Here is a 57,020-nt window from a genome sequence, read left to right on the forward strand (position 1 = left end):
GTGTCGGCCAGGCACTGGGTCTCCACGTGGCGGGGCTTGTCGAGGTAGCGCTCGACGAAGCACTCGCCGCGGCCGAAGGCGGCCACCGCCTCGCGTACGGCGGAGTCGTACAGCTCGGGGACCTCCTCCAGGGTGCGGGCGACCTTGAGTCCGCGGCCGCCGCCGCCGAAGGCGGCCTTGATCGCGATCGGCAGGCCGTGTTCCTCGGCGAAGGCGACGACCTCGTCCGCGCCGGAGACGGGGTCGGGGGTGCCGGCGACCAGGGGTGCGCCGGCGCGCTGGGCGATGTGGCGGGCGGCGACCTTGTCGCCCAGATCGCGGATGGCGTGCGGGGGCGGACCGATCCAGACCAGGCCCGCGTCCAGGACGGCCTGGGCGAACTCCGCGTTCTCCGACAGGAATCCGTACCCGGGGTGGATGGCGTCCGCGCCCGACTCACGCGCGGCTCTGAGGACCTTCTCGATGTCCAGATAGCTGGTCGCGGGGGTGTCACCACCCAGGGCGAACGCCTCATCAGCGGCGCGGACATGCAATGCGTCCCGGTCCGGGTCCGCGTAGACGGCCACGCTCGCGATCCCGGCGTCCCGGCAGGCCCGGGCCACGCGGACAGCGATTTCGCCACGATTGGCGATGAGCACCTTGCGCACGATTGAGGCTCCCTCCTTGAAACAAGCCGAGTTTAGGGACTGCCGACACGGCACTTCGACCCGTCCCCAATGGTGAGCTTGCCCACACGGAGCGTGATTCGAGGCTCGCTCGACCCCCGAAAGCCCTTGTAGTACCGAGGTACGCAGGACTCCTTGGGCAAACCCTAGCCCTCCCATGTGGCCAAGGTCTCTGTAAGAGCGTGCTGCGGGCCACTCGGTTTCTTTGTGGAGTCCCTACTAATGGCCCAATGATTCTTTGCTCGTGCCGGAACCCTTGTGGCGAGGTTTACCGGTTAGTAGCGTTCGGAGCGTCTCGAACGTACTTGGGGTAACGGCTGTCCTGTGCGACAGCGGTCGAAAAGGGGTGGGGGCCGGTGTCGGTGCGCAGGCCGGTGGCGTGGATCGTGGCGGTCGTGCTCTTCGCGGAGGCGGTCGGCGTCGCGGCGCTGAACTGGTTCCTGGGGATCGTCGTCGACCGGCAGGACATGTCCCTGGCCGGGCTGGACCCGGACACGATGTCCGTGTCCTCGAAGATCGGCGGGATCGTCTTCGGCCTGTACTTCGCGCTGTGCGCCCTGGTCGCCCTGCTCGTGGCGCTGCGCGACCGCCCGCCCGCGGGGCTCGGACGGATCCTGCTGATCAGCGCCGCCGTGGTGCACGGCCTGCTCGGCGCCTTCACCTGGGGCCTGGTGGGCCCCGGCGCCTTCGTCTTCATGATCGTCGTACTGGCCCTGATCGTGCTGCTGCTGATGACGTACGACGCCCGCGAGGCGCCCGCCGCCGGGCCGCGCCCCGAGGGCGGCGACGGCGGCAAGGGCGGTGACGGCTCCCCGGTCAGCTCTCCGCCGGCGCCCACAACTCCGTGATGCCGGTGCCCAGCTCGGCGAGGAGCCGCCGCAGCAGGGGCAGGCTGAGGCCGATGACGTTCCCGTGGTCGCCCTCGATGCCGTCGATGAACGGCGCGGAGCGGCCGTCCAGGGTGAACGCCCCGGCGACGTACAGGGGCTCGCCGGAGGCCACGTAGGCGGCGATCTCGGCGTCGGTGGGCTCGCCGAAGCGGACGACGGTGGACGCGGTCGCCGAGACGTGGCGGCCGGAGGCGGTGTCCCAGACGCAGTGGCCGGTCTGCAGCGTGCCCGACCGGCCGCGCATCGCCTTCCAGCGGGCGGTGGCCTCCTCGGCGTCCGCCGGCTTGCCGAGCGCCCGGCCGTCCAGGTCGAGCACCGAGTCGCAGCCGATCACCAGGGCGCCGCGCACCTCGGGCTTCGCGGCCACCACGGACGCCTTGGCCTCGGCCAGGGCGAGGGCCAGCTCGGCGGGGGTGGGGGCGGTGACGGCCTCCTCGTCGACGCCGCTCACGAGCACCTCGGGGGCGAGCCCGGCCTGGCGCAACAGGCCGAGCCGGGCCGGGGACTGGGAGGCGAGGACGAGTCGGCGGCGGGGCTGCTGGTCGGTCATGGGGCCAGGGTATCGGCGCCGCCCGGGTCGGCGGGGCCTCAGCGCAGGCCGATCACGATCATCGCGAGGACCATGGCCAGCGCCAGGAAGACGCTCAGCCGCCGCAGCATGTCCTGCATGTCGCGCAGTTCCTCGGGCGGCTCGTTCTCGGGGTCGGACCACAGCATGTCACCAGCGTGGGGCTTGGCCGGGGGGCTGGGCTTGAGTACGGGTACCTAGATCGGGGCGCGGGGTTGCAATGTGCGCGGTTCCCCGCGCCCCTGAGTGGGCTGTCCTCAGCTCGGCCAGTAGGTGCGGCCCCATGAGGCCGGGCCCGGGTGGGGCAGCCGGTGGGTCGCGATACGGGACGGGTCCGACCAGGCGTCGCGTGGGGCCTCGGTGGTGGACGGCTCCTCGGATGCCGTCACCGCGCGGGCCCGCACCACCGCCAGGGCGGCGGCCAGTTCTTCCGGGGTGGGGTTGCCCCGTACGACCTTGATGGTCACAGCGGCTCCTTACAGGGGGATGTTGCCGTGCTTCTTCGGGGGCAGGGACTCCCGCTTGGTGCGCAGCTGGCGCAGGCCGCGGACGATGTGGCGGCGGGTGTCCGACGGCATGATCACCGCGTCGACGTAGCCGCGCTCGGCCGCCGTGTAGGGGTTGAGGAGGGCGTCCTCGTACTCCTGGATGAGGCGGGCGCGGGTGGCCTCGACGTCGTCACCGGCGTCGGCGATGGTGCGGCGGTGCAGGATGTTGACCGCGCCCTGGGCGCCCATGACGGCGATCTGGGCGGTGGGCCAGGCCAGGTTGAGGTCCGCGCCCAGGTGCTTGGAGCCCATGACGTCGTAGGCGCCGCCGAAGGCCTTGCGGGTGATGACCGTGATGAGCGGGACCGTGGCCTCGGCGTAGGCGAAGATCAGCTTCGCGCCGCGGCGGATGATGCCGTCGTGCTCCTGGTCGACGCCGGGCAGGAAGCCGGGGACGTCCACGAAGGTGAGCACGGGGACGTTGAAGGCGTCGCAGGTGCGCACGAAGCGGGCCGCCTTCTCGGAGGCGGTGATGTCCAGGCACCCGGCGAACTGCATGGGCTGGTTGGCGACGATGCCGACGGGGCGGCCCTCGACGCGGCCGAAGCCGGTGAGGATGTTCGGCGCGAACAGCGGCTGCGTCTCGAAGAACTCGGCGTCGTCGAGGACGTGCTCGATGACGGTGTGCATGTCGTAGGGCTGGTTCGCCGAGTCGGGGACGATCGTGTCCAGCTCGGCGTCCTCGTCCGTGACCGTGAGGTCCGCCTCCTCCGGGAAGGCGGGGGGCTCGGAGAGGTTGTTGGACGGCAGGTAGGACAGCAGCTGCTTGACGTACTCGACGGCGTCCTTCTCGTCGCCGGCCATGTGGTGGGCCACGCCCGAGGTGGAGTTGTGGGTGCGGGCGCCGCCCAGCTCCTCGAAGCCGACGTCCTCGCCGGTGACCGTCTTGATGACGTCGGGACCCGTGATGAACATGTGGCTGGTCTGGTCGACCATCACCGTGAAGTCGGTGATCGCGGGGGAGTACACCGCGCCGCCCGCACACGGGCCGACGACCAGGCTGATCTGCGGGATCACGCCGGAGGCGTGGGTGTTGCGGCGGAAGATCTCGCCGTAGGCCCCGAGGGAGGCGACGCCCTCCTGGATGCGGGCGCCGCCGGAGTCGTTGATGCCGACGACCGGGCAGCCGGTCTTCAGCGCGAAGTCCATGACCTTGACGATCTTCTGGCCGTAGACCTCGCCCAGCGCGCCGCCGAAGACGGTGAAGTCCTGGGAGAAGACGGCGACGGGACGGCCGTCGACGGTGCCGTAGCCGGTGACGACGCCGTCGCCGTAGGGGCGGTTGGCGTCGAGGCCGAAGTTGGTGGAACGGTGCCGGGCGAACTCGTCCAGCTCGACGAAGGAACCCTCGTCGAGCAGGAGGTCGATGCGTTCACGAGCCGTCAGCTTGCCCTTGGCGTGCTGCTTTTCGACGGCGCGTGCGGAACCGGCGTGCGTCGCTTCCTCGATACGGCGCCTGAGATCCGCGAGCTTGCCCGCGGTCGTGTGGATGTCGGGCTGCTGCTCTTCCGGCTCGGACATCGGGATGCGGCTCCCTGCCTGCTCAAAAGGGGGGACGGTTACTCGTTCGTAGAGTAGTAGGGGCCCTTCCGATCGGCAGTGCGGTGTTTCCCACACCTAGGGTGGGTTGCATGACGCCCCGAGACTCCTCCGACGCATCCGACTCCCCGAACGGCCGGTGGTCCGACCTGGACCGGCCGCCCCTCAACGGCACCGCCCTGCGCCGGGGCCTGGTGCGGGAGAAGGGCCTGTGGCGGCAGGTGGACGTGGTGCAGCGCACCGGCTCCACCAACTCCGACCTCGTGTCGCGGGCCGCCGGGGAGGACCTGGCCGAGGGCGTGGTCCTGGTCGCCGAGGAGCAGAGTGCCGCGCGCGGGCGCCTGGACCGGCAGTGGACGGCACCGGCCCGCTCCGGGCTCTTCTTCTCCGTGCTGCTGCGGCCCGCCGAGGTCCCCGTGACCCGCTGGGGCTGGCTGCCGCTGCTCACCGGCGTCGCCGTGGCGACCGGGCTGTCCCGCGTCGCGGGCGTCGACACCGCCCTGAAGTGGCCCAACGACCTGCTGGTGACCGTCGGCGACGAGGAGCGCAAGGCCGGCGGCATCCTCGCCGAGCGGGCCGGGGACGACGGCGTCGTCATCGGCGTCGGCATCAACGTCTCGCTGCGCGCCGACGAGCTGCCCGTCCCGCGGGCCGGGTCGCTGGCCCTGGCCGGAGCCGCGAACACCGACCGGGACCCGCTGCTGCGCGGGGTGCTGCGGTCGCTGGAGGACTGGTACGGGCGCTGGCGCGAGGCAGGCGGCGACCCGGCGGCCAGCGGGCTCCAGGAGACGTACGCGGCGGGCTGCGCGACCCTCGGGCGCGTGGTGCGGGCGGAGCTTCCGGGGGACCGATCGCTCGTGGGGGAGGCGGTGGCCGTGGACGGGGACGGCCGGCTGGTGCTGGCGACGGAGGCGGGGGTGCAGGAACCGGTGGGAGCGGGGGACATCGTGCACCTGCGGCCGGCGTGAGCGCGGCCCCGGTGCCCGCTCGCGGTGCGGGCCGCACGGGAGTGAGCTGGGGCACACCTGACGTAAAGTTGGGGCCGGTCGAACCTGACCGCGGCAGATCGGAAAGGCAACAGGCGTGACCGTCGACGACACCGGCTCCGGCGCGGACGGGGACGGCCGGGTGGACCCCGAGCCCGCCCCGGACTCCGCCGATTCCGGCGATGACCCGCTCGCGCTGCGCCTCGAAGGGCTCATCCTGGGCGCCGAGCGCCGCTACACGCCCTTCCAGGCCGCCCGCAGCGCGGGCGTCTCCATGGAGCTGGCCTCCCGGTTCTGGCGGGCCATGGGCTTCGCCGACATCGGCCAGGCCAAGGCACTCACCGAGGCCGACGTCCTCGCCCTGCGGCGGCTGGCCGGTCTGGTGGAGGCGGGGCTGCTGAGCGAGGCGATGGCGGTGCAGGTCGCCCGGTCCACGGGACAGACCACCGCCCGGTTGGCCGAGTGGCAGATCGACAGCTTCCTGGAGGGCCTGACCGAGCCCCCGGAGCCCGGGATGACGCGCACCGAGGTGACGTATCCCATCGTCGAACTGCTCCTTCCCGAACTGCAGGAGTTCCTCGTCTACGTCTGGCGGCGCCAGCTCGCCGCCTCGGCCGGACGGGTCATCCAGGCCGGGGACGACGAGGAGATGGTGGACCGGCGCCTCGCGGTCGGCTTCGCGGACCTGGTCGGCTTCACGCGGCTGACCCGGCGGATGGAGGAGGAGGAGCTCGGCGAGCTGGTCGAGGCCTTCGAGACCACCTCCGCCGACCTGGTGGCCGCCCGCGGCGGACGGCTGGTCAAGACCCTCGGCGACGAGGTGCTGTACGCCGCCGACGACGCCGGTACGGCCGCCGAGATCGCCCTGCGGCTCATCGAGACGATGGCCAACGACGAGACCATGCCCGAGCTGCGCGTCGGCATCGCCTTCGGCACGGTCACCACCCGGATGGGCGATGTCTTCGGCACCACCGTCAACCTGGCCTCCCGGCTCACCTCGATAGCCCCCAAGGACGCCGTCCTCGTCGACACCGCCTTCGCGGAGGAGCTGATCCGCACCCGGGACGCCCCCGCCTCGGAGGCCGCGGCCGCCGAGGAGGCCGCCGCGGCGGAGAAGGAGGGCGTGGAGCCGCCGGTGTACCGGTTCGCGCTCCAGCCGATGTGGCAGCGCCCGGTGCGCGGTCTCGGCGTCGTCGAGCCGTGGCTGCTCACCCGCCGGGGCGAGGACGGCGGAGAGGCGTAGGCCGCCCGGCCCGTACGTCGACCGTTCGGAGCGCCGGCACCCGGGACGACCCGGGTGGGCGACTGACGGGCACTCCGGGCCGGATGTCCCTCAGCCGCCCAGCAGGTCGACGCAGAGGCCGATCACGGGCACGCACAGGCCGGGGTCGTCGGGTTCCGGCACCGGATCGGGCGCCGGGGGTGTGCCGCGGTCCGGTGGCGGGGTCGGCGTGGGCCGGGGCGCGGGACGGTCGGACCCCGAGGGCGACGGCGTGCCCGGGGCCCGGGTGCGGCCGTCGGACCCGCCCTCCCGTTCTCCCCGCTCCTGCCGGTCCGCCGGCCGTCCTCCGGCGGTGTCCGGAGCGCCGGGCGCGGACGTGGCCGCGGGCGGGAGGGGCGCGCCGCTCGCGGACGGGCCCGGCGCGAGCCCGGGTACGAGGCCGGGCCCGGGGGATCCGCCCAGGCCGCCCATGACGGACGTCGCCGACGGGCCCGCCTCGGGAGAGCCGCGACCGGTGCCCGAGGCGGCCGCCGCGGACTCCGGGTCCTGCGCTGCCGTGTCCCGGCCGCCGCCCTCGACGCGCGGCGCAGCCAGGGCGCCGTGCCCGCCGCCCACGTCACCGCCCGGCTCGGGCAGCAGGCGTACGAGGCTGAGGGCGCCGGCCGCCAGGGCGAGACCGCCGGCCGCCAGCACCACCTTGCGGGGGCGGGGCCGGCGGTGCCGGCCCCGGCGGATCCACGCGTACCGCGGCTCCGGCCGCGGCCCGGCGGCCGGCCCGCCGGTCGTCGGTATACCGGTCGTCGTCATGATCCCTCCCCGGTGCGCACGCGCCCCGCTGCGCCCTGGCGGAGCGAGGCTACGGGCTGCCTCCGGCCGGAGGAGGACGGTCGGCCGCGTGTCACCCGAACGGGTGGATGGGGTCGTGCGGGGAGCTGGCGCGTCCGCTCTTCCCCCGGGCGGGCCCGCCTGCGATGATCGGTCGGTCGACTTGTTAACACGCGTTAACCGGAGGGTGTCATGAGCGAGGAGCGGTTCGGAGAGTTCGTCCTGGTGCGCAGGCACGGGGACGGCCATGTCGCGGAGCTCGCACTCGACCGGCCCAAGGCCATGAACGCCGTCTCGACCGCCATGGCCCGGTCCCTGAGCGCGGCCTGCGCGGCGCTGGGCGAGGACCGGGGCGTGCGGGTGGTGGTGCTGACCTCGACGCACGAGCGGGCGTTCTGCGTCGGGGCGGACCTGAAGGAGCGCAACTCCTTCTCCGACGCCGACCTGCTGCGGCAGCGGCCGGTGACCCGGGGCGCGTACACGGCGGTCCTCGAACTGCCGCAGCCGACGATCGCCGCCGTGCACGGGTTCGCGCTGGGCGGCGGGTTCGAGCTGGCGCTGGCGTGCGACGTGATCGTGGCCGACCGTACGGCCGTGGTGGGGCTGCCGGAGGTGTCGGTCGGGGTGATCCCGGGCGGCGGCGGTACCCAGCTGCTGCCCCGCCGGGTGGGGGCGGCGCGAGCGGCCGAGCTGGTGTTCACGGCGCGGCGGGTCGCGGCCGGGGAGGCGCGTGAGCTGGGGCTCGTGGACCAGCTGGCGGACGAGGGGCGGGACCGTGAGGACGCGCTGGAGCTGGCCTCGCGGATGGCCGCGAACTCTCCCGTGGGCCTGCGGGCGGCCAAGCGGGCGCTGCGGCTCGGGCACGGGCTCGACCTGCGCGCGGGGCTCGAGGTCGAGGACGCGGCGTGGCGGTCGGTGGCGTTCTCGGGCGACCGGGCGGAGGGCGTGGCGGCGTTCAACGAGAGGCGGGCACCGCGCTGGCCGGGCGAGTGACGGCGGGCAGGTGCCGCGGCCGTCGACACTCGCCCGGTTCGCCCTGCTTGAGTAACGTTTCTTCGTGAATCTCCCTAGCCTGGAGTGATGGGTGACGACAGGCGGCTCGCGGCCGTGGTGGCGCTTGCGCAGGGGATGGCCGCCGCGCACAGCGCGCGTGAGGCGTGGCGGGCGGCGGCCGTCGGCGGCTGCATGGCGCTCGGCGGCAGCTTCGCCGCGCTGTCGGTGTGGGAGCGCGAGCTGGGCCGGCTCCGGGTGCTGGTGAACGTCGGCCGGCGGGCCGAGGACGAGGAGGAGTTCCCGGAGGACGAGTCCTACCCGGTGCACCAGTTCGCGGAGATCACCGAGTTCCTGCACGAGCGCTGGGCGGGCGGCGGCGAACCCGACGCCTGGGTCGAGACCGCCGAGGGACCCGCCACCGGGAGTCCCGGCTACGTCCACCAGCGCGTCGCCGCCCTGCGCCGCCGGGGCCGCGGCTGCTGCGTGGTCGCGCCGATCGTGCTGCACGGGAGGGCGTGGGGCGAGCTGTACGTGGCCCGCCCGGTGGGGGAGCGGGTCTTCGAGCGGAGCGACGCCGACTTCGCCACCGTGCTGGCCTCCGTCGTCGCCGCCGGGATCGCGCAGACCGAGCGGCTGGAGGAGGTCCGGCGGCTCGCGTACACCGACGCGCTCACCGGGCTGGCCAACCGCCGCGCCGTCGACTCCGCGCTCGACGAGGCCGTCGAGCGGCACCGCGTGGAGGGCGTCGTCGTCAGCCTCGTCGTCTGCGACCTGAACGGACTCAAGCGGGTGAACGACACGCACGGACACGCCGTCGGGGACCGGCTCCTGGAGCGGTTCGGGTCGGTGCTGTCGCTGTGCGGGGCGATGGTGCCGGGAGCGCTCGCGGCCCGGCTCGGCGGGGACGAGTTCTGCCTGCTCGCGGTCGGGCCGTCCGCCGACGCGGTGGTCAAGGCCGCCGAGGAGCTGTGCCGCCGGGCCGCCGAGCTGGCGCTGGGTGACGGCGTGGCCTGCGGGGTCGCGTCCACGGAGGACCCGGTCGGTCCGGTCCGCTCCGCCCGCCGGCTCTTCCGGCTCGCCGACGCCGCGCAGTACCGCGCCAAGGCGGAACGCTCGGCCGGGCCGGTCGTCGCCGGCCGCGAGGGGCCGGACGACCCCGTGGTGCGGCTCGCCGACGAGCCTTCGCGGGAGGAGGACGGGGAGCGTCGGCGGTTCCGCGGGCGGCACTCTCCGTGACGCCGGTCCGGTAAGGGGCGCTCCGGGTGTGCATCCGTGACGTACCCCCTCGTGACATCATCGAATTCACTGCGTACGCTCCTGAATATGGATATGCACACTGTGGTGGTGGGGACGGCCGGGGTCACCGCGGCCGACGTCCTCGCCGTGGCGCGCGGCGGCGCCCGGATCGAACTCTCCGACGACGCGGTCGCCGCCCTGGCCGCGGCCCGCGGCATCGTGGACGCACTGGCCGCCAAGCCGGATCCCGTGTACGGCGTGAGCACCGGCTTCGGCGCCCTGGCGACCCGGCACATCAGCCCCGACCTGCGGGCGCAGCTGCAGCGCAACATCGTGCGCTCGCACGCCGCCGGGATGGGCCCGCGCGTCGAGCGCGAGGTGGTCCGCGCGCTGATGTTCCTGCGGCTGAAGACCGTCTGCTCCGGCCACACCGGCGTGCGTCCCGAGGTCGCGCAGACCATGGCCGACGTGCTCAACGCCGGGATCACCCCGGTCGTGCACGAGTACGGCTCGCTGGGCTGCTCCGGCGACCTCGCCCCGCTGTCGCACTGCGCGCTGACCCTCATGGGCGAGGGCGAGGCCGAGGGCCCCGACGGCACCGTGCGGCCCGCCGGCGAGCTGCTCGCCGCGCACGGGATCACCCCGGTCGAGCTGCGCGAGAAGGAGGGCCTCGCCCTCCTCAACGGCACCGACGGCATGCTCGGCATGCTGGTCATGGCCCTCGCCGACCTCGACACCCTCTACAAGTCGGCCGACATCACCGCCGCGCTGTCCATGGAGGCCCTGCTCGGCACCGACAAGGTGCTCGCCCCCGAGCTGCACGCCATCCGCCCGCACCCGGGGCAGGCGGCCAGCGCCGCCAACATGGCCGCCGTGCTCAAGGGCTCCGCGCTGACCGGGCACCACCAGGACGACGCCCCGCGCGTCCAGGACGCCTACTCGGTGCGCTGCGCCCCGCAGGTCGCCGGTGCCGGACGGGACACCATGGCCCACGCCGGCCTGGTCGCCGAGCGCGAGCTGGCCGCGGCCGTCGACAACCCCGTCGTCCTGCCCGACGGCCGCGTCGAGTCCAACGGCAACTTCCACGGCGCCCCGGTCGCCTACGTCCTGGACTTCCTCGCCGTCGCCGTCGCCGACCTGGGTTCCATCGCCGAGCGGCGTACCGACCGGCTGCTCGACAAGAACCGCAGCCACGGCCTGCCGCCGTTCCTCGCCGACGACGCGGGCGTCGACTCCGGACTGATGATCGCCCAGTACACGCAGGCCGCGCTGGTCGGCGAGCTGAAGCGGCTCGCGGTACCGGCCTCCGCCGACTCCATCCCGTCCTCCGCGATGCAGGAGGACCACGTCTCCATGGGCTGGTCGGCGGCGCGCAAGCTGCGTACGGCCGTCGACAACCTCAGCCGCGTGATCGCCGTGGAGCTGTACGCCGCCACGCGCGCGATCGAGCTCCGCGAGGGCCTCGCCCCGGCCCCGGCCTCGCGGGCCGTCATCGACGCCGTACGGGCGGCCGGCGTCGAGGGACCCGGCCCGGACCGCTACCTGGCGCCCGACCTCGCCGCGGCGGACGCGTTCGTGCGCGCCGGGCACCTGGTCGCCGCGGCGGAGACGGTCACGGGGCCGCTGCGGTAACCGGCGGTGACGTGCGGGAGGGGGCCCCGGTGTGACGCCGGGGCCCCCTCGTGCCGTCCGCGCACGCCCCGGACGGTCGGGAAGTTCACTCGCGGGTCAAGAAAACCAAAAGAAAGCCAAAAGACCGTCAGGTCCGCTCAGAAACCGAGGCGTTCCCGGCGCACCGAGTAGCCCACGAAGCCGGCGCCGAGACCGAGGCAGACGGCGCCGCCGACGACGTACGGCGTGCTGTCGAAGCTGCCGGTGTCGGCCAGCCGGGTGGTGCCCTCGCCGGTCGCCGCCGTGTCCGTGGAGGTGTCCGCGGAGACGGCTCTCGCCTGGGCCGTGACCTGCGAGGACGGCGTCGCGGCCGCGGACTCGAGCACCGGTGCCTCGGGTGTCGCGTTGGCCGACGGGACGAACCAGAGGGCACACAGCAGGCCGCCCGCGGCGGTGGCGGTCAGCAAGGAACGGCGAGCGGATGACACGGAATATCGATCCCCTTGTGGCGCTGGCGAATTGGCCGTGTGGGCAGATGTTAGTGAAAGGCGCGGGTCACAGGAAAGTCACGCGAGGGGTCGGCCTTACGCTCCGGACATGAGCACTCCAGAGACATCACGGTTTGTACGGATTCGCGTCGAGCTGGTCCTCGAGATCGACGACGAGGAGGCCGTCACCGGAGCCGCACTCCAGGCCCTCGCCGACGACACCGAGCTGTCCGGCGCGGAGCGGGCCGACTCCGAGCGTGCTGTGACGGAGGACACCGCAGAGGCGCTCGCCCACCTGGTGGACCCGTTCGACCTGGTCAGCGCGGTGCCCGGGGTCGAGCTCCAGCAGGCCTCCTGGAGCAGTGAGCAGATCGACTACGACCCCGACTCCCCCGAGTGGAACCTCGGCGAGGATGATGGCGACGAGAACGACCTGGAAGACGACGAAATGACGGTCGGCTGACGCGGTGTGGGGAAATTCCCGGCCCCGGGCGGCAACCGCCGTCCGGGGTTTCCTCGTCTCACGGTGCGCACTGACCGACACCTCCCCGCGCCGCCTGAGCCCCCGCGGCAAACGTGGCATGGCCCACACCCGTGAGCGATGTGGAACGGGACGAACCGGTCGTAGCGTTGAAAGTTATTGACGGGGTATCTCGGGGTTTCGGGAATCGGCAACGATGGAGAAGCGTGTGATGACGGACGGTAAGCGGCGCAAGGGCCTGGCGGCCGCGTCCGCACTGCTCGGCGGTGTACTGGTGCTCTCGGCATGTTCCAGTGGCGACGCCGACACCTCCGGGGGCGGGGACGGCAAGACCTCGCAGGCCGAGGTCGACGAAGCGGCGGCCAAGAAGACGTCCGAGGCCCAGATCAAGATCACGCCCAAGGGCGGCTCGGACAACGCCTCCATCAACAACTCCGCCGGCGTCACCGTGAGCAAGGGCACGCTCACCGAGGTGAAGATGACCGCCTCGGACGGCACCGAGGTCAGCGGCGAGATATCCGCCGACAAGACCAGCTGGAAGCCCAGCGGCCAGCTGGAGCGCGCCACCAAGTACCAGATCACGGCGACCGCGCAGGACTCCGAGGGCCGCGCCGCCCACGAGAACGCGTCGTTCACCACGGTCTCCCCCGAGAACAGCTTCATCGGGAACTTCACCCCGGACGACGGCAAGACCGTCGGAGTCGGGATGCCCGTGTCGATCAACTTCGACAAGCAGATCACCGACAAGGCCGCCGTCCAGAAGGGCATCACGGTCAACAGCAGCAGCGGCCAGGAGGTCGCCTGCCACTGGTTCTCCACCCAGCGCATGGACTGCCGTCCCAAGGACTACTGGCAGGAGGGCTCGACCGTCACCCTCAAGCTGGCGCTCGACGGGGTCGAGGGCGCCGACGGCGTCTACGGCGTCCAGCAGAAGTCGGTCACCTTCAAGATCGGCCGCAACCAGGTCTCCTACGTCGACGCGAAGACCAAGCAGATGAAGGTCACGCAGGACGGCAAGACGGTCAAGACCATCCCGATCTCCGCCGGCTCCCCGGACAACAAGACCTACGAAGGCCAGATGGTGATCTCCGAGAAGTACAAGGAGACCCGGATGGACGGCTCGACCGTCGGCTTCACCGACGACGACGGCAAGGGCGAGTACGACATCAAGGACGTGCCGCACGCCATGCGCCTGAGCACCTCCGGCACCTTCATCCACGGCAACTACTGGGGCAAGGGCATCTTCGGCAACGTCAACACCAGCCACGGCTGCGTGGGCCTGGAGGACGCCAAGGGTGCCAACGACCCGAACACGCCCGGTGCCTGGTTCTACAACAACTCGATCATCGGTGACGTGGTCGTCGTCCAGAACACCGGCGACAAGACCGTCTCCCCGGACAACGGCCTCAACGGCTGGAACATGGACTGGGCCCAGTGGAAGGCGGGTTCGGCCGTCTGACGCCGAACCCCCGCCGGGCCGACTGCACTTCGCACGGGCGCCCGCCGCTCCCCGCACGGGAGCGGCGGGCGCCCGCGCCTTTCCCGGCTTCTCATCCTCCTCTTACGCGGGCCTTATCCCTTCATCACGGGCCGTCCCTACTTTGCGGCCATGTTCTTCACCTACCTGAGGCGCGAGCTGCGCCGCCGCAGAAAGGCGGCCCTCGTCGTCGCCTCCGGCCTGGCGCTGGGCATCGCGCTGGTCATCGTCGTCGACTCCGTCTCCTCCGGCATGGGCCGGGCCCAGGACAAGGTCCTGCAGTCCCTGTACGGGCTGGGCACGGACATGACGGTCACCAAGGCCGCCGAGGCCTCCGCCGGGAACACCGCCGAACGACCGCGCTTCCGCTTCGACGCACAGGACGACGGTGCCGAGAAGGAGCAGAGCACCGACCGCGTCATGGTGCAGGGCTTCCAGACCCTGGCCGGCTCGACCGTCGGGAAGGTCGCCGGGCAGAACGGCGTCGCCGACGCGGTGGGCGGCCTGAGCCTCCAAGTCGTCAAGGTCAGCGGCGAGTTCTCCCGCGGGCAGTTCCAGCAGGACGCCTCCGGCGGCACGGCCCAGGGCCAGGGGCAGGGGCAGGGGCAGGGCGGCGGCCCGGGCGGCGGGCAGTCCCCGCAGGGCCGCGTCCAGGGCGGCGGCGCCGACTTCGACGTCAACAGCTACTCCGTCTACGGCACCGACGTCACCGAGCCCGCCCTCGGCCCGCTGACCACCTCCGCCATCACCAGCGGACGCACCTTCGAGGCGTCGGAGACCGACGCGAAGGTCGCCGTCGCCGACTCGGCCTACGCCAAGGAGAAGAAGCTCAAGACCGGCAGCAAGGTCACCGTCAAGGACACCGAGTTCGAGATCGTCGGCATCGCCACGGCCGACAGCGGTGACGCGGCGGCCGACCTCTACGTGCCGCTCAAGCGGGCCCAGACGCTGAGTGACGCGAAGGACAAGGTCACCACGATCTACGTCAAGGCGACCGACTCGCAGCGGATCGACGGCGTCAAGTCCGCGATCCAGAAGAACATTTCGGGGACGACGGTCACCACCTCCGCCGACCTCGCCGACACCGTCTCGGGTTCCCTGTCCACCGCCTCCTCGCTCGCCACCGGGGTCGGCAAGTGGCTGTCCGTCCTCGTCCTGGCGGCGGCGTTCCTGGTCGCGGGGCTGCTCACCTCCTCCGCGGTCTCCCGCCGGGTGCGCGAGTTCGGCACGCTCAAGGCGCTCGGCTGGCGCTCGGGCCGGGTCACCCGGCAGGTGATCGGCGAGGCCGTCGTCAACGGCCTGGTCGGCGGCGCCCTCGGCATCGCGCTCGGACTCGCGGGCGCGTACGCCGTCACGGCCGTCAGTCCGACGTTGCAGGCCCAGCTGGGCGGCGGCACGGGCGGGGGCGGCACGGGCGGCCCCGGCGGCTTCGGAGGCGGCGGCGGTGGCATGGGCGGTCCCGGCCGGCAGGCCGCCGCCAAGACCCTGGACATCGCACTGACCGCACCCGTCAGCCTCACCACCATCGCCCTCGCCGTAGCCCTCGCCGTGGCCGGCGGGCTCGTCGCCGGCGGCTTCGGCGGCTGGCGCGCCGCCCGGCTGCGCCCCGCGGACGCCCTGCGCCGCGTCGAGTAGCTCCACCTTCCCCGTACTCCAGGAGTCGCACCATGTACCAACTCAGCGGCGTCACCAAGCGCTACACCCGCGGCAAGGCCACCGTGCAGGCCCTCGACGGCGTCGACCTGACCATCGCCGACGGCGACCGGCTCGTCATCCAGGGCCCCACCGGCGGCGGCAAGTCCACCCTGTTGCAGATGCTGGGCGGTCTCGACCGGCCCAGCTCGGGCGAGGTCGTCCTCGACGGCACCGACCTCGCCACCCTCCCCGAGGCCCGGCTGACCCGGGTGCGCAGCGAGAGCATCGGCTTCGTCTTCCAGTCCTTCAACCTGATCCCGACCCTGACCGCCCAGGAGAACGTCGAGACCGCCCTGGTCCCGCTCGGCGTCCGGGCGGGGGACCGGCGCGAGAGGGCCGCCGAGGCCCTGTCCTCCGTCGGCCTCGGCGAACGCCTCGGTCACCTTCCCGGCGAGATGTCCGGCGGCCAGCAGCAGCGCGTCGCCATCGCCCGCGCCCTGGTGAAGCAGCCGAAGGTGCTCCTGGCCGACGAGCCCACCGGGAACCTCGACGAGTCGACCCGCGACGAGATCATGGAGGTGCTCGACCGCATGTGGCGGGAGCTGGGCCTCACCTTCGTCATGGTCACCCACGACTCGGCGATAGCCCGCAAGGCCCCACGCGTGGCCACCCTCCGCAAGGGCCGCATCACCGTCAAGGAGAACGCGTCGGCCTGACACCGGGCGCGCGGCCGTGACTCGACGGGGCCCGCCGGGCCGGCGGGGCTCGGCGCACCCGGCGGGAGCCGGGGGACCCGGAGCCCGGCGAGGCCCGGCGAGTCTGGTGGGACTTCGCCGGGTCCGGCAGGATGATGCTCAGGCTCCGACGGCACCCGGCGGGACCTCGACCCGGACCGGGCGGCACCGCGTCGGGGGCCCGTGGCCCGCACCGGTCGCAGCGAGACCGGGGCGGGGCGGCAGGCAGGCAGGCGGTCGGGCGCAGTCCGCCGGACGCCGCCCACGGACGCGGTGTCTCCGGCGGGGCTGCCGCCCGCGGCCGGCGCGGACCGGACCTGGTGGCACGGTGTCGGGGATGTGCGGCCCGCAGCGGAGACGGAGCAGGGCGGTGCCGCGTCGGCGGGCTGTGGCCGCCACCGGGTGCTGCCGCCGGACCCGGTGAAAATTGACGGGCGTGCCCGGGCCGTCACGGTGGATCATGCGGCATGAGTCCGAACGACTGGTACCTCACCGAAGACGTCGGCGACCTCCTCGCCCGCGCCACAGACTTCTTGCACTCGCGCCCCGACCTGCACACCGTGCCGCTGACGGTGACCGAGGCACTGCGTACGCACGGGGCGGCCGTGTACGGTTCCGCCGCACCCGCCTTCGGCCTGCTGGAACGGGCGGGTGAGGTCCGTGCGGTCTTCTTCCGCACCCCGCCCCACCACCTGGTCCTCACCCCCCTCACCCCCGAGGAGGCCGACGGCCTCGCCGCCCGCCTGGCGCACCTCGGCCACCCGCTCCCCGGCGTCGACGGGGACCGCGACACCGCCGCCGTCTTCGCCGAGGCGTGGCAGCGGCACACGGGCGCGATACCGACGCTGAGCGAGCGCAAGCGCCTGTACCGTCTGGGCGGCCTCACGCCGCCCGAGCCGTCTCCTCCGGGCCGGGCGCGGATCGCGGACGAGGAGGACCGCGAGCGGCTCGTGCTCTGGCACCGCGGGTTCGTCGCCGACGTCGGGGGAACCTCCGCCGCGGACGGCGAGTCGTGGGCGGACACGCGCATCGCCGCGGGACGCGTCACGCTCTGGGAGACCCCGGACGGCACGCCCGTGTCCATGGCCGGTGTGTCCCCGCTGGTCGCCGGGCAGATCCGGATCGCACCCGTGTACACCCCGGCCCACCTGCGAGGTCGCGGCTACGGGGGCGCCGCGACGGCAGCGGCGAGCCGGGCGGCGCTCGGAGCGGGAGCGGCCCAGGTCCTGCTCTTCACCGACCTGGCCAACGCGACGAGCAACGCCCTCTACCAGCGGATCGGGTACCGCCCGGTCGCCGACTTCGCGGTGTACGACTTCGCATCCGGGACCCCGGCAGCCGGCTGAGGGCGCCGCCGCTCACGCCCACCGGTCTCCACCGGGCGGTCGCATCCCGGTGGACCCGCGTCACGTCGGCAGCGAAGCCGTCGCGTCCGTCCCCCAGCTCGCCAGGAGGCGCAGCGCGTCCGCCGACGGGGAGCCGGGCTCCGCGTGGTAGGTGATGAAGGCCTGCTCGTCGTCGTCGACCAGGCGGAACGTCTCGAACGACAGGGTCAGGTCACCGACCAGCGGGTGCCGCATCCGCTTGACGCCGTAGCTCTTCTCCTTGACGTCGTGCGTGGCCCACAGCCGCCGGAACTCCTCGCTCTTCACCGACAGCTCGCCCACCAGCGCGGACAGCCGCGGGTCGTCCGGGTGCCGGCCCGCGTCCATGCGCAGGAAGCTGACCATGTCGTACGCCTTCTGGTCCCAGTCGATGAACAGCTCACGGTAGTCCGGGTTCAGGAAGACCAGCCGCGCCCAGTTCCGCTCCGGGGCGGGCAGCTTGCCCCAGTCGCCGAAGAGGGCCGCGGCCATCCGGTTCCAGGCGAGGATCTCCGAGCGGCGGCCCGTCACGTACGCGGGCACCGTGTCGATCGACTCGAGGAGCTGGAGCAGCGCCACCCGCACCGGCTGCTTGCCCCGCGCGGCGCCGCTGCGCCTGCGCTGCTGCTTCGGCTTGGCCAGGTGCGTCAGGTGGGCCTGCTCGGCGTCGGTCAGCCGCAGGGCCCGGGCGATGGCGTCCAGGACCTCCGTCGACACGTTCTGCCCGTTGCCCTGTTCCAGACGGGTGTAGTACGCCACCGACACCCCGGCCAGCTGCGCCAGCTCCTCGCGCCGCAGCCCCGGCACCCTGCGCTGCCGCCCGAACGACTGCAGGCCCACGTCCTCCGGCTTCAGCCGCGCCCGCCGGGTGCGCAGGAACTCGCTCAGTTCGGCCCGCCGGTCAAGCTGTCCATCCATGCCTCCAGTATCACCGGACGTATTCCCGGTCGTACGCACATGAGCCTGTCCCCGTCAGTGGTACGCACGCTGGACGTACGCAAAGCCGTGGTCTGGGTGGATCAGCAGGTCACGGGCACAGTGGAAGCATCACCCAGTCACGTCGAGAGAATCCCGGAGAACCCGGCATGACCACTGTCGCCGCGTACGCAGCACCCGCCGCCAAGGCGCCGCTGGAGCGCACCACCATCGAGCGGCGCGAGGTGCGGGAACACGACGTCCTGATCGACATCAAGTTCGCCGGCATCTGCCACTCCGACATCCACCAGGTCCGTGAGGGCTGGGGCGAGGCCATCTTCCCGATGGTCCCCGGCCACGAGATCGCGGGCGTCGTCTCCGAGGTCGGCCCCGGCGTCACCAAGTTCGCCGTCGGCGACCGGGTGGGCGTCGGCTGCATGGTCGACTCCTGCCGCGAGTGCGAGAACTGCAAGGCCGGCCGTGAGCAGTACTGCACGGGCGGCAACGTGATGACGTACAACGGCATCGGCAAGGACGGCGAGCCCACCTACGGCGGCTACTCGGAGAAGGTCGTCGTCGACGAGAACTTCGTCCTCGGCATCCCCGAGGGCATCTCCCTGGACGAGGCCGCGCCCCTGCTGTGCGCCGGCATCACCACGTACTCCCCGCTCAAGCGCTGGAACGCGGGTCCCGGCAAGAAGGTCGCCGTCGTCGGCATGGGCGGCCTCGGCCACATGGCCGTCAAGCTCGCGCACGCCCTGGGCGCCGAGGTGACCGTGCTGTCGCAGTCCCTGCGCAAGAAGGACGACGGCCTGAAGCTGGGCGCCGACCACTACTACGCCACCAGCGACCCGGCCACCTTCGAGGAGCTGGCCGGCACCTTCGACCTGATCGTCTCCACGGTCTCGGCACCCCTCGACTTCGCCGCCTACCTGGGGCTGCTGAAGACGGAGGGCACGCTGGCCAACGTCGGTGCCCCCGAGGAGCCGGTCTCCCTCAACCTGTTCGCGCTGCTCGGCGGCGGCAAGTCCCTCTCCGGATCCATGATCGGCGGCATCGCCGAGACCCAGGAGATGCTGGACTTCTGCGCGGAGCACGGCATCGGCGCCGAGATCGAGCTGATCGCCGCGTCCGAGGTCAACGAGGCCTACGAGCGGGTCCTGGCCAGCGACGTCCGCTACCGCTTCGTGATCGACACCGCGACGATCTGACCCCGGGCCCCGGCAGAGGACCGGGGCGGGGGAGCGGAACGCGGAGGGCGGAGGCAGCCTGCCACTGGCAGGCTGCCTCCGCCTTCACGAGCACGCATGCCTCGGTGCGAAGCTCCGGGACTAGTTCACCAGGACGTCGAGGAGAAAGAGGAGCACTCCGAGACACCCCAGGGCGATCCCGATCCACACGAGTCTGGCGAGCATCTTCTGCTTCCTGTCCGTCATGACGTGCAGGCGTCGATCATTCCGATGCCCGTTCCGACGAGTCCGATTCCGCCGCCGATGGCCGCCCAGGACGCCGGCGTGCTGAGCCCGCCCGAGCCGACGGCACTGGCTATCCCGGCGCCGGTCGAGATCACCCCGCCGAGCACCGACAGCCCTCCGCCGATGCAGCCGAGGAGGCTCGTCCCGGTGGGGTCGGTGTGGTTGACCGGGTCTCCGGCCGCGTACAGATAGGCGTTCTGCTCCTCACCGGCGGGGTCGGGCTGGGTGAAGCGGCCGAGGCCGGGGTCGTAGTACCGGGCGTCCATCTGGTAGAGGCCGGTCGGGTCGAGGTAGGTGCTGGTGTAGCGGAACGGCTGGTCGGTGCCGCTGTTGACGCGCGGCTCGCCGTACGGTCCGTAGGAGTAGGTGGCCGTGCGCCTGCCGCTCGCGTCGACCAGGCCGACGACGGAGTTCTGGGCGTCGGTCAGGTAGTACTGGCTGGCGCCCCCGCTCCTCATGGCGACCAGCGTGCCCGAGGGCTCGCGGACGAAACCTGTGGCCGCGCCGGAGACGCTCCGGCCGGTGATGCCCACTGCGGCGTTGGTGAAGGTCGAGGAACCGGCCTTGAGACGCTGGGTGTTGTCGGTGCCCGCGTAGGTCTGGTCCGTGGTGGTGCCGGACTGGGTGTAGGAGCCGAGCTGGGCGAACGGCGTCCAGGTCTCGGCGGTGCGGGTGCCGGTCGGGCTCGCGGCCGAGGTCTCGTTGCCCGCGCCGTCGTAGGCGAAGCCGTCGTCGCCGTCGAACGAGGTCAGTTCGCCGGCGTCGTTGTAGACGGCCTTCTGCTCGGCGTCGTCGCAGTCGGCCGGCAGCGAGGTCCCCGAGGAACGCCCGGTGCGGTTGCCGGCCTTGTCGTAGCAGTACGACCAGCCGGCCGTCGTGGAGCCGGACTCGGTCTCCACGGCCTTGGTCAGGCGCCCCATCGTGTCGTAGGTGTAGGCGAGGGCGGCGCCGTCGGTGGTGCGCTTGCGGATCCTGTCGGTGTCCTTGCCCGCGTTCGCGTAGTCGTACGAGATCGACGACAGCGTCGTGGAACCCGACTTGACCTCGATCTTCGTCGGACGGCTCGAGTCGTCGGAGGTGACGGTCTGCGTCGTGCCGCCGGGGAAGGTGGTCTTGGTGCGCTTGCCGTTGTCGTCGTAGGTGTACGTCGTCTTCGCGCCGCCGGGTTCGGTGACCGAGGTCAGTTCGTTGGCGTCGTCGTAGCCGTACGTCACCGTGCCCGCGGAGTCGGTGGCGGTGGCGACGTTGCCGGTGGCGTCGTACGTGATGGACGTCGCCGGGCTGCCGGGCAGGACCCGGGTGCGCTCGCGGTTCTGCTCGTCGTAGGTGAACGTCGACGTGCCGGCCGGGGTGGTGCGGGTCCTGAGGTTGCCGTCGGCGTCGTAGGTGAAGGTGGCCGTGGAGCTGCCGGCGGTCTGGGTCTTGACGCGGTCGCGGTTGTCGTAGGTGTAGCTGGTGGTGACCCCGCGGCCGTCGGTCACCGTCTTCTGGCGGCCGAGGTCGTCGTAGGTGTAGGTGATCGCCTTGAGCGGGGACGGCGGGGTGACCTTGGTCAGGTTGCCCTTGGAGTCGTAGGTGTAGCTCGTCTTCTTGTCCCGCGGGTCGGTGGCGCTGCACCGCTGGCCGGGCAGGCCGCCGCACTCCATGGTCCCGGACTCGGGGTTGTAGTCGTAGGTCCACTTGGCGGCGGTGCCGCCGGTCGTCGAGTCGGTCGAGGTCAGCAGGTTGCCGGAGGTGTCGTAGGCGTTGGTCGTCTTCTCCGCCGAGGCCGTGGTGGCGTTCTCGGGGAAGTAGCCGCTGCCCTTCTTCACCCAGGTCACCGTCGCCGACGCCCCGGTGGGGATGGTGACGGTGGTGGGGTTGAAGACGTTGTCGTACTTGTAGCTGGTGACGTTGCCGTCCTCCGGGGCCGCGCCCATCGCGTCCGTGGCGGTGGCGATGTCGTTGTCCGGTCCCCAGGACTTCGAGCGGGTGTGGCCGAGGGGGTCCTCGGTCTTCTTGGTGCGCCAGTAGCCGTCCACCGTCTTGAGCGTGTTCTTGCCCCGCGGATCGGTGACCCGCACGACGCCTTCGGCGTCGGGGTTGTTGTCGGGGGGCAGGATCCAGCGGAAGGCCGTGGTGTTGCCGGCGCCGGTGGAGTTGGTGACCACCCGGGTCACGGAGGCGACCTTGTCGCTGTCCCAGGTGAACTTCGTCTGCCGCGCCTCCGCCGTGATCACCTTGGTCAGGCGGTTGGAGGAGTCGTAGTCGAAGGTCGTGGTCCTGCCGTCGGTGTCGGTGAACGTCTTGATCAGATCGCCGCTGTAGGTGTAGCCGATCGTCCGGCCCGTGTTGTCGGTGACCTTGGTGATGTGCTTGCCGTCGTTGGTGAACGTCAGCGTGCGCCCGGAGGCCGACGTGATCTTCGAGGTGAAGTTTCCGGAGTAGGCGATGGTGGTGGCGTTGCCGTTCTTGTCCTCCACCTTCGACACCCGCGCGGCACCGGTGGTGCCCGAACGGGAGAAGGTGGTCTTCTCACCGGTCCTGCGGCTGGTCAGCGTGAAGGACTTCTTGTCCGACGCCTCGGTCAGGTCCTGCTTGTAACCCCTGGCCGGGGTGAGGGACGAGCCGGAGCGGGTGAAGACGCCGACCGTGCCGGTGGGGCCCTGCACGGAGACGCCGTCGGGAGTGGGCTCCTCGACGCGGTAGTCGGCGCCGGACGTGGCGTTCCAGCCGACACCGTTGAGGCTGTTGAAGGTGTTCCCGTAGGCCAGACCCGGGCCGGCGTCGGCGATGTCGAAGCCGTCGACGGTCAGCAGCAGGTTGCCGTTGCCGTAGTTGACCTGGGCGCTGACGCCGTCCGAGAGCTGCGCGGTGAAGAACTCCGACCAGGGCACCTGCCCGACGCCGAGGGCGTAGAAGCCGGGATCGGCCGCGGCCGACTCGACCACCGGCCGGCCGGCCTTCCCGCTCGCCTTGAAGGGGGTGCTGGCCGGAGCCTTGGTCACCCCCAGCGGCGAGGGGGCCGGCCTGGCCGAGGTGGCGGCGGTGGCGGACGTGGTCGGGTGCGGTCGTGCGGTGGCCGGGACGGCGGCGGCCACGGTGGCGGTCGCGGTGGTCACCGCCAAGATCGCCAGCGGCAGCCAGCGCCTACGCTGACGCGTCACGGGCATGCGAGGATTCACGAAGGTCTCTCCGATGCGTTGAATGACGAGGGAGCAGGGCCTTTCCGGGGCGGCACCCCTGCACGGGTGCCGCCCCGTCCTGCTCGGAGGAAGTCGTACGTGTCACCTGGCCGGCGGCGCTGCGCCGGCGTGGGGACCCGCGTCAGCAGCGCTTGGACGTGCGGGTGTGCAGCTGCTGCGGGTCGTCGGGGATGCTCATGGTCCCGTCGCCCGAGGTGCACTCGTCCACCGTCTTGGCGGCATTGCCCCAGAACTCCTGGGAGTGGGTGCCGAACACGTCCTTGCGGCCCACCAGCGCGTTGCGCTCGTAGGACCACACGCCGACCGTCAGGTCGAACTCGATGTTCTTGTCCAGGAAGGACTTCCAGACCCACACGTAGCCGTAGTTCTCGTCGCACTGGGCCGAGTAGAACTGCTTGACCGAGGCGATCTTCTCCGTGCCCCGGTAGATGTACTCCGTCGTACCGATCTGCGCGGCGTCCGCGCACACCCCCGCGGCCGTCGCCGCGCTGCTCAGCGGATTGCCGGCCTCCGTGCCCGCGGTCCCCGCGGCCCGGTTCGCCGCCTGCTGCTGCGGTGTCTGCCCCGGCCCCGTCGCCGCCGAGGCGACCCCGCCGCCCAGCACCGACAACGCTGTCGCCGCAGTCACGGCCGCGGCAAGACCCGTCACACGCGCACGCTTCACGTGCACTACCCCCTTGGAAAGACGCACAGCCCCCAGCCACCCGAAACCTCAGCCGGGCACCCGCGTAATGGAAGGCGCACCCGCCCGGTGCGCCTCCCTATCCTCACCACGACCCCCACCGGAACCCCACATTCCAAAGTTGGCACTACCGAGCGTAGTCAGATGACTCTCCGTACAGCCATGGATTTGCGGGCCCGGAGCCTGCGTAACGCAGGCTCATTGCTGTCACGGCCATGGCTTTGCAGGTCGAAGCGAGCGAGGGGCGGCAGCCTGTGGGAAAGCGCTCTCTCCTTGTGATGTGTGCGACATACATGAGTCTTCGGAGTCGGGGAACCAGGCATGGTTTCGCCGGGTGGGTGAAGGACTCGACGTCGTCGATCCGGCCACACCGGCCCGTTCCCGCCTCGGCCTGTGCGGTGGGCGCCGGTGCCGAAGTCGCCGGTGCGCGGTCCCCGGAAAAGCGGGTCGCGCGTACCGTTCTGGCGGGAATCCCACCCTGTAAGGCGTGCCGGTCGGCAAGGTGACGTGGGCGGAATTCCTGGCGCGCGGTGGGTGGCCGTATGAATTCTTCCGGCATTCGTGGCCGAAAGTCGGCCGAGCTGAAGAATATGCGCATGACAACTATTGCAAAGCGTACGAAAACCTTCGCCCCCTCCTCCGCAAAGGCGACTGCAATACCGTTTCTGCAGTGAATATCGGCGAGATGCTGAAAGCGGCACACAGCATGCCCGCCGGAGTCCGGCGGGCATCGCTCCGTCGCGTTCACAAGGAGATGGCAGCGTGGTGCGAAGCAGGGCGAAGGCCGCGGCCGACGCCGCGGACCGGCTCCTGAGGGCGGGTCAGTTGTTGCGCAGGTCCCCGACCACCCTCGATCTGAGGGCCGTGTACCGCACGGACCAGAGCGTCAACGACCGCCCCTACCGGGAGCGCTGGGCGCACGACAAAGTCGTGCGTTCGACACACGGCGTCAACTGCACGGGTTCCTGTTCCTGGAAGGTGTACGTCAAGGACGGTCTGATCACCTGGGAGACCCAGCAGACGGATTATCCGAGCGTCGGCCCCGATCGGCCCGAGTACGAGCCGCGCGGTTGTCCCCGCGGTGCTTCCTTTTCCTGGTACACCTATTCGCCCACTCGCGTTCGCCATCCGTTGGCCCGCGGTGTCCTCGTGGAAATGTACCGGGACGCGAAACGCCGGCACGGCGGCGACCCGGTGGCCGCCTGGGCCGAACTGACCGGCGACCCCGACAAGCGGCGCCGCTACCAGCGCGCCCGCGGCCACGGCGGCTTCGTCCGCGTCGACTGGGACGAGGCACTGGAGATCGCCGCCGCCGCCCAGGTGCACACCATCGCGGAGTACGGCCCCGACCGGGTCGCCGGTTTCTCCCCGATCCCGGCCATGTCGATGGCCTCACACGCGGTCGGGGCCCGCTACCACTCCCTCATCGGCGCCCCGATGATCTCCTTCTACGACTGGTACGCCGACCTCCCCATCGCCTCTCCGCAGGTCTTCGGCGACCAGACCGACGTGCCGGAGTCGGGGGACTGGTGGGACGCGGCCTACCTGATGCTGTGGGGCTCCAACGTCCCCGTCACCCGCACCCCCGACGCCCACTGGATGGCCGAGGCGCGCTACCGCGGCCAGAAGGTCGTCGTCGTCTCGCCCGACTACGCGGACGCCACCAAGTTCGCCGACGAGTGGCTGCACCCGCACCCCGGCACCGACGGGGCGCTCGCCATGGCGATGGGGCACGTGCTGCTCACCGAGTTCTTCGTCCGCCGGCAGGTCCCGTACTTCACCGACTACGTCAAGCGCTTCACCGACCTGCCCTTCCTCGTCGCCCTCGACGAGTACACGGAGGGCCACTCCGAAGGGGGTACGGCAGGCCGCCGCACGCCCGGCAAGTTCGTCACCGCCGCCGACCTCGGGCTCGGCCGGCACGCCGACGCCGGGGCGCGCGCCTGGATGCCGGTGCTGATCGACGCCGACACCGACGACGTGATCGTCCCGAACGGCACCCTCGGCGACCGGTGGGGCAAGAGCGGCGAGGGGCGCTGGAACCTCGACCTCGGCGGGGCCGACCCGCTGCTCAGCCTGCACGGGCACACCGACGGCCACCGTGACAACGGTGTCGAGGTGGTGCTGCCCCGCTTCGACGAACCCGGGGCCACCGTGGTGCGCGGCGTACCCGCCCGGGAGATCGGCGGCCGGCTCGTCACCACCGTCTACGACCTGCTCCTCGCCCAGTACGCCGTAGCCCGCCCCGGACTCGCCGGCCGGTGGCCCGCCGGCTACGACGACGCCGACGAGCCCTGCACCCCCGCCTGGCAGGAGCGCATCACCTCCGTACCGGCCGCCGCCGCGGTCCGGGCCGCCCGGGAGTTCGCGCGCACCGCCGAGCAGACCCGGGGCCGCTGCATGATCGTCATGGGGGCCGGGACCAACCACTGGTTCCACTCCGACACCATCTACCGCTCCTTCCTCTCGCTGCTGATCCTCACCGGCTGCCAGGGCGTCAACGGCGGCGGCTGGGCGCACTACGTCGGCCAGGAGAAGGTCCGCCCGTACACCGGCTGGCAGCAGCTGTCCACGGCCGCCGACTGGGTCCGGCCCTCGCGGCAGATGGCGGGCACCCCGTACTGGTACCTCCACACCGGTCAGTGGCGGTACGAGTCCCACCCCGCCGACGCGCTCGCGTCGCCCACCGCGCCCGGCACCTTCGCCGGCCGCCACACCGCCGACCTGGTCGCGCAGTCCGCCCGGCTGGGCTGGATGCCGTCCTACCCGACCTTCGACGCCAATCCGCTCGACCTGGGACGCCGTGCCCGCGAGAGCGGCCAGGACCCCGGTGACTGGATCGCGGAGCAACTCGGATCCGGGGCCGTCGACTTCGCCTGCGAGGATCCCGACGCTCCCCGCAACTGGCCCCGCGTGCTGACCGTGTGGCGGGCCAACCTGATCGGCTCCTCCGCCAAGGGCAACGAGTACTTCCTGCGCCACCTGCTCGGCGCCCGCGACGGCGCCACCTCCGACGAGGCACCGCCCGAACACCGGCCGCGCTCCGTCGCCTGGCGGGACGACGCCCCCGAGGGCAAGCTCGACCTGCTGCTCAGCCTCGACTTCCGGATGACCTCCACGACGCTCTTCTCCGACCTGGTGCTGCCCGCCGCCACCTGGTACGAGAAGCACGACCTGTCCTCCACGGACATGCACCCCTTCGTGCACGCCTTCAGCCCCGCGATCAACCCGCCGTGGCAGGCCCGCACCGACTTCGAGATCTTCCACTCCCTCGCACGCCGCCTGAGCGAACTCGCCGCCGGCCGCCTCGGCACCGCCCACGACCTGGTCGCCACCGCCCTCCAGCACGACACCCCCGGCGAGCTGGCCCAGCCCGGCGGCCGGGTCACCGACTGGCGCGACGGCCGCACCCCCGTCGAGCCAGGCCGCAACGCCCCACCGGTGACCGTCGTCGAACGGGACTACACGGCGGTCGCCGACCGGCTCGCCGCCTTCGGGCCGCTGGCCGAGGAGCACGGCATGACCGTCAAGGGCGTCACCGTCGACCCGCACGAGGAGTCCCGCTGGCTCGCCGCCCGCTGCGGCACCGCCCCCGCGGGGCCCGCCCGGGGCCGTCCCCTGCTCGACACCGACGTCAAGTTCTGCGAGGCGATCCTCGCCCTGTCCGGCACCACCAACGGGCGCCTGGCCGCTGAGGGATTCGACCGGCTCGCCGACCGCGTCGGCCCCGGCGCCGGACTCGCCGAGCTGGCCGCCACGGTGGCGGAGCGGCGCGTGGTCTTCTCCGACACCCAGGAGCGGCCCGTGCAGGTCGGGGCGAGCTTCGAGTGGTCCGGCAAGGAGGCACCCGACCGGCGCTACTCGCCCTTCACCGTCAACACCGAGCACAAGAAGCCCTGGCACACCCTCACCGGCCGCCAGCACTTCTACGTCGACCACGACTGGATGGCGGAGCTGGGCGAGCAACTCCCGGTCTACCGGCCCCCGCTGAACCTGGCCGAGCTGGGCGACTCCCCGGCCCCGGCGGGCGAAGGACGCGCGGTGACCGTCCGCTTCCTCACCCCGCACGCCAAGTGGTCCATCCACTCCGAGTACCAGGAGAACCTGCTGATGCAGACCCTGGCCCGCGGCGGCCCCGTCGTCTGGATGAGCCCCGCCGACGCCGGCGCGATCGGCGCCGCCGACAACGACTGGGTCGAGGCCGTCAACGCGCACGGCGTCGTCGTCGCCCGCGCGATCGTCTCGCACCGCGTCCCCGACGGCACGGTGCTGATGTACCACGTCCAGGAACGCCTGGTGAACGTACCGAAGTCGGAGACGAACGGCCGCCGCGGCGGCGTCCACAACTCCCTGACCAAGCTGCTCGTCAAGCCCACCCACCTCATCGGCGGCTACGGCCAGCTCTCCTTCGCCCCCAACTACTACGGCCCGACCGGCAACCAGCGCGACGCCGTCACCACGATCCGGCGCCGCTCCCAGGAGGTCACCTACTGATGCGCGTCATGGCACAGGTGGCGATGGTCATGAACCTCGACAAGTGCATCGGCTGCCACACCTGCTCGGTCACCTGCAAGCAGACCTGGACCAACCGCACCGGCACCGAGTACGCCTGGTTCAACAACGTCGAGACCCGGCCCGGCCAGGGCTACCCCCGCGGCCACGAGGACCAGGAGAAGTGGAAGGGCGGCTGGCGCCTCAAGGGCGGGCGCCTCGTCCCGCGCAGCGGCGGCCGGGCCCGGCGCCTGGCCCGCCTCTTCGCCAACCCCGAACTCCCCACCCTGGACGACTACTACCAGCCCTGGACCTACGAGTACGAGAACCTCACCACCGCCCCCCTCGGCGACGACATCCCCACCGCCCCGCCCCGCTCGGCGATCGACGGCCACCCCACCGCCATCACCTGGGGCCCCAACTGGGACGACGACCTCGGCGGCGGCCCCGAACTGATCGCCGCCGACCCGCTGCTCGCCCGTATGAGCGAACAGGTCCGCCTCGACTACGAGCGGGCGTTCATGTTCTACCTGCCCCGCATCTGCGAGCACTGCCTCAACCCGTCGTGCGTCGCCGTCTGCCCCTCCGGCGCCCTCTACAAGCGCGTCGAGGACGGCATCGTCCTGGTCGACCAGGACCGCTGCCGGGGCTGGCGGATGTGCGTCAGCGGCTGCCCGTACAAGAAGGTCTACTTCAACCACGCCACCGGCAAGGCCGAGAAGTGCACCTTCTGCTACCCGCGCATCGAGGCCGGCGACCCGACCGTCTGCTCCGAGACCTGCGTCGGCCGGCTCCGCTACCTCGGCGTCATGCTCTACGACCCCGACAAGGTCGGCGCCGCCGCCTCCGTCACCGACGAGAAGGACCTGTACGAGGCCCAGCTCGGCTGCTTCCTCGACCCCGACGACCCCGAGGTGGCCCGCGCGGCGGAGGCGTCCGGCATCCCGCACGACTGGGTCGAGGCCGCGCGCCGCTCCCCGGTGCGCGCCCTGATCACCCGTTACCGCGTCGCGCTCCCGCTGCACCCGGAGTACCGCACCATGCCGATGGTCTGGTACGTCCCTCCGCTCTCCCCGGTCGTCGACGCCCTCACCGGCACCGGCCACGACGGGGAGGACCCGGCCGCGCTGTTCGGCGCGATCGACACGCTGCGCATCCCCGTCGGCTACCTCGCCGAACTCTTCACGGCGGGCGATCCCGGGCCCGTCGAGGCCGCCCTGTGCCGGCTGGCCGCGATGCGCTCCCACATGCGGCGCGTCAACCTCGGCGAGGAACAGGACCCGCGGATCGCCGAGTCGGTCGGGCTGGACGAGCCCGGCGTCCTGGAGCTGTACCGGCTGCTCGCGCTGGCCAAGTACGACGAGCGCTACGTCATCCCGACCACCTACACCGGCGCCGTCCCCGACCCCGGGAGCGGGGCGGGGTGCAGCCTGGACGGCGAGGGCGGTCCCGGCATGATGCCGGACGGCGCGGAGGGCGGCGGCCCGGGCCCGCTGCCGCAGGGCTTCGACCCCGACGCGTTCCACGCGCCGCCGACCGCCGGAGCCGGCACGCCGGCGCTGCGCGGCCGGGTCAACCTCCTGAACTGGAACGGAAGAGGACGCCCCGACGGCCTCTTCCCGCGCGCCCGCCGCGCCGCGCGGACGGAACCCGAACGGTGAGCCGCGGCAACAGCCGTACCCGGTCGTCGAGCCGCGGCCGTACCGGAAACGCCGCCGGCGCCCCGGCCGTCTTCCAGGCCGCCGCCCTCCTCCTCGGCTACCCGGACGGCGACTGGCCCCGCCGCCCGCGCACGGTCCGCGAGGCGGTGGCCGGGCTGCCCGGCCCCGAGATCCGGTTGCTCCTCTCCTTCTGCGACCGGGTGGAGCGAGAGGACCCGCTGGCCCTGGCCGCCCGCTACGTCGCCACCTTCGACCGCAGCCGCCGGCGCTGCCTCTACCTCACCTACTACACCGACGGCGACACCCGCCGCCGCGGCGCCGCCCTCGCCCGTATCAAGGCCGAGTACCGCGCCCACGGCTGGCTCCCGCCGGACGACGAACTGCCCGACTTCCTGCCGCTGATGCTGGAGTTCGCCGCCCGCGTCCCCGCAGCGGGCACCGCACTGCTGACGGAACACCGTGCGGCGGTCGAAGTGCTGCGCTACGCGCTCGAAGCGCACCGCAGCCCCTACGCCGACCTGCTCCGGGCCGTCTGCCACTGCCTGCCCGGCCCGGCACCGGCCAGCCGCGAGGAGGCCCTGCGCCTGACCCGCACCGGCCCGCCGGCCGAAGCGGTGGGACTGGACGTGCCGAGCCCCTTCCCCACCCTGCCCCGGCCGCACGACGAAGGAGCGCGCCGATGAAGCACCTGCACACCGCCCTGTGGGGCGTCCTGCCCTACCTGACCCTGGTGGTGCTGGTGGCGGGCACGGCCTGGCGCTACCGCTACGACCGCTTCGGCTTCACCACCCGGTCCAGCCAGCTGCACGAGAGCAGGCTGCTGCGCGTCGCCGGTCCGCTCTTCCACTACGGCCTGCTGTTCGTGATCGCGGGCCACGTCGCGGGCCTGTTGGTCCCCGAGTCGCTGACCGACCGCCTCCACGTCAGCGAGCACCTCTACCACGCCAACGCCCTGCTGGCGGGTGGCACGGCGGGCCTGGCCACCCTGGCGGGCCTCGCCCTGCTTCTGTACCGCCGCCTGCGCACCCCCGCGATCAGGGCCGCGACCAGTCGCAGCGACCGCGCCGTCTACCCCGTGCTGATCACGGTCGTCCTCGCCGGGCTGACGGCCACCGCGTCCGGCGCGACGGCCACCGCCCCGTACGACTACCGGCTCGGTGTCTCGGTCTGGTTCCGCAGCCTGTTCACGCTGGCCCCCGACGTGACCGCCATGGCCGAGGCCCCCCTGGTCTACCGCCTGCACGCCCTCCTGGCCATGGCCCTCTTCGCCCTGTGGCCCTTCACCCGCCTGGTCCACGCCTTCACGGTGCCGCTGGGGTACCTGGTGCGGCCGTACGTCGTGTACCGCCACCGGGGGCGCGGCGACGCGGTGCCGGGCCGGGCCGGGCGCTGACCGCTCAGCGGGCCGCCGGGCGGCGACGGCGGCGCAGTGCCGGGTCGAGCAGCGCGGGCGGGGCGTCGAACTTCTCGTGCGCGGCCAGGTCGGTGCCGGGCGCGACGACGGCGTCGATCGCGTCGAGGACGTCGTCGGAGAGCACGGTGTCGGCGGCCGCGAGCTGGGAGCGCAGGTGGTCCAGGGTGCGGGGCCCGATGAGCGCGCCGGTGACGGCGGGGTGCGCGGTCACGAAGCCGAGCGCGAGCTGGATCAGGGTCAGGCCGGCCTCGTCGGCGATCGCGGCGAGCTTCTCGACGGCGTCGAGCCGGGCCCGGTTGGCGGGCAGGGCGGGGTCGAAGCGCTCGGGCAGGACCGCCGACCGGTGCGTGGCGACCGTCTGCCCCGCGCGCACCGCGCCGGACAGCCAGCCCGAGGCGAGCGGGCTCCACACGAGCACGCCGAGCCCGTACTGCTCGGCCACCGGCAGCACGTGGCTCTCGATCCCGCGCTGGAGCAGGGAGTAGCTGGGCTGCTCGGTGACGTACCGGCTCAGCCGGTGCTCGCGGGCGGCCCACTGCGCCTCGACGATCCGGTACGCGGGGAAGGTCGAGGAGCCGAAGTACCGGATCTTCCCGGCGCGCTGGAGGTCGGTGAGCGCGGACAGCGTCTCCTCGTCGCTGGTGTTCGGGTCCCACCGGTGGATCTGGTAGAGGTCGACGTGGTCGACGCCGAGCCTGCGCAGGCTGTTGTCCAGCTCGGTGACCAGCCAGCGCCGCGAGGAGCCCTGGTGGTTGGGCTCGTCGCTCATCGGCATGTTCGCCTTGGTGGCCAGCACGATGTCGTCGCGGCGCCCGGCGATCGCCTTGCCGACCATCTCCTCGGACTCGCCGCCGCTGTACCAGTCGGCGGTGTCGATGAGGTTGATGCCGCCCTCCAGGGCGGCGTCGACGATGGCGGTGGCCTCGTCCTGGGTGGTGTGCCCGATGCCGCCGAAGTTCATGGCGCCGAGCGCGAGCGAGCTGACCTGCACACCGGTGCGGCCCAAGGTGCGGTACTGCATGACGGTTCCTCCACGGGGTGGCTTGCGGGGTGGATCGAGGCATGACGTGGTGGCGGGTTCCACGCTCTGGCATCATGGGAGGCCAAGCGGAACGCCGTCCCGTTTACCCGGCCAACGATACGGAACGGTGTCCCGTTTATCAATCGACGAAGGGAACGGCACGGTGCAGGACGACGAAGCGGGGACGCGGCGGGCGGGGACGGGCCAGGGGGGCACGGGTCGCGCGGGCGAGGGCCAGGGGGGCGAGGGCCAGACGGGGGCGGGGGGGACGGGTCGGACGGGCGAGGGCCGAGCGAGCACGGGCCGGGCGGCGCAGGCGTCCTCCCGGCCCAAGCGTGCCGACGCCCGGCGCAACGAGAAGTCCCTGCTCGACGCCGCCGCCGCGGTGTTCGTCAGGGCGGGCGTGGAGGCCCCGGTGCGCGACATCGCGGCCGAGGCCGGCGTCGGCACGGCCACGATCTACCGCCACTTCCCGACCCGGGCGGACCTCATCATCGGCGTCTACCGCCACCAGGTGGAGGCCTGCGCCGAGGCCGGCCCCGCCCTGCTGGCGAGCAGCCCGACCCCGTACGCCGCCCTGGCGAGCTGGATCGACCTGTTCGTCGACTTCCTGGTCACCAAACACGGCCTCGCCGCGGTCCTCCAGTCCGACAACACCGGCTTCGAGACCCTGCACGCCTACTTCCTCGACCGCCTGGTCCCGGTCTGCACCGACCTCCTCGCCGCGGCGACCGCCTCCGGCGAGATCCGCACCGACGTACCGGCCATCGCCCTCATGCGCGGCGTCGGCAACCTCTGCATCGGCGCGGAAACCCCCGACCCGCGCTACGACGCGCGGCAACTGGTGGGGGTGCTGATCGCGGGGTTGCGCCGGAGGGACTGACAGCGGGTCGGGCTGGACGAGGCGGCGGGTGGAGTGTGCGCGCCGCGTTCGGCTACCCGGGCGGGCTGGAGGAACTGGTGCGCGACTTCGGCATGGACGTGGACTGACGCGTCCACAGAGTGAGGTCGCTGCTCGTCACCACGGCGATGGTGTGCCCGGAGGGGGAGAAGCCGGCCGCAGGGAAGGTGGAGCAGCCGGAGTGGAAGATGTGCCACCACTTCTCTCCGTGCGGACCGGTGTACGGGAGTCCGCCGCCGCGGGACAGCAGCACGCGTTCGTCCGGCCGGGCCGGGACGACGGTCTCACGGGCGCAGGCCGCTCAGCAGTTCGTCCGTCGCGGGATACGGCCGCTCCACCGGCAGCAGGGCCCGGGCCGCGTCGAGGTCGTCCTCGATCACCAGGGCGTGGATCTCGTGGGCGAGTGGTGTCACGTCGCGGATGGCGACCGTCCACTCGTCGGCGTAGCGGCGTGCGGCCTCACCGGAGAGACCGAGCTGCAGGGAGCGGTACGGCAGGGGGCACAGGCGCAGGTCGCGCTCGGGGTCCCACTGGACGCGGGTGGGTGAACGCTTCAACGCGCGCTGCCAGGCGGCCCGGTCACCGTGCACGCCGGGCACGTGGCTGGACAGGCAGGCGTGGCGCAGGGCCCATTCGAAGCCCTCGCGGCTGATCTCGACGGCCAGGACGGTCTCCTGCCCCGGCTTCGCCGCCCAGCCGCAGCGGTACATCATCCACAGGAACGACGGCTTGATCCACGTCATCCTGTCCCGCTTCCAGGCGGCGGGAAAGCGGCCCTCCCGGGCGGCCGGGAGGCCGATCTCCGGGGTGTACGCCTGGTAGACGGTGACGGTGGACGCCGTGTGGTCCGCCCGGATCCGGTGTCGAGGTTCCTGCATGCCGTACAGCTTGTGACGTGGGCCCGGACGCGGGCCACCCGTTTTCCGCGGAGACGGCCGCACCCCGAGGGGAGGACGAGGGACGGGGGTGGAATCGTCGGGGGGCCTCGTGCGTTGCACGCAGGGTGGGCATGAAAGGCCGGTCGTGTGCGGGCCGAGCAGCCCGGGTGACCGAGCCGAGAGAGACATTGGAGGGCCGCAATGGCTGCGCAGACGCAGAGGGCCGTGCTGGCGGGCGGATGCTTCTGGGGGATGGAGGAGCTGATCCGTCGGCTGCCGGGCGTGACCGCGACCCGGGTCGGCTACACCGGGGGTGACGTGCCGAACGCGACGTACCGCGACCACGGCACGCACGCGGAGGCCATCGAGATCCTCTACGACCCCGAGGCGACCGACTACCGCGCGCTTCTGGAGTTCTTCTTCCAGATCCACGACCCGAGCACCAAGAACCGCCAGGGCAACGACATCGGCCTCAGCTACCGCTCGGCGATCTACTACGTCGACGACGAGCAGAAGCGGATCGCTGAGGACACCATCGCCGACGTGGACGCCTCCGGACTGTGGCCCGGCAAGGTCGTCACCGAGGTGGAGCCGGTCGGCCCCTTCTGGGAGGCCGAGCCGGAGCACCAGGACTACCTGCAGCGGTACCCGGACGGGTACACCTGCCACTTCCCGCGACCGGGCTGGCGGCTGCCCGCCCGCGGCGAAGGCTGAGCGACAGCGGCCGGGCAACGGCAGCGGTGCGGAGCAGAGACGCCGCGTCGAGCGGCGACGCGGCGTCGAGCGGCGACAGCGGATGAGCGGAGGGCGGTCCGGCCGGGTTACGGCCGGGCCGTCGTCGTATGCGCGTCCTCGGCGCTCAGTGGGGCAGCGTCGCCGGGCTGCCGCCGTTCGCCTCGTAACCCGCGACCGCGAGCGCGCGGTAGACCGCGAACTCCGCCGCCGGGTCGGCCGACAGGGTCCAGGGCAGGGCGCCCACGTGGCCGTCTATGACCATCAGCTGGTTCATCGCCTCGGCCCAGCGCTCACCGCGGACCAGGAAGAAGACCAGCAGATGGCGGACGTGCGCCTGCATCGGGTCGTCCGGGCGGGCCGAGTGGACCGCGTGCAGCGCGCCGTGCACGGCCTTGGTGACGACCTCGCTCTGGTAGAAACCGGCGACCAGGTTGACCTCGGGCAGGTGCTCGAAGACCGCGAAGAGCGGCAGCGCCGCGAGGAGCGAACCCTGCGGGGCGCGGGCGGCCGCCGCCTCCGCGAAGGAGTACGCCAGGTCGCGCGAGCCGTGCCACTTCTCGCACCAGTACTGCAGGGCGGCCAGGTGCGCACCCATGTGATGCGGGGGGCGGTCCAGGATCTTCAGCCAGAGCTGCTCGAACTCCTCGCGCGGATAGCCGAGGCCGCGGGCCACCGACAGCTCGACGATGTACGGCACGGGGTCGCCGGGGGCGAGAAGGGCCGCCTCGCCGCAGGCCGCCTTGGCCTCCTCCATGATGATCCGGAAGTCGTCCGTGCCCGGCGTCGCCGTCCGCCACGCCTGCTGCACCAGGAACTCGGCGTGCACCGCCGCGCCGCCGGCGTCCTTCGGGGCCTCGGCCCGCCACACCCGCAGCCATTGCCCGCCCGGCGTCTGACCCACACCGCCCGGCCGCTGCCGCAGCTCCAGCGACGCGGCACCGGCGAAGGCCTGCACGCGCTGCCAGCGCCGCTCGCCCGCCGCCTCCGTGCCGGCGAGGAGCTGCTGCGCCCCCCGGTAGTCCTGGGAGCGCTGCACCAGGTCCAGGACGTCCAGCAGGTCCTGGTCGGGACCCGGCATGCGGACGTCCAGCTCCTCCTCGCGGGCGAAGCCGTAGTTCGCCGGGTCCGCCGCGTCCGGGTGGCCGGGCGGGACGAGGCCGACCGCGCCGCGCCGGCGCCGCGAGAGTTGGAGCAGCACGAAGCCGAGCATGACCAGTGCCATCAGGACCCACAGAATCTCCATGTCTCAAGCGAACCAGACGCCGCCGACAATTGGCCAACCCGTCCCGCGCCCTGTGGAAAACGCACGAGGCGTTCCGCACGGCTACCCTCGGTGCCCATGAGCGACAGGCACATCAGTCAGCACTTCGAGACGCTCGCGATTCACGCGGGCAACACCGCCGATCCCCTGACGGGCGCGGTCGTCCCGCCGATCTATCAGGTGTCGACCTACAAACAGGACGGCGTCGGGGGGTTGCGCGGCGGCTACGAGTACAGCCGCAGCGCGAACCCGACCCGCACGGCCCTGGAGGAGAATCTCGCCGCCCTGGAGGGCGGCCGTCGCGGTCTCGCGTTCGCGTCCGGACTGGCGGCCGAGGACTGCCTGTTGCGTACGCTGCTGCGCCCCGGCGACCACGTGGTGATCCCCAACGACGCCTACGGCGGCACCTTCCGCCTCTTCGCCAAGGTCGCCACCCGGTGGGGCGTGGAGTGGTCGGTCGCCGACACGAGCGACGCCGCCGCCGTGCGGGCCGCCCTCACCCCGAAGACCAAGGTGGTGTGGGTGGAGACCCCCTCCAACCCGCTGCTCGGCATCACCGACATCGCCCAGGTCGCCCAGGTCGCCCGGGACGCCGGCGCCCGGCTCGTCGTCGACAACACCTTCGCCACCCCGTACCTCCAGCAGCCGCTGGCGCTCGGCGCCGACGTCGTCGTGCACTCGCTGACCAAGTACATGGGCGGGCACTCGGACGTCGTGGGCGGCGCGCTGATCGTCGACGACCAGGAGCTGGGCGAGGAACTGGCGTTCCACCAGAACGCGATGGGCGCGGTCGCCGGGCCCTTCGACTCCTGGCTGGTGCTGCGCGGCACCAAGACCCTCGCGGTGCGCATGGACCGGCACAGCGAGAACGCGACCAAGGTCGCCGAGATGCTCTCGCGGCACCCGCGCGTGACGAGCGTGCTGTACCCGGGGCTGCCCGAGCACCCGGGGCACGAGGTCGCCGCCAAGCAGATGAAGGCGTTCGGCGGCATGGTGTCGTTCCGCGTCGAGGGCGGCGAGCAGGCGGCCGTCGCGGTGTGCGACCGCGCGAAGGTCTTCACGCTCGGCGAGTCCCTCGGCGGCGTCGAGTCGCTGATCGAGCACCCGGGCCGGATGACGCACGCCTCCGTGGCCGGCTCCGCCCTGGAGGTGCCCTCGGACCTGGTGCGGCTGTCGGTCGGCATCGAGAACGCGGAGGACCTGCTGGCCGACCTCCAGCAGGCGCTGGGCTAGCGGACCGGGCTCACCAGCTCTCCCAGCCGGTCACGGGCGGGGTCGTCTCCGAAGGCGGCTCCGCCCACGGCTGTGCCGTCAGCGCCCACACCGCGAACACCACGGCCGCGGCGCCGGTCAGCAGCCACATCAGGCGGCGGGCCGCCCTCCTGCGTCGCAGTATGCGCCCGCCCCGGCGCACGGCCTCCGCGTACAGGTCGGGCGGCACCCGGGGCGGCGACTGCTCCATGAGCCGCCGCGCGGCCGCCTCGCGCCGGGCCCGGTTCACCGACACCTCCCGGCGCACCGCGCGCGCGTGACCCTCGCGCCCCCCGCGCCCCTCATGGCCCTCATGCCTTTCGTGCCGCCGGGCCGGGAGCCGGCCGCGGCATGCGGCCCGGCGACGGACGCGACGCCTGCCCCGGCGGCGGTCATAGCCCCCGCTCCGGTGTCGGTCGCGGCCCCGGTGTGGGACGCGGCCCCGGCGCTGGTCGTAGCGCCCGCCCCGCTGCGGGTCGCGGGACCGCTCCTCGCGTCGTTCGCCGGGTGGGTCCGCCCGGCCGCCGCCACGCCCGTCATGGCGTCGCCGCCTCGGCTCCGGTCGCCTTCGCCGCCACCGGGCGGGCCGGCGCGGGCGGTGGGTGCAGGAGCGTGGTCGTCGCCCGGGCGCAGATCGTCCGGATCCGGTCCACGGGCAGGCCCAGCAGCGCGGCCGCCTGTTCCTCGGCGACGCCTTCGTACAGCCTGAGCACCAGGACCAGGCGCTCCTGCGGGGCGAGGGCGCCCAAGGTGCCCGCCGGGTGTCTGCGGGCCCGGGCGAGCACGCCGTACCGGTGCCAGACCTCGCGGGCGAACCGCATGGCCAGGTACTGGCGGGCGCGGTCGTACGGGTCCTCGCCGTGCAGCCGGTCCCAGGACGCGTACGTGTGCGCCAGGCTCAGGGCCAGCAGGCGCCGCGCGCGCGGATTGGCGTCCGGGGCCTCGGCGGTGAGCAGGGTCGCGGCATGCAGCAGCCGCCCTGCCGCACCCGCGACGAACGCCTCGAACTCGCGGGCCCGGCGGGCACCGTGGGACGCATGCCGATCTCGCACCGCGCCTCCCGCCCGGACGGCGACGACCCCTGAGGTCTCATATCAGGCCAGGGGCGGCCCGCCGGTCAAGGGTTCGGCGCGAACCCCGCTCCGAAAGCCGCGGAGCCGCAGGGGCGCGGAGCCGCGGAGTCACGGAGGCGGGAGCCGGGGAACCACCGAACCGCGTACGGCTGCTGAAGGCGTGCGATCGGTCAGGAGCCCGACGGCGTCTCGGTGGCCGCCACGCCGGAGGGGGCCATCCGTGCGGACAGGGCACCGTTGAAGCGGGCCAGGAGGGCGCAGAACGTCTCGCGCTCCTCCGGCTCCCAGTCGCGGGTCAGCTCGGCCATGAGCTGACGCCGGGAGGAGCGGACCTCCTCCAGCCGTGCCACGCCGCGCGGGGACAGCTGCAGGACCACGGCGCGTCCGTCCTCGGGGTGGGAGGTCCGCTTGACGAGTCCGGTGTCCACGAGCGGGGCCACCTGCCGGGTGACCGTGGAGGAGTCGATGCCCATGCTCGCGGCGAGCGCCTTCACGCCCATCGGGCCCTCCTTGTCGAGCCGGTTGAGCAGCAGGTACGCGGCGCGGTCCATGGAGTTGCGCACCTGCCCGACCCCGCCGAGCCGGGTCTGTTCGGCGCGGCGGGCGAAGAGCGCGACCTCGTGCTGGAGCGTCTCGAGAAGACCGGTGTCACCGGCGGTCGTCATGTCCATCGACATTTCAGGCGTTGTGGGCATGGCCGGGGGCTCACTTCGTGGAGGGCTGCTAATTGGGGGACAGGGTACGCGGCCGGGCGCCGAGGCGTACCGGCGCTGGGCAAAGCGGGTCTCGGAGGTTGGTCACAACGGCCCCGGGCGACCCGGAACTGCGATGCTGGAGGGTATGAGCTACACCACAGCGGCCCTGGTCGGTCCCGTCACCCTGGACGACGTGCGCGGAGCCCAGAAGATGCTCTCGGGCGTGGCACGGGTGACGGCGATGGAGGGCAGCCGCCACCTGTCGCAGCTGGTCGGCTCGCCGGTGCACTTCAAGTGCGAGAACCTCCAGCGGACCGGCTCGTTCAAGCTGCGCGGCGCCTACGTGCGGATCGCCGGACTGCTGCCCGAGCAGCGGGCCGCGGGGGTGGTCGCGGCGAGCGCGGGCAACCACGCGCAGGGCGTGGCGCTGGCGTCGTCCCTGCTCGGCGTGCGGTCGACGGTGTTCATGCCGAAGGGCGCGCCGCTGCCGAAGATCAGCGCGACCCGGGACTACGGCGCCGAGGTGCGGCTGCACGGACAGGTCGTCGACGAGACGCTGGCCGCCGCCCAGGAGTACGCGGAGCGGACCGGGGCGGTGTTCATCCACCCCTTCGACCATCCCGACGTCATCGCGGGCCAGGGCACCGTCGGGCTGGAGATCCTGGAGCAGTGTCCCGAGGTGCGGACCGTCGTGGTCGGTATCGGCGGGGGTGGCCTCGCGGCGGGCATCGCGGTGGCGGTGAAGGCGCTGCGGCCCGACGTGCGGATCGTGGGCGTGCAGGCGGAGGGCGCGGCGGCGTACCCGCCCTCGCTGGCCGCGGGGCGCCCGGTGGCGGTCGAGAACCCGGCGACGATGGCCGACGGCATCAAGGTGGGGCGGCCGGGCGACGTGCCGTTCGGGATCGTCGGCGAGCTGGTGGACGAGGTCCGCACGGTTTCCGAGGACGCGTTGTCCACGGCCCTGCTGCTGTGCCTGGAGCGGGCGAAGCTGGTGGTGGAACCGGCCGGCGCGAGCCCGGTGGCGGCGCTGCTGAGTGAGCCCGGCACCTTCGCGGGGCCGGTGGTCGCGGTCCTGTCCGGCGGCAACGTGGACCCGGTGCTGATGCAGGGCGTGCTGCGGCACGGCATGGCCGCGCAGGGCCGCTACCTGGCGGTCCGGCTCCGGCTGACGGACCGGCCCGGCGCCCTGGCCACGCTCCTCGGGGTGTTGTCAGTGGTCGACGCTAACGTCCTCGACGTGAGCCACGTGCGGACCCATCCACGGCTCGGGCTCACGGAGGCGGAGGTCGAACTGCACCTGGAGACGAAGGGCCCGGAGCACTGTGCCGAGGTCGGCAGGGCGCTGCGGGAGGCGGGCTACACCGTCATCGCCTGAGCCCCGACGGGGGCCGGTGGCCGCTTCGCCGCCCGTTCGTCACTCGTTCGAGTAACTGCATTGTGAGACGCGATACATCGCGTTACGGTGTGTCATGTGTCGCTCGATGAGCGCGGCGAAACGTACATACCTAGGCTTTCCGAAGATTTCCCCGACGACGTGGAGACTCATATGCCAGGCGCCATCTATGCCGAAGGCCTGGTGAAGACCTTCGGTGACGTAAGGGCTCTGGACGGCGTCGACCTGGACGTCCCCGAGGGCACGGTCCTCGGCCTGCTCGGGCCGAACGGCGCGGGCAAGACCACCGCCGTCCGCTGCCTGACGACCCTGTTGCGCCCCGACAGCGGCAGAGCGGTCGTCGCGGGCATCGACGTCCTCAGGCAGCCCAACGAGGTGCGGCGTTCCATCGGCCTCTCCGGCCAGTTCGCCGCGGTCGACGAGTACCTGACCGGCCGGGAGAACCTGCAGATGGTCGGCCAGCTCTACCAGATGAAGGGCAGGGCGGCGAAGGCCCGGGCCGGTGAGCTGCTCGACCAGTTCCATCTCTCGGACGCCGCCGACCGCCCCACCAAGACCTACTCGGGAGGCATGCGCCGCAGGCTCGACCTGGCGGCAGCCCTGGTCGTCTCCCCGCCCGTCATGTTCATGGACGAACCGACGACCGGCCTCGACCCGCGCAACCGGCAGGAGCTGTGGGAGGTCATCAAGCAGCTGGTCGCCGGCGGCACGACCCTGCTGCTGACCACGCAGTACCTGGAGGAGGCCGATCACCTGGCACACGACATCGCGGTCGTCGACCACGGCCGCGTCATCGCCCGCGGCACCTCCGACCAGCTCAAGGCCCGCACCGGCGGAGAGCGCGTCGAGGTCGTGGTCCACGAGCGCGAGCACATGGGGACGGCCTCCGAGGTGCTGGCCCGGTTCGGCAAGGGATCGACCACCGTCGAGGAGCACACCCGCAAGCTGACCGTCCCCGTGACCGGCGGCGCGAAGCTGCTCGCCGAGGTCATCCGCGAGCTCGACGTCCGCGGCATCGAGATCGACGACATCGGCCTGCGCCGCCCCACCCTCGACGACGTCTTCCTCTCCCTCACCGGCCACGTGGCCGAGGCGAAGGACGAGACCAGCGGTCCGGCGGACGCCGCCGGCCGCGAGCAGCAGAAGGAGACCGCCCAGTGAGCGCCGCCACCGACACGACGCCGCCCGCGGCACCCCCCAACGCCATCGGCCAGTCCGTCCGGGACTCCCTCGTCATCGCCCGCAGAAACCTGATCCGGATGACCCGGATCCCGGAGATGGTCCTGTTCGGGATCATCCAGCCGGTGATGTTCGTGGTCCTCTTCACGTACGTCTTCGGCGGCTCGATGAAGATCGGGAACACCACCGATCCGGATGTCTACAAGGACTTCCTGATGGCGGGCATCTTCGCGCAGACCGTTACCTTCGCCACCGCGGGATCGGCGGCCGGCATCGCCGACGACATGCAGAAGGGGCTCGTCGACCGCTTCCGGTCCCTGCCGATGGCCCGCGGCGCGGTCCTCACCGGCCGCACCGTCGCCGATCTCGTACAGACGGCGATCACGCTGCTCGTCCTCGCGATAGTCGCGCTGATCGTGGGCTGGCGCACCGGATCCGCCGACCCGACCAGCGCCGGGGAGGTCCTGGCCGGCTTCGGGCTGCTGCTGCTCCTGGGCTACGCCTTCACCTGGATCGGCGCGCTGATCGGTCTCTCCGTGCGCACCCCGGAGGCGGCGACCTCGGGAGGGATCATCTGGCTGTTCCCGGTGACGTTCGTCTCGAACGCCTTCGTGGACTCCAGTCAGATGACGCCCTGGCTGCGGCACATCGCCGAGTGGAACCCGTTCAGCGCCACGGTGCAGGCCTGCCGGGAGCTGTTCGGGAACCCGGGTGTCGTGCAGTCCGACGCCTGGCCGATGCAGCATCCCGTCTGGGCCTCGCTGATCTGGTCCGTCCTGATCATCGCGGTCTTCCGGACGCTGGCGGTGCGCAAGTACCGCTCGGCGGCCAGCTGACCTCAGGACCCACGGCCCCCGGGACTCACAGGCAGCGGGCCGGCAGAACGACGACGAGCCCCCGGCGTCACGGGGACACCGGGGGCTCGGCCAAGCCGGTCGGCCGGCTGCGGCCGGCCGACGGGGCGCGTCAGCCGTTGTACGGCTCGGCCGTGAGGATCTTCACCGAGGCCGGCTTGCCGTTGGGCAGCTCGTACTGCGCGTCCTCGCCGACCTTGTGGCCGAGGACGCCCGAGCCCAGCGGGGACTGCGGCGAGTAGGTCTCGATGTCCGAGCTCGCGTACTCGCGGGAGGCGAGCAGGAAGGTCAGCGTGTCGTCCTCGTCACCGTCGAAGGCGATCGTGACGACCATGCCGGGTGCCACCACGCCGTCGGCGGCCGGAGCCTCACCGACCTTGGCGCTCTCCAGCAGCTGGGTCAGCTGGCGCACGCGGAGCTCCTGCTTGCCCTGCTCCTCCTTCGCCGCGTGGTACCCGCCGTTCTCGCGCAGGTCCCCCTCCTCACGAGCCGCGGCGATCTTGGCAGAGATCTCGGTGCGCGCAGGACCAGTAAGGTATTCAAGCTCCTCCTTGAGCTTGTTGTACGCCTCCTGGGTCAGCCAGGTGACGTTCTCGCTGGTCTGGGTCACGGGTGCTCCTCGTTGGTACTGGGAATACAAATCAACGCCCTACCCAGAAGGATGTTCCTTCACGGAAGGGCGAAACCACGAGCCTAACAATTCAGTGGCCAAAGGGGGAGGACATAAGCCACCAGATTCCTGTCGCAGCAGGCCAGGCGGTACGTATTGGCGCCGGCGAGCCCCGTCGGATCACTCCGGATGGCAGCCGAGCAGCTCGGCCGACGTCCCCGCGGCCTTGGTGCGCAGGGTGACGACCTTGTCGATCCGCGTCTCGTCCCCGTCGAAGCGGAAGTCGGCCCGGCCCACCTCGTCGCCGTCCTCCGCCTGGGAGCGCACCGTGCAGTAGCCGGTGACCCCCTCGTCCTTGCGGACCTCAAGGTGGACCTGCACCGAGTCGTCGGCGAGCTCGAAGCCGATCAGCTCACCGCTGATCTTGTTCTGGCCGACGTAGTGGTAGCCGAACCAGCCGATGAGCGCGAGCAGGAGCGCGCCGAGCACGGCCCCGACGGTCTTGAGGGTGCGATCGGCGCGTTCGTCCGAGGAGCGGCCGTACCGACCCTGAGGCGTCCGCGTGCTCGCCGTACTCATGATCGTCCTCTCGGCAGAAGCCGGTCCGTCCGGGCTCCGGAATTTTTCGTCCCCCGATTCGGTCACTATAGAAGCCTCCGATTGCGCCGATGCACACGGGCGCCGACTGACCCGAGGATTGAGTCTTGACTGACCAGCTGCGACTGATGGCCGTCCACGCCCACCCCGACGACGAGTCGAGCAAGGGCGCGGCCACCATGGCGAAGTACGTGTCCGAGGGGGTGGACGTGCTGGTGGTGACCTGCACCGGCGGGGAACGCGGCTCCATCCTCAACCCGAAGCTCCAGGGCGACGCGTACATCGAGGAGAACATCCACGAGGTGCGCAGGAAGGAGATGGACGAGGCCCGGGAGATCCTGGGCGTGGGGCAGGAATGGCTCGGCTTCGTCGACTCCGGCCTGCCCGAGGGCGACCCGCTGCCGCCGCTGCCGGAGGGCTGCTTCGCCCTGGAGGACGTCGACAAGGCGGCCGGTGAGCTGGTGCGGAAGATCCGCTCCTTCCGGCCCCAGGTGATCACCACCTACGACGAGAACGGCGGCTATCCGCACCCGGACCACATCATGACCCACAAGATCACGATGGTGGCGTTCGAGGGTGCGGCCGACACCGAGAAGTATCCCGAGGGCGAGTACGGACCGGCGTACCAGCCGCTGAAGGTCTACTACAACCAGGGCTTCAACCGGCCCCGCACCGAGGCGCTGCACAACGCGCTGCTGGAGCGCGGCCTGGAGTCGCCCTACCACGACTGGCTCAAGCGCTGGGCGGAGTTCGAGCGCAAGGAGCGCACCCTCACCACGCACGTGCCCTGCGCGGACTTCTTCGAGATCCGCGACAAGGCGCTGATCGCGCACGCCACGCAGATCGACCCCGACGGGGGCTGGTTCCGGGTGCCGATGGAGATCCAGAAGGAGGTCTGGCCCACCGAGGAGTACGAGCTGGCCAAGTCCCTCGTGGAAACCTCCCTCCCCGAGGACGACCTCTTCGCGGGTATCCGGGACAATGCCTGACATGAGTGCAAGCGCAAGCCTGGCAATGACGCATCTCGTCACCCTCGCCGAGCTGGACGAGGACAAGGTCACCCCCGGTGTCCTCGGGTTCGTCGTGTTCGCGGTGATGGCTCTGGCGGTGTGGGGCCTGATGAAGTCCATGAACCGGCACATGGGCAAGGTCGACTTCAAGGAGGCGGCGGAGCAGGACGCCTCCGGTGGCGGCGAGGCGAAGCCCCAGCGGGGTTAGACCCGCCGGGACCAGGCCGGGACCAAGCCCCGCGTCGTGGCGGTCACGTCGTGACCGCCACGCCCATCACCTCCCTCGCCTGGCGGCCCGGGACCATGCCCAGACGCCAGGCCTGCCAGCCCGCCTCCAGTTGCACGCCCCGCTCCAGGAGAAGCTGGTAGGCGTCCACGTAGTCGTCCAGCTCGGAGTCGCGGGCGGGGTGGCGGGCGCGGGACAGCTGGGCCAGTTCCTCCTGCGCCACCGCGGTGCCGACCTCCACCCCGCCGGGGGCCGCGTAGGGCAGCAGCGTGCAGCGCAGGAAGCGGGCCCAGTCCTCGCCCCGCCGGTCGCCGTACCCGGCGAAGAGGGCGGCGGCCTCGTCGCACAGGGCCAGCGCCTGCGGGGTACGGGCGTTGCCCGCGTCCACGACCGCAAGTTCCAGACACGTCCACGCCTCCCCGTGCGCCACGCCGATGCGCTGGAAGTCGGCGCGCGCGTCGACCAGGAGCTGGCGGGCGAAGCCCGAGTTGCGCAGCGAGCCGGTCTGGGCGGCGCGCTGATCCCGGGTGACCCGGGCCGAGTGGTGCCGGGCGCAGGCCAGGCCGTACACGTCCCGCATCCGGGAGAACATCGTGCGGGAGCGCTCCAGCTCGCGCACCGACTGGTCCAGGTCGCCGGTCTCCTCCAGGGCCTGGCCCAGGTAGTACACGGTCCACGCCTCGCCGCGGGCGTCCTCGTTCTCGCGGTGCCGGGCCGCCGCCCGCCGCAGCTCCGCCACCGCCTCCGAGGCGTCGCCGTCCACCAGGCGGGCCCGCGCCAGCTGGGTCAGCGCCCACGCCTCCCCGCGCGCGTCCTGGGTGCGGCCGTACAGCTCCAGGGCCGCCCGCAGGTCCGCCTCCGCGCCCGGGACGTCGCCCCTGCGCAGGTGCAGCTGGCCGAGCTGGAAGTGGGCCCACGCCTGGCCGTGCAACGACTCGCCCGCGCGGTGCAGCACCAGCGACTCGGTGAGCAGCTCCAGGGCCTCGGCCAGCCGGGCCCGGTCGCGCTGGACCGCCGCCAGCGCGTGCAGCGTCCACGCCCGGTCCGTGTCCAGCTCCGGAGCGGCCTGCAGGTCCAGTGCCTCCCGGAGCTTGGCCGCCGCGTCGGTCAGGTTGCCCTGGTGGTGCAGCGTGATCCCCAGCGAGCACAGGGCACGCGCCGCACCGGCGTCGTGGTGGGCGTCCCGGTACAGGTCGACCACGGAGGCCAGCGTCGTACGCGCCTTGTCCAGCTCGCCCAGCTGCCGGGCCGCGATACCGGTGCGCCACTGCACCGAGCGCACCAGCAGCCCCTGGTCCACGGACTGCGCCAGCTCGCTGATCTCCCCCAGTCGGTACAGGTCGCCGCGCAGCAGGCAGTAGTCGCACAGCGCGCCCAGCAGGTTCAGCACCGCGCCCTGGTCGACGCCCTCGGCGTGCCGCAGCGCCGCCGTGATGAAGCTCGACTCGTCGTCCAGCCAGCGCAGCGCCTCGTCCAGGGACGTGAAGCCGTACTGTCCGAACTGGTTGGAGCGGGTCGACATGTTGCCGTCGACCAGGCGCAGCACGGAGTCGGCCAGCTCGGCGTAGTTGGCGATGAGGCGTTCCTGCGCGGCCGTCCGCTCGCCGGGCTCCTCCTCGTCGGCGAGGCGGGCGCGGGCGAAGGCGCGCACCACGTCGTGCAGGCGGTAGCGGCTGCCCCGGACGTGGTCGATCAGACCCGCCCGCGACAGGGCCGTCAGCTGCCGGGTGGCCTCCGTCTCGTCCGTGGCGAGCAGCGCGGCGGCGGCAGCTGCACCCAGCGAGGTGCGTCCCGCCAGCGCCAGCCGCCGCAGCAGCCGCCGGGCCGGCTCCGACTGGTCGGTGTAGCGCAGCCACAGCGCCCGTTCGACCGGTTCCACGGGACCGTAGGCGCCCAGGTCGGTCGCCAGCGCGCGCGGTGAGCGCGGGCCCAGCGACGACCCGGCGATCCGCAGCGCCAGCGGCAGCCCGCCGCACAGGTGCCGGATCAGGTCGCCGGCCTCGGCGTCGTACGGCCCCGAGGCGTCCTCGGCGGCGGCGCCCAGCAACTCCTCCGCGCCCGCCGCGTCCAGCTCCGCGACGGGCAGGTCGTACACCCGGGCCGGCAGGTCGGGCGGCAGCCTGAGCGCCTCGCGCGCGGTGACCAGCACCAGGCTGTCCGACCGCTCCGGCACCAGCGCCCGTACCTGCTCGGGGTCCGAGGCGTCGTCGAGGACGACGGTGACCGGCACGCCCGTCAGATGCTGGTGGTACAGCTCGCTGAGCCGCTTGACCTGCTGGTCGGCGGAGGACCGCTCCCGGAACAGCAGCTGCTCGCGCGGCGCCCCGAGCCGGTTCAGCAGGTGCAGCAGGGCGTCCCGGGTGCTCAACGGCGACTCGCCGCCCGCTCCGGGACCGCCCGCCCCGGAGCCGCTGACCCCGGCGGCGTCGGCCCCGGAGCCGCCCGCTCCCGGGCCACCGGAACCGCTCCCGCGCAGGTCGACCAGGCAGGCCCCGCGGAAGTAGTCCCGCAGCTCGTGGACGGCCCGCACCGCCAGCGTCGTACGGCCGCTGCCCGGCGGACCGTGCAGCACGACCACCGTCGGCTTCGTCTCCGTGCCGGCCCGGGCCGCCTGCACCCACTGCCGCAGCCGCGCCATCTCCTGCCGCCGGCCCGCGAACGGGCCGTCCGCCACGGGAAGTTGCCCGAACGACTGCTCCAGGGCGCTGCGCCCCCGCGCGGCCGCGCTCTTGTCGGCGCCCCGTAGCTTCGGCCCGGTCCTGGCCGGCCCGGTGGACGCGGCCAGCATCCGCTGCTGGTCCAGGAAGGGCCGGATGCCGCGCACCTCCAGCGCGGTGAGCCACTGCAGCCGCAGCTGCTCGGGACCGCCGGGCTGGCCGGCCGCCCCGGCCCGGTGATGGGCGGCCGGCACATGGACCCCGGCCACCTTCACCACCGTCGCCGCGGCGCCGACGACCCCGACCGTCATTCCCGCGCCCACCGCGGTGCCGGTCCCGGTGCCGAGCGCCACGTCGGCCACCACCGCGGCGACGGCCGCCACGGCGGCCACCAGCAGCGGAGTGCCGGCGCCCTCACGGGCGTAGCGCTGGCGGAAGGTGAGCTGCCCGGCGGCGGCCTCGTCGAGTGCGTGGGTGTAGGCCGCGTACTCCTCGCCTGCCGTCCCCGCCATGGCGTCCAGTGCCGCGCGCGCCCGGGAGAGCAGCACGTTCCCGTCCGTGCGTCCGCCCGAGCGCCGTACCTCCTCCTCCACGGCCCGCCTGAGCAGCGCTTCGGCCTCCGCCCGATGACTGTCCCGCATGTCGCGCCCCCTCCGGCGGCATCCCTCCTCCGCCGGGACCGCCCCGGACGCCCCGGTGGCCCCGGGCGTCCCAGAGCCCTCCCGGCCCGTCCCCGGGTCCTTCCCCGCTTCGGCGCCGGTCAAGACTCCCGCGCCGAGGAGAGCCTGAGGAGGGTCCGTACGGCACCGTCGGCCGTGCGGCGGCCTCTCCCCGGCCGGGAAATTCGACGAATTCCACTCTTGACCCGGGTGGGCGCAGCCACTAATTTTCCAGGGAAGCAGACCCATGACTACCGAGAGGAGGCGACCGGCGGATGTACACCAACTCCGATCTGAGTCGCCTCGCCCGCCGCACGGTGTGGGTTTCGGGTCGGGTCGCGCACGGCTGCTGACACGCCGTTCCCCGTGCCCTGAAGCGGCACGTCCCGGGTTCCCTCCCTCTTCACCACTTCACGGCACGCCGTTGTCGCGTGCCGATGTGCGCTCGCCTTTTCTGCGCGGCGCGTATGAACCAAGAAAGCTGCCTGAAATTGGCGAACATGATGAATCGACGTGTCCCGAGTCGAAATGAAGGTCGGTCATGGTAGCGGCACGGATCACCGTCAATGGAAAAGAAGCACCGATCGCGCCGTCCGCGCCCCACACCACGGTCCTCGACTTCCTGCGCGAGCGCGGTCTGACCGGCACCAAGGAAGGCTGCGCCGAGGGTGAGTGCGGCGCCTGCTCGGTCCTGGTGGCCCGCCCCGGGGTGAACAAGCCCACCGACTGGGTGCCGGTCAACGCCTGCCTGGTCCCGGTCGCGGCGCTCGACGGCCAGGAGGTCGTCACCTCGGAGGGCCTCGCCACCGTGCAGGCGCCGGGCACCCCGCCCGCCCTGCACCCGGTGCAGGAGGAGATGGCGGTCCGCGGCGGCTCCCAGTGCGGCTACTGCACGCCGGGATTCATCTGCAGCATGGCCGGCGAGTACTACCGTCCCGACCGCTGCGCCCACCCGGACCCGGGTGCGGACCCGGGTGCGGACGCGGCAGACGGCAGCGGTGACGGCGTTGACGCCGAGCACGGCCCGAACGGCTTCGACCTGCACGCGCTCAGCGGCAACCTGTGCCGCTGCACCGGCTACCGGCCGATCCGCGACGCCGCCTTCGCCGTCGGCGCGCCCGCCGACGAGGACCCGCTGGCCCGGCGCCGCGACGAGGCCCCGCCCGCACCCGTAGCCACCGAGTACCGCCAGGACGACCGCGCCTTCGTGCGCAGGGACACCCTGGCCGAGACCCTGCGGCTGCTGCGCGAGCGGCCCGACGCGGTCGTGGTCGCCGGCAGCACCGACTGGGGCGTGGAGGTCAACATCCGCTCCCGCCGCGCCGACTGCGTGGTCGCCGTCGACCGGCTGCCCGAACTGCGGGAACTGCGCGTCGGGGACGACCGCGTCGAGATCGGCGCGGCCCTCACGCTCACCGAGATCGAACGCCGTCTCGACGGCACCGTCCCGCTGCTGGCGCAGCTGTTCCCGCAGTTCGCGTCCCGGCTGATCCGCAACGGCGCCACGCTGGGCGGCAACCTCGGTACCGGCTCGCCCATCGGCGACAGCCCGCCGGTGCTCCTCGCGCTGGAGGCGTCGCTGGTGCTCGCCGACGCCGACGGCGAGCGGGAGGTCCCGCTGGCCGAGTACTTCACCGGTTACCGGCAGAGCGTGCGCCGTCCCGCGGAGCTGATCCGCGCGGTGCGCGTCCCGCTGCCGCTGTCGCCGGTCACCGCCTTCCACAAGATCGCCAAGCGGCGGTTCGACGACATCTCCAGCGTGGCCGTCGCCTTCGCGCTGGACGTCGACGGCGGGATCGTCCGCAAGGCGCGCATCGGCCTGGGCGGCGTGGCCGCCACCCCGGTCCGCGCGCTCGCCACCGAGGCGGCCCTGGAGGGCAGGCCGTGGACGGCCGGGACCGCCGAGGCCGCGGCCCGGGTGCTGCGCGGCGAGGGCACCCCGATGGACGACCATCGCGCCAGTTCCCTCTACCGTTCCGCGATGCTCGGCCAGAGCCTGCTGAAGCTGTACGCCCAGACCACCGAGGCGGTGCCGTCATGAGCCACCTGTCCGAGCGTCCCGAGAAGCCGGTTGTCGGCGTCTCGCTGCCCCACGAGAGCGCCTACCAGCACGTCACGGGCACCGCGCTCTACACCGACGACCTGGTCCAGCGCACCAAGGACGTGCTGCACGCCTACCCGGTCCAGGTGATGAGGGCCCGCGGCCGGATCACCGCGCTGCGCACCGCCCCCGCGCTCGCCGTGCCCGGCGTGGTCCGCGTGCTGACCGGTGCCGACGTGCCCGGAGTCAACGACGCCGGCATGAAGCACGACGAGCCGCTCTTCCCCGACGAGGTCATGTTCCACGGCCACGCCGTCGCCTGGGTGCTCGGCGAGACCCTGGAGGCGGCGCGGCTCGGCGCGGCGGCCGTCGAGGTGGACCTGGAGGAACTGCCCTCCCTGATCACGCTGCAGGACGCCATCGCGGCGGACAGCTACCACGGCGCCCGCCCCGTGATGACGCACGGCGACGTCGACGCGGGCTTCGCCGAGTCCGCGCACGTGTTCACCGGCGAGTTCCAGTTCTCCGGCCAGGAGCACTTCTACCTGGAGACGCACGCGGCGCTGGCCCAGGTCGACGAGAACGGGCAGCTGTTCATCCAGAGCAGCACCCAGCACCCCTCGGAGACCCAGGAGATCGTCGCGCACGTGCTCGGCGTGCCCTCGCACGAGGTGACCGTGCAGTGCCTGCGGATGGGCGGCGGCTTCGGCGGCAAGGAGATGCAGCCGCACGGCTTCGCGGCCGTCGCCGCGCTCGGCGCCAAGCTCACCGGCCGCCCGGTCCGGTTCCGGCTCAACCGGACCCAGGACCTGACCATGTCCGGCAAGCGGCACGGGTTCCACGCCGGCTGGAAGATCGGCTTTGACGCCGAGGGCCGCATCCAGGCCCTGGAGGCCACCCTGACCGCGGACGGCGGCTGGAGCCTGGACCTGTCCGAGCCGGTCCTCGCCCGGGCGCTGTGCCACATCGACAACACGTACTGGATCCCCAACGCGCGGGTCGCCGGCCGTATCGCCCGGACCAACACCGTCTCCAACACCGCCTTCCGCGGCTTCGGCGGACCGCAGGGCATGCTGGTGATCGAGGACATCCTCGGCCGCTGCGCGCCGCGGCTCGGCCTGGACCCGATGGAGCTGCGCGAGCGGAACTTCTACCGGCCGGGCCAGGGGCAGACCACGCCGTACGGGCAACTGGTCACGCAGCCCGAGCGGATCGCCACCGTCTGGCAGCAGGTGCGGGACGACGGCGGCATCGCCGACCGCAAGCGCGAGATCGCCGCCTTCAACGCGGCCCACCCGCACACCAAGCGGGCGCTGGCGGTCACCGGCGTCAAGTTCGGCATCTCGTTCAACCTCACCGCCTTCAACCAGGGCGGCGCGCTGGTGCTGATCTACAAGGACGGCTCCGTCCTGATCAACCACGGCGGCACCGAGATGGGCCAGGGCCTGCACACCAAGATGCTCCAGGTGGCCGCGACCACCCTGGGCATCCCGCTGCACAAGGTGCGCCTCGCCCCGACCCGCACCGACAAGGTGCCCAACACCTCCGCCACCGCCGCCAGTTCCGGCGCGGACCTCAACGGCGGGGCGATCAAGGACGCCTGCGAGCAGTTGCGCGAGCGGCTGCTGCAGGTGGCCGCGAGCCGGCTCGGCGCGAACGCCTCCGACGTGCGCATCGTCGACGGCGTCGCGCGCGCCCTCGGCGGTGACGCGGAGCTGGCCTGGGACGACCTGGTGCACACCGCGTACTTCCAGCGGGTCCAGCTCTCGGCGGCCGGCTACTACCGGACCGAGGGGCTGCACTGGGACGCGAAGTCCTTCCAGGGGACCCCGTTCAAGTACTTCGCCATCGGCGCCGCGGCGACCGAGGTGGAGGTGGACGGCTTCACCGGCGCGTACCGCATCCGGCGGGTGGACATCGTCCACGACGTCGGCGACAGCCTCTCCCCGATGATCGACATCGGCCAGGTCGAGGGCGGCTTCGTGCAGGGCGCGGGCTGGCTGACGCTGGAGGACCTGCGCTGGGACACCGGGGACGGCCCGAACCGGGGCCGGCTGCTGACCCAGGCGGCGAGCACGTACAAGCTGCCGAGCTTCTCGGAGATGCCCGAGGAGTTCAACGTCCACCTGCTGGAGAACGCCACCGAAGAGGGCGCCGTGTACGGCTCCAAGGCGGTCGGCGAGCCCCCGCTGATGCTGGCGTTCTCGGTGCGCGAGGCGCTGCGTCAGGCCGCCGCCGCCTTCGGCCCGGCCGGGGTGAGCGTCGAACTGGCCTCGCCCGCCACGCCGGAGGCGGTGTACTGGGCGATCGAGTCGGCCCGGCAGGGCGCCACCGCAGGGGACGGCCGGGAACGCGGCGAAGCCGCCCCCGACCACGGCGGGGTCCGCGGCGGCGCGGAAGCGCTGAGCGGTGCCTGACATGACGTGGATCGCCGCGGTCGCGCGGTTGCGGGCCCGCCGGGAACCCGGCGTGCTGGTGACCGTCGCGACCGTGCGCGGCCACGCCCCGCGCGACGCCGGTGCGAAGCTCGTCGTGGGGCGGACCGGCACGTGGGGTTCGATCGGCGGCGGCAACGTCGAGGCGGTCGCGATCGACCGGGCCCGGGAGATGATCACCGCGGCCGAGCCGGAGCCCGAGCTGATGGACTTCGCGCTGAACGACAAGGTGACCAACCGGCACGGCGTGCAGTGCTGCGGCGGCACGGTCGCGGTCCTGCTCGAACCGCTGCCCGTGGTGCGGGCGGTGGCGGTCTTCGGCGTCGGCCACGTCGGGCTCGAACTGGCCCGCATCCTGGCCCGCCAGGACCTGGACCTCCACCTGGTCGACAGCCGCGCCGAGCTCCTGTCCGAGGAGCGGCTCGGCGTGCTGGCCGACGCGGTGGCGCAGGTGCACGTGCACCACACACCGCTGCTGCCGGAGGAGGTGCTGGCCGAGCTGCCGCCCGGCACCCACGTCCTGATCATGACGCACGACCACGCCGAGGACGCCGCCCTGTGCGACGCCGCCCTGCGCACCGGACACCTCGGCTCCGTCGGACTGATCGGGTCGGCGGCCAAGTGGTCGCGGTTCCGCAAGCGGCTGGCCACCGAGGGCGGCCACGACGAGGCCGCCATCGACCGGATCAAGACGCCGATCGGACTGGCCGACATCACCGGCAAGGAGCCGGCGACCATCGCCGTGAGCGTCGCGGCCGACCTGCTGCGCACCTTCGAGACCGCGGGGGACTGACCTCCGCGCCGGGACCACAGGGGGTGTCCCGCCGGTGTGAACCACACCGGCGGGGCACCCTTTCGGCATGAGAGCGGTCCCGCGCCACGCCACCGAGCGGCCCTTGTAGGAGTCTACGAAGCGCCCGTACCAGCCTGCTGGTTGTTCGTACCTTCGGTCTCTGGCTGGTCCCGGCCGACAACCTGTGTACTCCCTCTACAGGTTGCAGCCAGCAGGTCCACCCACACACCGGCCAAGGAGCGCCATGACTATCCACATCGTCGAGACCGGCATCCGCGCGCACGAGCGCGCCTGGATGGACCAGGCCATCGAGCTGGCCACGACCAGCGTCGCGAACGGCGGCGGCCCCTTCGGCGCGCTCGTCGCCAAGGACGGCGTCGTCGTCGCGACCGCCAACAACAAGGTCACCTCCAGCCTCGACCCCACCGCGCACGCCGAGGTCAGCGCCATCCGTGCCGCCTGCCAGGAACTGGGCACCTTCAGCCTCGAGGGCTGCACCCTCGTCACGTCCTGCGAGCCCTGCCCGATGTGTCTGTCCTCGTCCCTGTGGGCGCGCGTCGACCGGCTGATCTACGCCGCCGACCGCCACGACGCCGCCGTGGCCGGCTTCGACGACCGCAAGTTCTACGACCTGTTCGAGAAGCGGCCCCAGGAGATGTGGCCGATGGCCGTGGAGCACCTCGACCTGCCCCACCGCACCCAGCCGTTCGACGCCTGGATCGCCAAGAGCGACCGCATCGACTACTGACCGGGGCGCACCGCCCACCGGCCGCCCGCCGTCGGCCGCGCCGGTCCGAGGGCCGGCCGCGGCTGCCCCGTCCGTGCGCCGCTCACCGTGGCGCAGGGGCGGTGCGGGGGCGAGTGCGCGAGGACGGGGGCAGGGGCGACCGACTTGCGCAGGCGGCGTACCCGTCCTGCTGAGCGTCGGGTAAGCGCCTGCCACGGGTGACGGTGAACCTGCGAACCCAGTAGCCGGCGGTGCTCGTCCCTCTTACGGAGGCTGGACGACCTCTCGGTGCCCTCCAGTCCGGGCCCGCGGCTGCGTCCAGGGCGTTGGCCGGGATGCGGGCCGGCCGGTTGTGGCGCTCGGAGGCGCTCGGGCTCGCGACGGCCGTCCCGTCCAGCTCCTTCGAGGGCCTCGGCGGTTCGGCAGTGCTGCCCCGGCGTACTGTCCGGGGCGGGCCCGGGTCCCGGAAGCGGACAGGGGCCGTGCCGGGCCCGCGTAGGGGCGGGGGCACGGCTTAGATTGGCCGTATGCCGAATCGCCTTGCGAACGAGACCTCGCCGTACCTGCTCCAGCACGCGGACAATCCCGTCGACTGGTGGCCGTGGTCGCCGGAGGCGTTCGCGGAGGCGCGCGAGCGCGACGTCCCCGTGCTCCTCAGCGTCGGGTACAGCGCCTGCCACTGGTGTCACGTCATGGCCCACGAGTCCTTCGAGGACGAGACGACCGCCGCGTTCCTGAACAGCCACTTCGTGTCCGTCAAGGTCGACCGCGAGGAGCGGCCGGACGTGGACGCCGTCTACATGGAGGCCGTGCAGGCGGCGACCGGGCAGGGCGGCTGGCCCATGACCGTCTTCCTCACGCCGGACGCCGAGCCCTTCTACTTCGGCACCTACTACCCGCCCGAGCCCCGGCACGGCATGCCGTCCTTCCGCCAGGTGCTCCAGGGCGTGCACCAGGCCTGGTCGGAGCGGCGCGGCGAGGTCACCGAGGTCGCGGGGAAGATCGTGCGGGACCTCGCCGGGCGGGAGATCTCCTACGGCGGCGCCGAGGCGCCCGGCGAGGAGCAGCTCGGGCAGGCACTGCTCGGCCTCACCCGGGAGTACGACGAGCAGCGCGGCGGGTTCGGCGGGGCGCCGAAGTTCCCGCCGTCCATGGTGATCGAGTTCCTGCTGCGCCACCACGCCCGCACCGGCGCCGAGGGCGCCCTGCAGATGGCGGCCGACACCTGCGAGCGGATGGCGCGCGGCGGCATCTACGACCAGCTGGGCGGCGGTTTCGCCCGGTACTCCGTGGACCGCGAGTGGGTCGTGCCGCACTTCGAGAAGATGCTGTACGACAACGCCCTGCTGTGCCGGGTCTACGCTCACCTGTGGCGGGCCACCGGCTCCGACCTCGCCCGCCGGGTGGCGTTGGAGACCGCCGACTTCATGGTCCGCGAACTGCGCACCGCCGAGGGCGGTTTCGCCTCCGCGCTGGACGCCGACAGTGACGACGGCACCGGGAAGCACGTCGAGGGCGCGTACTACGTGTGGACGCCGGCCCAGCTCACCGAGGTCCTCGGCGCCGAGGACGCGGAGCTGGCCGCCCGGTACTTCGGCGTGACACAGGAGGGCACCTTCGAGCACGGCGCCTCCGTGCTGCAACTGCCGCAGCAGGAGGGCGTCTTCGACGCCGAGCGCGTCGCGTCGATCCGGGAGCGGCTGCTGGCCGCCCGGGACGGACGCCCCGCCCCGGGCCGGGACGACAAGGTGGTCGCCGCCTGGAACGGGCTGGCCATCGCCGCGCTCGCCGAGACCGGCGCCTACTTCGAGCGCCCCGACCTGGTCGAGGCCGCCGTCACCGCCGGTGACCTGCTGGTGCGGCTGCACCTCGACGAGCAGGTGCGGCTGACCCGCACCAGCAAGGACGGCAGGGCCGGTGCCAACGCCGGGGTCCTGGAGGACTACGCCGACGTGGCCGAGGGGTTCCTCGCGCTGGCGTCGGTCACCGGGGAGGGTGTCTGGCTGGACTTCGCCGGTTTCCTGCTGGACCACGTCCTCACCCGCTTCGCGGACGAGTCCGGCTCGCTGTACGACACCGCGGCCGACGCCGAGCAGCTGATCCGCCGCCCGCAGGACCCGACCGACAACGCCACCCCGTCCGGCTGGAGCGCCGCCGCGGCCGCCCTGCTGTCCTACGCCGCCCACACCGGTTCCGCACCGCACCGGGCCGCCGCCGAGCGCGCCCTCGGCGTGGTGAAGACGCTCGGCCCACGCGTCCCGCGCTTCGTCGGCTGGGGACTGGCGGCCGCCGAGGCGCTGCTCGACGGCCCGCGGGAAGTCGCCGTGGTCGGAGCCGGCCCGGCCGACGGAGCCGCGCGGGGACTGCACCGCACGGCGCTGCTGGGGACGGCCCCCGGGGCGGTCGTGGCCTTCGGCGCCGAGGGGAGCGACGAGTTCCCGCTGCTCGCCGACCGGCCCCTGGTGGGCGGGGCGCCGGCCGCCTACGTCTGCCGGAACTTCACCTGCGACGCGCCGACCACCGACCCGGAGCGGCTGCGCGCCGCGCTGGTCGCACCCAACGGCTGAGCCGGGCGGCACCGGCCGCCGGTGACCGTCCGGGCCGCTCAGTGGCCCTGGGCGCTCCTGCTCACGGCGCGCTCCACGATCGCCTCCAGCTGCTCGTGGTGCGCGCCCCTCCAGTAGGCGCGTCCGCACGCGGCGCACTGGGCGAAGACGTCGTACGACCGCTGCGTTCCGCCCTTGAGCTGCTGGGCCACCTCCTCCTTGGTGGCCGCCCGGAGCAGGCCGTTGCAGGCGGTGCACCGCGTCCACGGGCGCAGCGCGGGCCGGAACCGGTCCAGGATCTCCTGAAGCTGCTCGTCGGGGCGGGTGCTGTAGACGTAGGCGCCGGCCCACAGCTCGCGGCGGCGCAGCAGCCCCCGGTCGCGGCTGAGCATG

49 protein-coding genes and 2 pseudogenes (1 of these 51 running past the window's edge) are annotated in these 57,020 nt (G+C 72.5%); 29 read left to right on the forward strand and 22 right to left on the reverse strand.

What is annotated here, in order from left to right; all coding sequences use genetic code 11:
- Positions 1–647 (reverse strand): biotin carboxylase N-terminal domain-containing protein (locus tag EV562_RS13565; protein WP_279588485.1); only part of this gene is annotated, 647 nt, incomplete at its 3' end.
- Between the two features lie 374 nt (positions 648–1,021).
- Between EV562_RS13565 and EV562_RS13570 the strand changes: the two genes are divergently transcribed.
- Entirely contained in the window at positions 1,022–1,513 is a 492-nt protein-coding gene (locus EV562_RS13570; protein ID WP_133887064.1) for a hypothetical protein, read from the forward strand.
- Here EV562_RS13570 and EV562_RS13575 read toward each other — a convergent pair.
- From EV562_RS13575 to EV562_RS13590, 4 genes are all read right to left on the reverse strand, one after another.
- A complete protein-coding gene (locus EV562_RS13575; protein WP_133887065.1) occupies positions 1,482–2,105 on the reverse strand; it encodes a nucleoside triphosphate pyrophosphatase in 624 nt (207 codons plus the stop codon). The two genes, EV562_RS13570 and EV562_RS13575, sit on opposite strands and share 32 nt — an antisense overlap.
- 38 nt (positions 2,106–2,143) lie before the next feature.
- Positions 2,144–2,272, reverse strand: a complete 129-nt coding sequence (locus tag EV562_RS35890) for a hypothetical protein (protein ID WP_133887066.1) — start codon at positions 2,270–2,272, stop codon at positions 2,144–2,146.
- Positions 2,273–2,380: 108 nt separating this feature from the next.
- The gene (locus EV562_RS13585) at positions 2,381–2,590 is read right to left on the reverse strand and encodes an acyl-CoA carboxylase subunit epsilon (RefSeq protein WP_133887067.1); all 210 of its coding nucleotides are present in this window, start codon (positions 2,588–2,590) and stop codon (positions 2,381–2,383) included.
- A gap of 9 nt (positions 2,591–2,599) precedes the next feature.
- The gene (locus EV562_RS13590; protein WP_133887068.1) at positions 2,600–4,192 is read right to left on the reverse strand and encodes an acyl-CoA carboxylase subunit beta; all 1,593 of its coding nucleotides are present in this window, start codon (positions 4,190–4,192) and stop codon (positions 2,600–2,602) included.
- A gap of 110 nt (positions 4,193–4,302) precedes the next feature.
- Between EV562_RS13590 and EV562_RS13595 the strand changes: the two genes are divergently transcribed.
- Both EV562_RS13595 and EV562_RS13600 read left to right on the forward strand, forming a co-directional pair.
- Entirely contained in the window at positions 4,303–5,178 is an 876-nt protein-coding gene (locus EV562_RS13595; protein ID WP_133887069.1) for a biotin--[acetyl-CoA-carboxylase] ligase, read from the forward strand.
- Between the two features lie 115 nt (positions 5,179–5,293).
- Positions 5,294–6,439, forward strand: a complete 1,146-nt coding sequence (locus EV562_RS13600; protein WP_133887070.1) for an adenylate/guanylate cyclase domain-containing protein — start codon at positions 5,294–5,296, stop codon at positions 6,437–6,439.
- Between the two features lie 90 nt (positions 6,440–6,529).
- Here the strand turns inward: EV562_RS13600 and EV562_RS13605 are convergent, their stop codons facing one another.
- Complete coding sequence (locus EV562_RS13605; RefSeq protein ID WP_243860057.1) at positions 6,530–7,225, reverse strand: hypothetical protein; 696 nt, start codon at positions 7,223–7,225, stop codon at positions 6,530–6,532.
- A 210-nt stretch (positions 7,226–7,435) separates the two neighbouring features.
- Here EV562_RS13605 and EV562_RS13610 point away from each other — a divergent pair, with 210 nt between their 5' ends.
- The 3 genes from EV562_RS13610 to hutH all read left to right on the forward strand — a co-directional run bounded on the left by EV562_RS13610 (position 7,436) and on the right by hutH (position 11,104).
- The gene (locus tag EV562_RS13610; protein WP_133887071.1) at positions 7,436–8,236 is read left to right on the forward strand and encodes an enoyl-CoA hydratase-related protein; all 801 of its coding nucleotides are present in this window, start codon (positions 7,436–7,438) and stop codon (positions 8,234–8,236) included.
- Positions 8,237–8,323: 87 nt separating this feature from the next.
- A complete protein-coding gene (locus tag EV562_RS13615) occupies positions 8,324–9,472 on the forward strand; it encodes a diguanylate cyclase (protein WP_166661764.1) in 1,149 nt (382 codons plus the stop codon).
- Positions 9,473–9,565: 93 nt separating this feature from the next.
- Positions 9,566–11,104 (forward strand): histidine ammonia-lyase, encoded by a 1,539-nt coding sequence (gene hutH, locus EV562_RS13620; protein WP_133887445.1) that lies wholly within the window; start codon positions 9,566–9,568, stop codon positions 11,102–11,104.
- Between the two features lie 137 nt (positions 11,105–11,241).
- Here the strand turns inward: hutH and EV562_RS35070 are convergent, their stop codons facing one another.
- Entirely contained in the window at positions 11,242–11,571 is a 330-nt protein-coding gene (locus EV562_RS35070; protein ID WP_166661765.1) for a hypothetical protein, read from the reverse strand.
- A gap of 109 nt (positions 11,572–11,680) precedes the next feature.
- Between EV562_RS35070 and EV562_RS35075 the strand changes: the two genes are divergently transcribed.
- The 5 genes from EV562_RS35075 (at position 11,681) to EV562_RS13650 (ending at position 17,244) form a co-directional block, all read left to right on the forward strand.
- Complete coding sequence (locus tag EV562_RS35075; protein WP_166661766.1) at positions 11,681–12,034, forward strand: hypothetical protein; 354 nt, start codon at positions 11,681–11,683, stop codon at positions 12,032–12,034.
- A 229-nt stretch (positions 12,035–12,263) separates the two neighbouring features.
- Positions 12,264–13,511, forward strand: a complete 1,248-nt coding sequence (locus tag EV562_RS13635; protein ID WP_133887074.1) for an Ig-like domain-containing protein — start codon at positions 12,264–12,266, stop codon at positions 13,509–13,511.
- A gap of 150 nt (positions 13,512–13,661) precedes the next feature.
- On the forward strand, positions 13,662–15,164 hold the full coding sequence (locus EV562_RS13640) for an ABC transporter permease (protein WP_133887075.1): 1,503 nt from the start codon (positions 13,662–13,664) through the stop codon (positions 15,162–15,164).
- 32 nt (positions 15,165–15,196) lie between these two features.
- Positions 15,197–15,880, forward strand: coding sequence for an ABC transporter ATP-binding protein (locus EV562_RS13645; protein WP_133887076.1), 684 nt, complete (start codon positions 15,197–15,199; stop codon positions 15,878–15,880).
- 485 nt (positions 15,881–16,365) lie between these two features.
- Positions 16,366–17,244, forward strand: coding sequence for a GNAT family N-acetyltransferase (locus tag EV562_RS13650; RefSeq protein WP_133887077.1), 879 nt, complete (start codon positions 16,366–16,368; stop codon positions 17,242–17,244).
- Positions 17,245–17,304: 60 nt separating this feature from the next.
- Here the strand turns inward: EV562_RS13650 and EV562_RS13655 are convergent, their stop codons facing one another.
- Complete coding sequence (locus tag EV562_RS13655; protein WP_133887078.1) at positions 17,305–18,180, reverse strand: helix-turn-helix transcriptional regulator; 876 nt, start codon at positions 18,178–18,180, stop codon at positions 17,305–17,307.
- Between the two features lie 167 nt (positions 18,181–18,347).
- On the opposite strand from EV562_RS13655, the gene EV562_RS13660 reads away from it, so the two are divergent.
- Positions 18,348–19,388, forward strand: coding sequence for an NAD(P)-dependent alcohol dehydrogenase (locus tag EV562_RS13660; RefSeq protein WP_133887079.1), 1,041 nt, complete (start codon positions 18,348–18,350; stop codon positions 19,386–19,388).
- Positions 19,389–19,609: 221 nt separating this feature from the next.
- Here the strand turns inward: EV562_RS13660 and EV562_RS13665 are convergent, their stop codons facing one another.
- Positions 19,610–22,804, reverse strand: a complete 3,195-nt coding sequence (locus EV562_RS13665; RefSeq protein ID WP_133887080.1) for an RHS repeat-associated core domain-containing protein — start codon at positions 22,802–22,804, stop codon at positions 19,610–19,612.
- A gap of 154 nt (positions 22,805–22,958) precedes the next feature.
- Entirely contained in the window at positions 22,959–23,465 is a 507-nt protein-coding gene (locus EV562_RS13670; RefSeq protein ID WP_243860058.1) for a hypothetical protein, read from the reverse strand.
- Between the two features lie 816 nt (positions 23,466–24,281).
- On the opposite strand from EV562_RS13670, the gene EV562_RS13675 reads away from it, so the two are divergent.
- From EV562_RS13675 to narI, 4 genes are read left to right on the forward strand one after another with little or no spacing between them, the layout of a single operon-like run.
- Positions 24,282–28,013, forward strand: coding sequence for a nitrate reductase subunit alpha (locus tag EV562_RS13675; RefSeq protein WP_166661767.1), 3,732 nt, complete (start codon positions 24,282–24,284; stop codon positions 28,011–28,013).
- Complete coding sequence (narH, locus tag EV562_RS13680; RefSeq protein WP_166661768.1) at positions 28,013–29,671, forward strand: nitrate reductase subunit beta; 1,659 nt, start codon at positions 28,013–28,015, stop codon at positions 29,669–29,671. Before EV562_RS13675 ends, narH begins: the two co-directional genes overlap by 1 nt.
- A complete protein-coding gene (narJ, locus tag EV562_RS13685) occupies positions 29,668–30,354 on the forward strand; it encodes a nitrate reductase molybdenum cofactor assembly chaperone (protein ID WP_133887081.1) in 687 nt (228 codons plus the stop codon). The genes narH and narJ overlap by 4 nt, the downstream gene beginning before the upstream one ends.
- Positions 30,351–31,064, forward strand: a complete 714-nt coding sequence (gene narI, locus EV562_RS13690) for a respiratory nitrate reductase subunit gamma (RefSeq protein WP_133887082.1) — start codon at positions 30,351–30,353, stop codon at positions 31,062–31,064. Before narJ ends, narI begins: the two co-directional genes overlap by 4 nt.
- Positions 31,065–31,068: 4 nt before the next feature.
- On the opposite strand, the gene EV562_RS13695 is transcribed toward narI, so the two are convergent.
- On the reverse strand, positions 31,069–32,106 hold the full coding sequence (locus tag EV562_RS13695) for an aldo/keto reductase (RefSeq protein ID WP_133887083.1): 1,038 nt from the start codon (positions 32,104–32,106) through the stop codon (positions 31,069–31,071).
- A gap of 163 nt (positions 32,107–32,269) precedes the next feature.
- Here EV562_RS13695 and EV562_RS13700 point away from each other — a divergent pair, with 163 nt between their 5' ends.
- Positions 32,270–32,989 (forward strand): TetR/AcrR family transcriptional regulator, encoded by a 720-nt coding sequence (locus EV562_RS13700; protein ID WP_347877073.1) that lies wholly within the window; start codon positions 32,270–32,272, stop codon positions 32,987–32,989.
- 52 nt (positions 32,990–33,041) lie between these two features.
- Here the strand turns inward: EV562_RS13700 and EV562_RS13705 are convergent.
- Positions 33,042–33,293: pseudogene (locus EV562_RS13705) on the reverse strand (hypothetical protein); the annotation flags it as partial.
- The gene (locus tag EV562_RS13710; protein WP_133887084.1) at positions 33,292–33,885 is read right to left on the reverse strand and encodes a DUF4291 domain-containing protein; all 594 of its coding nucleotides are present in this window, start codon (positions 33,883–33,885) and stop codon (positions 33,292–33,294) included. The pseudogene EV562_RS13705 and the gene EV562_RS13710, both read right to left, overlap by 2 nt.
- A 201-nt stretch (positions 33,886–34,086) precedes the next feature.
- On the opposite strand from EV562_RS13710, the gene msrA reads away from it, so the two are divergent.
- Positions 34,087–34,599, forward strand: coding sequence for a peptide-methionine (S)-S-oxide reductase MsrA (msrA, locus tag EV562_RS13715; RefSeq protein ID WP_133887085.1), 513 nt, complete (start codon positions 34,087–34,089; stop codon positions 34,597–34,599).
- Positions 34,600–34,744: 145 nt separating this feature from the next.
- Here msrA and EV562_RS13720 read toward each other — a convergent pair whose 3' ends face one another.
- On the reverse strand, positions 34,745–35,863 hold the full coding sequence (locus EV562_RS13720) for a hypothetical protein (protein ID WP_133887086.1): 1,119 nt from the start codon (positions 35,861–35,863) through the stop codon (positions 34,745–34,747).
- A 96-nt stretch (positions 35,864–35,959) separates the two neighbouring features.
- Between EV562_RS13720 and EV562_RS13725 the strand changes: the two genes are divergently transcribed.
- Positions 35,960–37,114 carry a cystathionine gamma-synthase gene (locus tag EV562_RS13725; RefSeq protein ID WP_133887087.1) on the forward strand — a complete coding sequence of 385 codons (1,155 nt, stop codon included), beginning with the start codon at positions 35,960–35,962 and terminating at the stop codon, positions 37,112–37,114.
- A 10-nt stretch (positions 37,115–37,124) separates the two neighbouring features.
- Here EV562_RS13725 and EV562_RS13730 read toward each other — a convergent pair whose 3' ends face one another.
- The 3 genes from EV562_RS13730 to EV562_RS13740 all read right to left on the reverse strand — a co-directional run bounded on the left by EV562_RS13730 (position 37,125) and on the right by EV562_RS13740 (position 38,876).
- On the reverse strand, positions 37,125–37,382 hold the full coding sequence (locus EV562_RS13730) for a hypothetical protein (RefSeq protein WP_133887088.1): 258 nt from the start codon (positions 37,380–37,382) through the stop codon (positions 37,125–37,127).
- A 286-nt stretch (positions 37,383–37,668) separates the two neighbouring features.
- Positions 37,669–38,184 (reverse strand): sigma factor-like helix-turn-helix DNA-binding protein, encoded by a 516-nt coding sequence (locus EV562_RS13735; protein ID WP_133887089.1) that lies wholly within the window; start codon positions 38,182–38,184, stop codon positions 37,669–37,671.
- Positions 38,185–38,375: 191 nt separating this feature from the next.
- The gene (locus tag EV562_RS13740; protein ID WP_133887450.1) at positions 38,376–38,876 is read right to left on the reverse strand and encodes a MarR family transcriptional regulator; all 501 of its coding nucleotides are present in this window, start codon (positions 38,874–38,876) and stop codon (positions 38,376–38,378) included.
- A 169-nt stretch (positions 38,877–39,045) separates the two neighbouring features.
- Between EV562_RS13740 and ilvA the strand changes: the two genes are divergently transcribed.
- The 3 genes from ilvA (at position 39,046) to EV562_RS13755 (ending at position 42,308) form a co-directional block, all read left to right on the forward strand.
- The gene (ilvA, locus tag EV562_RS13745; RefSeq protein WP_133887090.1) at positions 39,046–40,275 is read left to right on the forward strand and encodes a threonine ammonia-lyase; all 1,230 of its coding nucleotides are present in this window, start codon (positions 39,046–39,048) and stop codon (positions 40,273–40,275) included.
- A 171-nt stretch (positions 40,276–40,446) separates the two neighbouring features.
- Positions 40,447–41,454, forward strand: coding sequence for an ATP-binding cassette domain-containing protein (locus EV562_RS13750; RefSeq protein ID WP_133887091.1), 1,008 nt, complete (start codon positions 40,447–40,449; stop codon positions 41,452–41,454).
- The gene (locus EV562_RS13755; protein ID WP_133887092.1) at positions 41,451–42,308 is read left to right on the forward strand and encodes an ABC transporter permease; all 858 of its coding nucleotides are present in this window, start codon (positions 41,451–41,453) and stop codon (positions 42,306–42,308) included. The genes EV562_RS13750 and EV562_RS13755 overlap by 4 nt, the downstream gene beginning before the upstream one ends.
- 130 nt (positions 42,309–42,438) lie before the next feature.
- On the opposite strand, the gene greA is transcribed toward EV562_RS13755, so the two are convergent.
- Together greA and EV562_RS13765 are read right to left on the reverse strand one after the other, a co-directional pair.
- Positions 42,439–42,936: a transcription elongation factor GreA gene (gene greA / locus EV562_RS13760; RefSeq protein ID WP_133887093.1), complete on the reverse strand. Its 498-nt coding sequence runs from the start codon at positions 42,934–42,936 to the stop codon at positions 42,439–42,441.
- A gap of 180 nt (positions 42,937–43,116) precedes the next feature.
- A complete protein-coding gene (locus tag EV562_RS13765) occupies positions 43,117–43,515 on the reverse strand; it encodes a DUF4307 domain-containing protein (RefSeq protein WP_133887094.1) in 399 nt (132 codons plus the stop codon).
- 125 nt (positions 43,516–43,640) lie between these two features.
- Here EV562_RS13765 and mca point away from each other — a divergent pair, with 125 nt between their 5' ends.
- Together mca and EV562_RS13775 are read left to right on the forward strand one after the other, a co-directional pair.
- Complete coding sequence (gene mca / locus EV562_RS13770; protein ID WP_133887095.1) at positions 43,641–44,522, forward strand: mycothiol conjugate amidase Mca; 882 nt, start codon at positions 43,641–43,643, stop codon at positions 44,520–44,522.
- Complete coding sequence (locus EV562_RS13775) at positions 44,515–44,751, forward strand: hypothetical protein (protein ID WP_208298347.1); 237 nt, start codon at positions 44,515–44,517, stop codon at positions 44,749–44,751. Before mca ends, EV562_RS13775 begins: the two co-directional genes overlap by 8 nt.
- Positions 44,752–44,794: 43 nt before the next feature.
- Here the strand turns inward: EV562_RS13775 and EV562_RS13780 are convergent, their stop codons facing one another.
- Entirely contained in the window at positions 44,795–48,067 is a 3,273-nt protein-coding gene (locus tag EV562_RS13780) for a tetratricopeptide repeat protein (protein WP_166661769.1), read from the reverse strand.
- A 559-nt stretch (positions 48,068–48,626) separates the two neighbouring features.
- On the opposite strand from EV562_RS13780, the gene EV562_RS13785 reads away from it, so the two are divergent.
- From EV562_RS13785 to EV562_RS13800, 4 genes are all read left to right on the forward strand, one after another.
- On the forward strand, positions 48,627–50,126 hold the full coding sequence (locus EV562_RS13785) for an FAD binding domain-containing protein (protein ID WP_133887098.1): 1,500 nt from the start codon (positions 48,627–48,629) through the stop codon (positions 50,124–50,126).
- Positions 50,123–52,543 (forward strand): xanthine dehydrogenase molybdopterin binding subunit, encoded by a 2,421-nt coding sequence (gene xdhB, locus EV562_RS13790; protein ID WP_133887099.1) that lies wholly within the window; start codon positions 50,123–50,125, stop codon positions 52,541–52,543. The genes EV562_RS13785 and xdhB overlap by 4 nt, the downstream gene beginning before the upstream one ends.
- 1 nt (position 52,544) lies before the next feature.
- A complete protein-coding gene (gene xdhC / locus EV562_RS13795) occupies positions 52,545–53,354 on the forward strand; it encodes a xanthine dehydrogenase accessory protein XdhC (RefSeq protein WP_133887100.1) in 810 nt (269 codons plus the stop codon).
- A 244-nt stretch (positions 53,355–53,598) separates the two neighbouring features.
- On the forward strand, positions 53,599–54,102 hold the full coding sequence (locus EV562_RS13800; protein ID WP_133887101.1) for a nucleoside deaminase: 504 nt from the start codon (positions 53,599–53,601) through the stop codon (positions 54,100–54,102).
- 268 nt (positions 54,103–54,370) lie between these two features.
- Here EV562_RS13800 and EV562_RS35570 read toward each other — a convergent pair.
- Positions 54,371–54,478, reverse strand: a pseudogene (locus EV562_RS35570) (Uma2 family endonuclease); the annotation flags it as partial.
- A gap of 130 nt (positions 54,479–54,608) precedes the next feature.
- Between EV562_RS35570 and EV562_RS13810 the strand changes: the two are divergent.
- Complete coding sequence (locus EV562_RS13810; protein WP_133887102.1) at positions 54,609–56,648, forward strand: thioredoxin domain-containing protein; 2,040 nt, start codon at positions 54,609–54,611, stop codon at positions 56,646–56,648.
- A gap of 38 nt (positions 56,649–56,686) precedes the next feature.
- Here EV562_RS13810 and EV562_RS13815 read toward each other — a convergent pair whose 3' ends face one another.
- Positions 56,687–57,020, reverse strand: partial view of a Mut7-C RNAse domain-containing protein gene (locus EV562_RS13815; RefSeq protein ID WP_133887103.1) — the end only. The gene runs 398 nt beyond the window's last position; the window shows 334 of its 732 coding nt (coding positions 399–732); the start codon falls outside the window, past its right edge; the stop codon is at positions 56,687–56,689.

The sequence above is a fragment of the Streptomyces sp. BK208 genome, from assembly GCF_004364245.1.
GTDB lineage: Bacteria > Actinomycetota > Actinomycetes > Streptomycetales > Streptomycetaceae > Streptomyces.

Coding starts and splice junctions, on each gene's coding strand:
- EV562_RS13575 (WP_133887065.1), bottom strand. CDS start 2,105: ATGACCGACCAGCAGCCCCGCCGCCGACTCGTCCTCGCCTCCCAGTCC.
- EV562_RS35890 (WP_133887066.1), bottom strand. CDS start 2,272: ATGCTGTGGTCCGACCCCGAGAACGAGCCGCCCGAGGAACTGCGCGAC.
- EV562_RS13590 (WP_133887068.1), bottom strand. CDS start 4,192: ATGTCCGAGCCGGAAGAGCAGCAGCCCGACATCCACACGACCGCGGGC.
- EV562_RS13595 (WP_133887069.1), top strand. CDS start 4,303: ATGACGCCCCGAGACTCCTCCGACGCATCCGACTCCCCGAACGGCCGG.
- EV562_RS13605 (WP_243860057.1), bottom strand. CDS start 7,225: ATGACGACGACCGGTATACCGACGACCGGCGGGCCGGCCGCCGGGCCG.
- EV562_RS13610 (WP_133887071.1), top strand. CDS start 7,436: ATGAGCGAGGAGCGGTTCGGAGAGTTCGTCCTGGTGCGCAGGCACGGG.
- EV562_RS13615 (WP_166661764.1), top strand. CDS start 8,324: ATGGGTGACGACAGGCGGCTCGCGGCCGTGGTGGCGCTTGCGCAGGGG.
- hutH (WP_133887445.1), top strand. CDS start 9,566: ATGCACACTGTGGTGGTGGGGACGGCCGGGGTCACCGCGGCCGACGTC.
- EV562_RS35075 (WP_166661766.1), top strand. CDS start 11,681: ATGAGCACTCCAGAGACATCACGGTTTGTACGGATTCGCGTCGAGCTG.
- EV562_RS13635 (WP_133887074.1), top strand. CDS start 12,264: ATGACGGACGGTAAGCGGCGCAAGGGCCTGGCGGCCGCGTCCGCACTG.
- EV562_RS13640 (WP_133887075.1), top strand. CDS start 13,662: ATGTTCTTCACCTACCTGAGGCGCGAGCTGCGCCGCCGCAGAAAGGCG.
- EV562_RS13645 (WP_133887076.1), top strand. CDS start 15,197: ATGTACCAACTCAGCGGCGTCACCAAGCGCTACACCCGCGGCAAGGCC.
- EV562_RS13650 (WP_133887077.1), top strand. CDS start 16,366: ATGAGTCCGAACGACTGGTACCTCACCGAAGACGTCGGCGACCTCCTC.
- EV562_RS13655 (WP_133887078.1), bottom strand. CDS start 18,180: ATGGATGGACAGCTTGACCGGCGGGCCGAACTGAGCGAGTTCCTGCGC.
- EV562_RS13660 (WP_133887079.1), top strand. CDS start 18,348: ATGACCACTGTCGCCGCGTACGCAGCACCCGCCGCCAAGGCGCCGCTG.
- EV562_RS13665 (WP_133887080.1), bottom strand. CDS start 22,804: ATGCCCGTGACGCGTCAGCGTAGGCGCTGGCTGCCGCTGGCGATCTTG.
- narH (WP_166661768.1), top strand. CDS start 28,013: ATGCGCGTCATGGCACAGGTGGCGATGGTCATGAACCTCGACAAGTGC.
- narI (WP_133887082.1), top strand. CDS start 30,351: ATGAAGCACCTGCACACCGCCCTGTGGGGCGTCCTGCCCTACCTGACC.
- EV562_RS13695 (WP_133887083.1), bottom strand. CDS start 32,106: ATGCAGTACCGCACCTTGGGCCGCACCGGTGTGCAGGTCAGCTCGCTC.
- EV562_RS13710 (WP_133887084.1), bottom strand. CDS start 33,885: ATGCAGGAACCTCGACACCGGATCCGGGCGGACCACACGGCGTCCACC.
- msrA (WP_133887085.1), top strand. CDS start 34,087: ATGGCTGCGCAGACGCAGAGGGCCGTGCTGGCGGGCGGATGCTTCTGG.
- EV562_RS13720 (WP_133887086.1), bottom strand. CDS start 35,863: ATGGAGATTCTGTGGGTCCTGATGGCACTGGTCATGCTCGGCTTCGTG.
- EV562_RS13725 (WP_133887087.1), top strand. CDS start 35,960: ATGAGCGACAGGCACATCAGTCAGCACTTCGAGACGCTCGCGATTCAC.
- EV562_RS13740 (WP_133887450.1), bottom strand. CDS start 38,876: ATGGACATGACGACCGCCGGTGACACCGGTCTTCTCGAGACGCTCCAG.
- ilvA (WP_133887090.1), top strand. CDS start 39,046: ATGAGCTACACCACAGCGGCCCTGGTCGGTCCCGTCACCCTGGACGAC.
- EV562_RS13750 (WP_133887091.1), top strand. CDS start 40,447: ATGCCAGGCGCCATCTATGCCGAAGGCCTGGTGAAGACCTTCGGTGAC.
- EV562_RS13765 (WP_133887094.1), bottom strand. CDS start 43,515: ATGAGTACGGCGAGCACGCGGACGCCTCAGGGTCGGTACGGCCGCTCC.
- EV562_RS13775 (WP_208298347.1), top strand. CDS start 44,515: ATGCCTGACATGAGTGCAAGCGCAAGCCTGGCAATGACGCATCTCGTC.
- EV562_RS13780 (WP_166661769.1), bottom strand. CDS start 48,067: ATGCGGGACAGTCATCGGGCGGAGGCCGAAGCGCTGCTCAGGCGGGCC.
- EV562_RS13785 (WP_133887098.1), top strand. CDS start 48,627: ATGGTAGCGGCACGGATCACCGTCAATGGAAAAGAAGCACCGATCGCG.
- xdhB (WP_133887099.1), top strand. CDS start 50,123: ATGAGCCACCTGTCCGAGCGTCCCGAGAAGCCGGTTGTCGGCGTCTCG.
- xdhC (WP_133887100.1), top strand. CDS start 52,545: ATGACGTGGATCGCCGCGGTCGCGCGGTTGCGGGCCCGCCGGGAACCC.
- EV562_RS13800 (WP_133887101.1), top strand. CDS start 53,599: ATGACTATCCACATCGTCGAGACCGGCATCCGCGCGCACGAGCGCGCC.
- EV562_RS13810 (WP_133887102.1), top strand. CDS start 54,609: ATGCCGAATCGCCTTGCGAACGAGACCTCGCCGTACCTGCTCCAGCAC.